The sequence below is a fragment of the Streptomyces sp. NPDC049970 genome (assembly GCF_040660235.1).
Lineage (GTDB): Bacteria > Actinomycetota > Actinomycetes > Streptomycetales > Streptomycetaceae > Streptomyces.
In genome coordinates this window covers 57,672-111,995 of the sequence record NZ_JBFALP010000022.1, presented here as the reverse complement: position 1 = coordinate 111,995, position 54,324 = coordinate 57,672, and the positions used below count along the sequence as shown (strand labels likewise).

The 54,324-nt window shown below is 69.9% G+C and carries 52 protein-coding genes and 2 pseudogenes (1 of these 54 cut by a window edge); 32 read left to right on the top strand and 22 right to left on the bottom strand.

The genetic code is table 11. The features are described 5' to 3' along the window. From AB0I83_RS28225 to AB0I83_RS28215, 3 genes are all read left to right on the top strand, one after another. Positions 1-525 (top strand): P1 family peptidase (locus tag AB0I83_RS28225; RefSeq protein ID WP_363306627.1); only part of this gene is annotated, 525 nt, incomplete at its 5' end. A gap of 338 nt (positions 526-863) precedes the next feature. Beyond that, positions 864-2,072, top strand: coding sequence for an Ig-like domain-containing protein (locus AB0I83_RS28220; protein ID WP_125497879.1), 1,209 nt, complete (start codon positions 864-866; stop codon positions 2,070-2,072). Positions 2,073-2,282: 210 nt separating this feature from the next. Beyond that, positions 2,283-3,026, top strand: coding sequence for a DUF6227 family protein (locus AB0I83_RS28215; RefSeq protein ID WP_125497878.1), 744 nt, complete (start codon positions 2,283-2,285; stop codon positions 3,024-3,026). A 78-nt stretch (positions 3,027-3,104) separates the two neighbouring features. Here the strand turns inward: AB0I83_RS28215 and AB0I83_RS28210 are convergent, their stop codons facing one another. From AB0I83_RS28210 to AB0I83_RS28185, 6 genes are all read right to left on the bottom strand, one after another. After that, positions 3,105-3,362, bottom strand: coding sequence for a hypothetical protein (locus AB0I83_RS28210; protein ID WP_125497877.1), 258 nt, complete (start codon positions 3,360-3,362; stop codon positions 3,105-3,107). Between the two features lie 110 nt (positions 3,363-3,472). Continuing rightward, positions 3,473-3,607 carry a hypothetical protein gene (locus AB0I83_RS28205; protein ID WP_260604089.1) on the bottom strand — a complete coding sequence of 45 codons (135 nt, stop codon included), beginning with the start codon at positions 3,605-3,607 and terminating at the stop codon, positions 3,473-3,475. A gap of 97 nt (positions 3,608-3,704) precedes the next feature. Then, positions 3,705-5,735 (bottom strand): fructose-specific PTS transporter subunit EIIC, encoded by a 2,031-nt coding sequence (locus AB0I83_RS28200; protein ID WP_363306626.1) that lies wholly within the window; start codon positions 5,733-5,735, stop codon positions 3,705-3,707. Positions 5,736-5,865: 130 nt separating this feature from the next. Next, positions 5,866-6,813, bottom strand: a complete 948-nt coding sequence (gene pfkB, locus AB0I83_RS28195) for a 1-phosphofructokinase (RefSeq protein WP_363306625.1) — start codon at positions 6,811-6,813, stop codon at positions 5,866-5,868. Then, the gene (locus AB0I83_RS28190; RefSeq protein ID WP_363306634.1) at positions 6,810-7,571 is read right to left on the bottom strand and encodes a DeoR/GlpR family DNA-binding transcription regulator; all 762 of its coding nucleotides are present in this window, start codon (positions 7,569-7,571) and stop codon (positions 6,810-6,812) included. The genes pfkB and AB0I83_RS28190 overlap by 4 nt, the downstream gene beginning before the upstream one ends. Positions 7,572-7,710: 139 nt before the next feature. After that, positions 7,711-7,965, bottom strand: coding sequence for a DUF6296 family protein (locus AB0I83_RS28185; RefSeq protein WP_356532002.1), 255 nt, complete (start codon positions 7,963-7,965; stop codon positions 7,711-7,713). Between the two features lie 277 nt (positions 7,966-8,242). Between AB0I83_RS28185 and AB0I83_RS28180 the strand changes: the two genes are divergently transcribed. Both AB0I83_RS28180 and AB0I83_RS28175 read left to right on the top strand, forming a co-directional pair. Next, the gene (locus AB0I83_RS28180; protein ID WP_363306624.1) at positions 8,243-8,497 is read left to right on the top strand and encodes a DUF5133 domain-containing protein; all 255 of its coding nucleotides are present in this window, start codon (positions 8,243-8,245) and stop codon (positions 8,495-8,497) included. Between the two features lie 229 nt (positions 8,498-8,726). Then, complete coding sequence (locus AB0I83_RS28175; RefSeq protein ID WP_363306623.1) at positions 8,727-9,530, top strand: PepSY domain-containing protein; 804 nt, start codon at positions 8,727-8,729, stop codon at positions 9,528-9,530. A 64-nt stretch (positions 9,531-9,594) separates the two neighbouring features. Here AB0I83_RS28175 and AB0I83_RS28170 read toward each other — a convergent pair whose 3' ends face one another. Further along, a complete protein-coding gene (locus tag AB0I83_RS28170) occupies positions 9,595-10,104 on the bottom strand; it encodes a GNAT family N-acetyltransferase (protein WP_363306622.1) in 510 nt (169 codons plus the stop codon). Positions 10,105-10,124: 20 nt separating this feature from the next. Next, positions 10,125-11,525, bottom strand: a complete 1,401-nt coding sequence (locus AB0I83_RS28165) for a hypothetical protein (RefSeq protein WP_363306633.1) — start codon at positions 11,523-11,525, stop codon at positions 10,125-10,127. Positions 11,526-11,879: 354 nt separating this feature from the next. Between AB0I83_RS28165 and AB0I83_RS28160 the strand changes: the two genes are divergently transcribed. After that, the gene (locus AB0I83_RS28160; RefSeq protein WP_363306621.1) at positions 11,880-12,911 is read left to right on the top strand and encodes a hypothetical protein; all 1,032 of its coding nucleotides are present in this window, start codon (positions 11,880-11,882) and stop codon (positions 12,909-12,911) included. A gap of 168 nt (positions 12,912-13,079) precedes the next feature. Beyond that, entirely contained in the window at positions 13,080-13,847 is a 768-nt protein-coding gene (locus AB0I83_RS28155) for an NPP1 family protein (RefSeq protein ID WP_363306620.1), read from the top strand. Between the two features lie 136 nt (positions 13,848-13,983). Here the strand turns inward: AB0I83_RS28155 and AB0I83_RS28150 are convergent, their stop codons facing one another. Then, complete coding sequence (locus tag AB0I83_RS28150) at positions 13,984-14,406, bottom strand: PPOX class F420-dependent oxidoreductase (RefSeq protein ID WP_356531992.1); 423 nt, start codon at positions 14,404-14,406, stop codon at positions 13,984-13,986. Between the two features lie 219 nt (positions 14,407-14,625). Here AB0I83_RS28150 and AB0I83_RS28145 point away from each other — a divergent pair, with 219 nt between their 5' ends. Then, complete coding sequence (locus AB0I83_RS28145; protein WP_356531991.1) at positions 14,626-14,892, top strand: hypothetical protein; 267 nt, start codon at positions 14,626-14,628, stop codon at positions 14,890-14,892. A 129-nt stretch (positions 14,893-15,021) separates the two neighbouring features. Here AB0I83_RS28145 and AB0I83_RS28140 read toward each other — a convergent pair whose 3' ends face one another. The 3 genes and pseudogenes from AB0I83_RS28140 to AB0I83_RS28130 form a co-directional block, all read right to left on the bottom strand. Then, entirely contained in the window at positions 15,022-15,225 is a 204-nt protein-coding gene (locus tag AB0I83_RS28140) for a cold-shock protein (protein WP_356531990.1), read from the bottom strand. 84 nt (positions 15,226-15,309) lie between these two features. Next, positions 15,310-15,531 (bottom strand): annotated as a pseudogene (locus AB0I83_RS28135) (2,3-diaminopropionate biosynthesis protein SbnA); the annotation flags it as partial. A 4-nt stretch (positions 15,532-15,535) separates the two neighbouring features. Continuing rightward, positions 15,536-16,456 (bottom strand): AEC family transporter, encoded by a 921-nt coding sequence (locus AB0I83_RS28130; RefSeq protein WP_363306619.1) that lies wholly within the window; start codon positions 16,454-16,456, stop codon positions 15,536-15,538. Positions 16,457-17,226: 770 nt separating this feature from the next. Between AB0I83_RS28130 and AB0I83_RS28125 the strand changes: the two genes are divergently transcribed. Continuing rightward, entirely contained in the window at positions 17,227-17,844 is a 618-nt protein-coding gene (locus tag AB0I83_RS28125) for a TOPRIM nucleotidyl transferase/hydrolase domain-containing protein (protein WP_363306618.1), read from the top strand. Positions 17,845-17,861: 17 nt separating this feature from the next. Here AB0I83_RS28125 and AB0I83_RS28120 read toward each other — a convergent pair whose 3' ends face one another. Beyond that, positions 17,862-18,221 carry a UBP-type zinc finger domain-containing protein gene (locus tag AB0I83_RS28120; RefSeq protein WP_363306617.1) on the bottom strand — a complete coding sequence of 120 codons (360 nt, stop codon included), beginning with the start codon at positions 18,219-18,221 and terminating at the stop codon, positions 17,862-17,864. Between the two features lie 200 nt (positions 18,222-18,421). Here AB0I83_RS28120 and AB0I83_RS28115 point away from each other — a divergent pair. After that, positions 18,422-18,573: pseudogene (locus tag AB0I83_RS28115) on the top strand (deaminase); the annotation flags it as partial. A gap of 86 nt (positions 18,574-18,659) precedes the next feature. Then, positions 18,660-19,748, top strand: coding sequence for a polyprenyl synthetase family protein (locus AB0I83_RS28110; RefSeq protein ID WP_363306616.1), 1,089 nt, complete (start codon positions 18,660-18,662; stop codon positions 19,746-19,748). A gap of 10 nt (positions 19,749-19,758) precedes the next feature. On the opposite strand, the gene AB0I83_RS28105 is transcribed toward AB0I83_RS28110, so the two are convergent. Further along, positions 19,759-21,993: an FUSC family protein gene (locus tag AB0I83_RS28105; RefSeq protein ID WP_356531981.1), complete on the bottom strand. Its 2,235-nt coding sequence runs from the start codon at positions 21,991-21,993 to the stop codon at positions 19,759-19,761. A 263-nt stretch (positions 21,994-22,256) separates the two neighbouring features. On the opposite strand from AB0I83_RS28105, the gene AB0I83_RS28100 reads away from it, so the two are divergent. The 5 genes from AB0I83_RS28100 (at position 22,257) to AB0I83_RS28080 (ending at position 27,502) form a co-directional block, all read left to right on the top strand. Next, the gene (locus tag AB0I83_RS28100) at positions 22,257-22,808 is read left to right on the top strand and encodes a DoxX family protein (protein ID WP_363306615.1); all 552 of its coding nucleotides are present in this window, start codon (positions 22,257-22,259) and stop codon (positions 22,806-22,808) included. A 334-nt stretch (positions 22,809-23,142) separates the two neighbouring features. After that, the gene (locus tag AB0I83_RS28095) at positions 23,143-24,606 is read left to right on the top strand and encodes an L-fucose/L-arabinose isomerase family protein (RefSeq protein WP_363306614.1); all 1,464 of its coding nucleotides are present in this window, start codon (positions 23,143-23,145) and stop codon (positions 24,604-24,606) included. A gap of 300 nt (positions 24,607-24,906) precedes the next feature. After that, positions 24,907-26,229 carry a geranylgeranyl reductase family protein gene (locus AB0I83_RS28090; RefSeq protein WP_356531976.1) on the top strand — a complete coding sequence of 441 codons (1,323 nt, stop codon included), beginning with the start codon at positions 24,907-24,909 and terminating at the stop codon, positions 26,227-26,229. A gap of 471 nt (positions 26,230-26,700) precedes the next feature. Then, entirely contained in the window at positions 26,701-26,862 is a 162-nt protein-coding gene (locus tag AB0I83_RS28085) for a hypothetical protein (protein ID WP_356531974.1), read from the top strand. A 214-nt stretch (positions 26,863-27,076) separates the two neighbouring features. After that, positions 27,077-27,502, top strand: a complete 426-nt coding sequence (locus AB0I83_RS28080) for a DUF6003 family protein (protein WP_356531972.1) — start codon at positions 27,077-27,079, stop codon at positions 27,500-27,502. Between the two features lie 629 nt (positions 27,503-28,131). On the opposite strand, the gene AB0I83_RS28075 is transcribed toward AB0I83_RS28080, so the two are convergent. The 3 genes from AB0I83_RS28075 to AB0I83_RS28065 form a co-directional block, all read right to left on the bottom strand. Beyond that, the gene (locus AB0I83_RS28075; RefSeq protein WP_356531970.1) at positions 28,132-28,554 is read right to left on the bottom strand and encodes an ATP-binding protein; all 423 of its coding nucleotides are present in this window, start codon (positions 28,552-28,554) and stop codon (positions 28,132-28,134) included. 431 nt (positions 28,555-28,985) lie between these two features. Beyond that, positions 28,986-29,390: an ATP-binding protein gene (locus AB0I83_RS28070; RefSeq protein ID WP_363306631.1), complete on the bottom strand. Its 405-nt coding sequence runs from the start codon at positions 29,388-29,390 to the stop codon at positions 28,986-28,988. Positions 29,391-29,726: 336 nt separating this feature from the next. Then, positions 29,727-30,656 carry a universal stress protein gene (locus tag AB0I83_RS28065; RefSeq protein ID WP_363306613.1) on the bottom strand — a complete coding sequence of 310 codons (930 nt, stop codon included), beginning with the start codon at positions 30,654-30,656 and terminating at the stop codon, positions 29,727-29,729. A 497-nt stretch (positions 30,657-31,153) separates the two neighbouring features. Here AB0I83_RS28065 and AB0I83_RS28060 point away from each other — a divergent pair, with 497 nt between their 5' ends. Beyond that, positions 31,154-31,357, top strand: coding sequence for a cold-shock protein (locus tag AB0I83_RS28060; protein WP_327111533.1), 204 nt, complete (start codon positions 31,154-31,156; stop codon positions 31,355-31,357). 134 nt (positions 31,358-31,491) lie between these two features. On the opposite strand, the gene AB0I83_RS28055 is transcribed toward AB0I83_RS28060, so the two are convergent. Continuing rightward, the gene (locus AB0I83_RS28055; RefSeq protein WP_363306612.1) at positions 31,492-32,295 is read right to left on the bottom strand and encodes a hypothetical protein; all 804 of its coding nucleotides are present in this window, start codon (positions 32,293-32,295) and stop codon (positions 31,492-31,494) included. A gap of 399 nt (positions 32,296-32,694) precedes the next feature. On the opposite strand from AB0I83_RS28055, the gene AB0I83_RS28050 reads away from it, so the two are divergent. From AB0I83_RS28050 to AB0I83_RS28005, 10 genes are all read left to right on the top strand, one after another. Next, positions 32,695-32,865: a hydrophobic protein gene (locus AB0I83_RS28050; RefSeq protein ID WP_356531966.1), complete on the top strand. Its 171-nt coding sequence runs from the start codon at positions 32,695-32,697 to the stop codon at positions 32,863-32,865. Between the two features lie 367 nt (positions 32,866-33,232). Then, on the top strand, positions 33,233-33,586 hold the full coding sequence (locus tag AB0I83_RS28045; protein ID WP_356537445.1) for a PRC-barrel domain-containing protein: 354 nt from the start codon (positions 33,233-33,235) through the stop codon (positions 33,584-33,586). 334 nt (positions 33,587-33,920) lie between these two features. Further along, entirely contained in the window at positions 33,921-34,295 is a 375-nt protein-coding gene (locus AB0I83_RS28040; protein WP_363306611.1) for a hypothetical protein, read from the top strand. A gap of 488 nt (positions 34,296-34,783) precedes the next feature. Continuing rightward, positions 34,784-34,960, top strand: coding sequence for a CsbD family protein (locus tag AB0I83_RS28035; RefSeq protein WP_356537442.1), 177 nt, complete (start codon positions 34,784-34,786; stop codon positions 34,958-34,960). 1,993 nt (positions 34,961-36,953) lie between these two features. Further along, the gene (locus AB0I83_RS28030) at positions 36,954-37,604 is read left to right on the top strand and encodes a hypothetical protein (protein ID WP_363306610.1); all 651 of its coding nucleotides are present in this window, start codon (positions 36,954-36,956) and stop codon (positions 37,602-37,604) included. Further along, positions 37,597-38,643, top strand: coding sequence for an SRPBCC family protein (locus tag AB0I83_RS28025; protein WP_363306609.1), 1,047 nt, complete (start codon positions 37,597-37,599; stop codon positions 38,641-38,643). The genes AB0I83_RS28030 and AB0I83_RS28025 overlap by 8 nt, the downstream gene beginning before the upstream one ends. A 289-nt stretch (positions 38,644-38,932) precedes the next feature. Further along, entirely contained in the window at positions 38,933-39,088 is a 156-nt protein-coding gene (locus AB0I83_RS28020; protein WP_356537437.1) for a hypothetical protein, read from the top strand. Positions 39,089-39,794: 706 nt separating this feature from the next. Continuing rightward, the gene (locus tag AB0I83_RS28015) at positions 39,795-40,973 is read left to right on the top strand and encodes a globin domain-containing protein (protein WP_363306608.1); all 1,179 of its coding nucleotides are present in this window, start codon (positions 39,795-39,797) and stop codon (positions 40,971-40,973) included. Further along, complete coding sequence (locus tag AB0I83_RS28010; protein ID WP_356537433.1) at positions 40,970-41,686, top strand: pyridoxamine 5'-phosphate oxidase family protein; 717 nt, start codon at positions 40,970-40,972, stop codon at positions 41,684-41,686. Before AB0I83_RS28015 ends, AB0I83_RS28010 begins: the two co-directional genes overlap by 4 nt. Positions 41,687-42,091: 405 nt before the next feature. Next, the gene (locus AB0I83_RS28005; protein ID WP_363306607.1) at positions 42,092-43,582 is read left to right on the top strand and encodes a hypothetical protein; all 1,491 of its coding nucleotides are present in this window, start codon (positions 42,092-42,094) and stop codon (positions 43,580-43,582) included. 184 nt (positions 43,583-43,766) lie between these two features. On the opposite strand, the gene AB0I83_RS28000 is transcribed toward AB0I83_RS28005, so the two are convergent. Beyond that, positions 43,767-44,636 (bottom strand): alpha/beta hydrolase, encoded by an 870-nt coding sequence (locus tag AB0I83_RS28000; protein WP_363306606.1) that lies wholly within the window; start codon positions 44,634-44,636, stop codon positions 43,767-43,769. 321 nt (positions 44,637-44,957) lie between these two features. On the opposite strand from AB0I83_RS28000, the gene AB0I83_RS27995 reads away from it, so the two are divergent. Beyond that, positions 44,958-45,266 (top strand): glycosyltransferase, encoded by a 309-nt coding sequence (locus AB0I83_RS27995; RefSeq protein WP_363306605.1) that lies wholly within the window; start codon positions 44,958-44,960, stop codon positions 45,264-45,266. 855 nt (positions 45,267-46,121) lie between these two features. On the opposite strand, the gene AB0I83_RS27990 is transcribed toward AB0I83_RS27995, so the two are convergent. After that, positions 46,122-46,622: a GNAT family N-acetyltransferase gene (locus tag AB0I83_RS27990; protein WP_363306604.1), complete on the bottom strand. Its 501-nt coding sequence runs from the start codon at positions 46,620-46,622 to the stop codon at positions 46,122-46,124. Positions 46,623-46,879: 257 nt separating this feature from the next. Between AB0I83_RS27990 and AB0I83_RS27985 the strand changes: the two genes are divergently transcribed. The 4 genes from AB0I83_RS27985 to AB0I83_RS27970 all read left to right on the top strand — a co-directional run bounded on the left by AB0I83_RS27985 (position 46,880) and on the right by AB0I83_RS27970 (position 51,564). Then, complete coding sequence (locus tag AB0I83_RS27985) at positions 46,880-47,443, top strand: dihydrofolate reductase family protein (RefSeq protein WP_363306603.1); 564 nt, start codon at positions 46,880-46,882, stop codon at positions 47,441-47,443. Positions 47,444-47,828: 385 nt separating this feature from the next. Further along, complete coding sequence (locus tag AB0I83_RS27980) at positions 47,829-49,241, top strand: family 2B encapsulin nanocompartment shell protein (protein WP_363306602.1); 1,413 nt, start codon at positions 47,829-47,831, stop codon at positions 49,239-49,241. A gap of 107 nt (positions 49,242-49,348) precedes the next feature. Next, on the top strand, positions 49,349-50,653 hold the full coding sequence (locus AB0I83_RS27975; protein ID WP_363306601.1) for a family 2 encapsulin nanocompartment cargo protein terpene cyclase: 1,305 nt from the start codon (positions 49,349-49,351) through the stop codon (positions 50,651-50,653). Between the two features lie 17 nt (positions 50,654-50,670). Continuing rightward, entirely contained in the window at positions 50,671-51,564 is an 894-nt protein-coding gene (locus AB0I83_RS27970) for a geranyl diphosphate 2-C-methyltransferase (RefSeq protein ID WP_356843051.1), read from the top strand. Positions 51,565-51,710: 146 nt separating this feature from the next. On the opposite strand, the gene AB0I83_RS27965 is transcribed toward AB0I83_RS27970, so the two are convergent. Both AB0I83_RS27965 and AB0I83_RS27960 read right to left on the bottom strand, forming a co-directional pair. Further along, positions 51,711-52,991 carry a hypothetical protein gene (locus AB0I83_RS27965; protein ID WP_363306600.1) on the bottom strand — a complete coding sequence of 427 codons (1,281 nt, stop codon included), beginning with the start codon at positions 52,989-52,991 and terminating at the stop codon, positions 51,711-51,713. A 35-nt stretch (positions 52,992-53,026) separates the two neighbouring features. Further along, positions 53,027-54,324 carry the 3' portion of a hypothetical protein gene (locus AB0I83_RS27960; RefSeq protein ID WP_363306599.1) on the bottom strand. 58 nt of this gene lie beyond the right edge of the window, so the window shows 1,298 of its 1,356 coding nt (coding positions 59-1,356); the start codon falls outside the window, past its right edge — the gene reads right to left on this strand; it ends in the stop codon at positions 53,027-53,029.

The following is a 54,324-nucleotide window of genomic DNA, read 5'->3' as shown; positions in this document are numbered from 1 at the left end:
GGCACCGCGAGCACCGTGCTCGACTCGGGCGTCACCGTGGCGGCGCTGGAGGTGGCCAACGCGGCCGGCTCGGCGCTGGACCCGGAGACGGGTGTGCTGTACGGGGAGTTGTTCCAGGGCCGGGTGGAGCGTCCCGCCCCGCGGGTGCACCAGGCCGCGCGCCGCCGTCTCGCCGAGGTGGCCGCACGGCAGACGACTCCGCCGCTGAACACCACGCTCGCCGTGGTCGCCACCGACGCGGCCCTGTCGAAGGCGCAGGCCCAGAAGCTGGCGGGCACCGCGCACGACGGCATCGCACGAGCCGTGCGTCCGGTGCATCTGCTCAACGACGGCGACACCGTCTTCGCCCTGGCCACCGGCGCACGCCCGCTGGACGGGGAGCAGCCCCTGGCGCTGAACGACGTCCTCGCGGCGGGCGCGGACACGGTCATCCGCGCGATCGTCAACGCGGTCCGTGCCGCCGAGTCGGTGGACGGGCCGGGCGGCGTCTGGCCGGCGTACGAGGAGCTGTACGGGCCCAGGTGACGGTACGGGCCCCCAGTGACGGTGGGATCCCGCTGACGGCGGGACCCCGCCGTCGGTACGGCGGTGAGTCCCGTGGACGCGGCCGGGCCGCTCCAGGCGGCGTCCGCCGCGCACCGCGGGTTTCCCGTCCGGGCGGCCGGCCGGAAGGCGGCTGCGCGGAGCATCCCCGTGGCGAGCCCTGCGGACCGGCGAACCGACGGGGCGTCACATCGGGATTGTCGCAGTTTCGTCACGCGTGCCCTTCGTGGCGGCTTCCGGCGGAACCGTGGGGGGACCGGCCGCCTCTTCACCTACGCAGTGCAGCCGATCATGACCTCACACCGAATCTGGAGCAGCCCGTGACACGGTCCGACATAACAGCGCGGCGCCTCCTGGGGGCCTGTGCCGCCCTGGTGGTCGGCACCCTCACCCTGACCGGTTGCGGCGGCGACGCCACGGCCGACGAAGGGGGCAAGGACACCGCCAAGACCTCCGAAGCCCGTATCACCATCTCGGCCGAGGACGGTTCGACCGGCGCGTCCATCAACACCACCGGCGTGAAGGTCAGCGGCGGCAAGCTGACCGAGGTGACGATGACCGAGGCGGACTCCGGCGAGACCGTGCCCGGCACCCTGTCGGCGGACGGCACGACGTGGAAGCCGAAGGAGCAGCTGGAGCGCGGCACCAAGTACCGGATCTCGGCGCAGGCGAAGGACGCCGAGGGCCGGCCCGCAGCCGCCAACTCCATCTTCACCACCGTCACCACGGACCACAGCTACATCGGCACCTACACGCCGGACAACGGCACGACGGTCGGCGTCGGCATGCCCGTGTCGTTCACGTTCGACAAGGCCATCACCGACAAGAAGGCCGTGCAGTCGCACATCTCGGTCACCTCCAGCAGCGGCCAGCAGGTGGTGGGGCACTGGTTCAACGCGCAGCGCCTCGACTTCCGCCCGCAGGAGTACTGGAAGGCCGGCTCCAAGGTCACGGTGAAGATCGACCTGGACGGCGTGGAGGGCGCCCCCGGCATCTTCGGCGTGCAGAAGAAGACGGTGACCTTCACCGTGGGCCGTTCGCAGGTCTCCACGGTCGACGCGAACACCCAGACCATGACGGTCGTGCGGGACGGGAAGACCGTCAGGACCATCCCGGTCTCCACGGGCAGCCCCCAGCACACCACCTACAACGGCCAGATGGTGATCTCGGAGAAGTTCGCGCAGACCCGCATGAACAGCCAGACGGTCGGTCTCGGCGGCGAGTACGACATCCCGGACGTGCCGCACGCGATGCGCCTGACCACCTCCGGCACCTTCATCCACGGCAACTACTGGTACAACAAGGGCAATCCGCCCTTCGGCCGCGAGGGCACCAGCCACGGCTGCGTCGGCATGCGCGACGTGCAGGGCGCCCAGGGCGACACCCCCGCCAAGTGGTTCTACGACCACTCCCTCATCGGCGACGTCGTGATCGTCAAGAACTCCCCCGACAAGACGGTCACCCCGGACAACGGGCTCAACGGCTGGAACATGCCGTGGAGCGAGTGGACCGCGGGCAGCGCCGTCTGAGGCGCGCACCACAGATCGCGCAAGTCCCCCTCGAAACACTGTGAACAAGCCGCTGAGCAGCGGATTTCAGCCGTTCCGGGCCGCGCGGGAATTCCTCGCGCGGCCCGTCCGTTTCTCCGCATCATGTTTCCCCGGTTCCCGGACATGAGGCGGGGCCGAGGACTACGGTATGCACCCATCAGGTGACATGCAGCAACGCCAGGAGATGCCTTGAGCGTTCCGTACGAGACGGCGCAGGAGCCGGAACGGTCGCCCGAGTCCCCCGAGGACCATCTCACGCGGCTTCTGGGCCGCGCGCTGAACTCCTTCGAGCTGCCCGACGAGACGATACGGCGTCTGGAGTGCGCCCTGGCCTACGACGGCTCGCTGCACTCCGCGCTGCACAGTGCGGGGCTGCGCCGCGAGACCTACCGCCACACCTGGTTGCTGGCCGACGGGTCCGCACTCACCCTCTGGGAACTCGTGCACACCACCGTGCCCGGCGCGGAGCCGCAGCACGAGGTGTACGTCGACGAGGAGGAACTGCGCACCGCCACCGAGCGGCTGCCGCTCCCGCCCGACACCCCTGCGCTGGACCTCGCGGCGCTGACACAGCTGTCCGTCGTGCCCAGGATGCGGCCCGCCTACATCAGGGAGAACTCCGCCGACCACGCGCGCCGGCTGCTGCGGCGGGCGGAGAACGCCGACCGGCCCGGCGCCGAGATTTCGGCCCTGCTGGCGGCGGCGGCCGGACACCGGATCACGCAGGCGTTCGGCCGCCCCTCCCGCACGTCCCGGCCCGGGCTGCGCTTCTCGCTGTACGCGCACGCGTTCCTGCTGGACGGCGGCAGGGAGCTGACCCTGTGGGAGGTGGAGCACACCGCGACCCCCGACGGCCGGCACATGTGCGAGGTCTACGAGACGGAGGACGCCGCCCGGAACGCCATGGAGCGCAGGGCGGCGCAGGTGCCGTGAGCGGTGCCGGGGCCGTGCGGGAGGACGGCCCCGGCCGACGGGACGGCGGGCCGGACCGGTGCCGCCGTCCCCGCGAGGTCAGTACCCCTCGCCGAGCTGCCGCGCCAGGCCCGCGAAGGCGGCCCGCTCGGCCGGGGTGAGGTCCACGTACTCGCGGTGCGGTCCGGCCCGGCGCTGGGCCGGCAGGACGGGTCGGACGATGCCTCCGGGATGCCTGTGGCGTATCTCGAGACGGAGACCGAACCGGTAACCGGCCAGTCCGACCGCACAGAAGAGGACCAGCGCGGCGGGCAGCACCACACCGAACAACAGCAGGAGCGAGACATGCGCAGGCATGTCTCCAGTGAACACCACGATTCGGGACGACAACCCAGGATCGTGACGTACATCGCAGGTGACGTGAACTACTCACAGCGCCGCAAAGGGACAGCCCGGCGTGCCGTCCGTCACACCGTCGCCGCGTCGCCGCCGGGCACCGTCACCGCGGCACCGCGGTGCGCCGCCATCGCGCCACCGCCGTACACCGTCACCACGTCCCCGCCGTGGGCCGCCTCCGCGCCACCGCCGTACACCGTCACCACGTCCCCGCCGTGTGCCGCCTCCGCAGCACCGCCGTGAGCGGTCCCCGCACCACCGCCGTGAGCGGTCTCCGCACCACCGCCGTGGGCCGCCTTCGCGTCACACCGTCACCGGCTGCGCGACGTCGGCGGAGTCCTCCTGACCGGTGGTCGCCCCGGAGGCGCCTGCCGTGGCGTCCGGTGCGGGCCTGCGCAGTGTCTTCAGCACGATCACCAGGGCCGTGGTCGTGACGACACCTGCGGCGATGGCGACCAGGTACAGCAGCGGGTTGCCGATCAGCGGGACCACGAAGATGCCGCCGTGCGGGGCGCGCAGCGTGGCGCCGAAGGCCATCGACAGAGCGCCGGTGACCGCTCCACCGGCCATCGCCGAGGGGATGACGCGCAACGGATCGGCCGCGGCGAACGGAATGGCGCCCTCGGTGATGAAGGACAGGCCCAGCACCCAGGCGGCCTTGCCGTTCTCGCGTTCGGTGCGGTTGAACAGCCGCCCGCGCACGGTCGTGGCCAGGGCCATCGCCAGCGGCGGCACCATGCCCGCCGCCATCACCGCGCCCATGATCTTCATCGCGCTTCCGGACGGGTCGGACACGGCGATGCCCGCGGTGGCGAAGGTGTAGGCGACCTTGTTGACCGGCCCGCCGAGGTCGAAGCACATCATCAGGCCGAGCAGGGCGCCCAGCAGGACGGCGTTGGTGCCGGTGAGGTCGCTCAGCCAGTCGGTCATCGCCCGCTGCGCGGTGGCGATGGGCTTGCCGATGACGACGAACATCAGGAAGCCGGTCACCGCGGAGGAGAGCAGCGGGATCACCACCACCGGCATGATGCCGCGCATCACCGCCGGTATGCGCACCCGCTGAACGGCCATCACCACGCCGCCGGAGATGAGGCCGGCCGCGAGGCCGCCGAGGAAACCGGCGTCGACGGTGAGCGCGACCGAGCCGCCGACGAACCCGGGCACGAGGCCGGGGCGGTCGGCCATGCCGTAGGCGATGTAACCGGCCAGGACGGGGACGAGGAAGGCGAAGGCGACCTGACCGATCTGGAACAGCAGCGCCGCCCAGCTGCCGGCCTGCGTCCACACGAAGTGGTCCACGACCGAGGGCGCCTTGTCGATCCGGTAGCCGCCGATCGCGAAACCGAGCGCGATCAGCAGGCCGCCCGCCGCGACGAAGGGAACCATGTAGCTGACGCCGGACATGAGCCAGGTGCGCAGCTTGGTGCCGTAGCCGTCGCCGCGTTCCCCGCTCCGCTCCACCGGAGTGCCGGCCCCAGCCCCGCCGGCTCCCGCAGCGTGTGCGGCGGCCGGAGTGGTCTCGCCGCGTGCCGCCTTGCGCCGTACCTCGTCGATGAGTTCGCCGGGCCGGTTGATGCCCGCGGCGACCCGGACGTCGACGGTGGGTTTCCCGGCGAAGCGGTCCTTGTCCCGCACGGGGACGTCGTGCGCGAAGATCACCCCGTCCGCGGCCGCGATCACGGCCGGGTCGAGCCGGGTGAAGCCGGCCGATCCCTGGGTCTCGACCACCACCTCGACGCCCGCCGCCCGTCCGGCGTTCTCCAGCGCCTCGGCCGCCATGTATGTGTGCGCGATGCCGGTGGGACAGGAGGTGACGGCGACGATCCGGAACGGCTCGTCGGCCTCCTCGGCCGTTTCCTCCTCCGGCCCCGGTCGGTCAGCCGCGGAGGGGATCCGCTCGCCGCGGATCAGGCCCGCGGCGGCCGCGGGGTCGCCCTCCGCCCGTAGCGCACCGGTGAACCCGGAGTCCGACAGCCGCCGCGCCAGGCTCGACAGGATGGCCAGGTGGTCGTCGTCCGCGCCCGCCGGCGCGGCTATCAGGAAGACGAGGTCCGCGGGCCCGTCGGCGGCGCCGAAGTCGATGCCCCGTGCGCTGCGGCCGAAGGCCAGTGTCGGTTCGGTGACGTGCAGGCTCCGGCAGTGCGGAATGCCTATGCCGCCGTCCAGACCGGTCGGCATCAGGGCCTCGCGTGCCGCCACGTCGGCGAGGAAGCCGTCGAGGTCGGTCACACGGCCGGCCGCGACCATCCGTTCGGCCAGTGAACGGGCGGCCAGGCTCTTCGTCTCGGCGGACAGGTCGAGATCGACCAGTTCCGCGGTGATCAGCTCACTCATCGCGGGGCTCCTTGCTCGGCTACCGCCCGGGGGGACGGTGCGGGGGACGGGTACGTCGTGCGGCTGGACGGGGGTACGGCGGTCAGGAGTTCGGCGGTCGTGGTCGGGAACAGGGCCGGTGTGACGCCGGTCAGGGCGCCCGCTCCGTAAGGGCAAGGTCCACGGGGATGTCGGCGCTGGTGAAGACGGCCGACGGATCGAGGTCCGCCGGTGCCGGCATCACACTTCCCGGCAGCCGCACGGCGGCGGCCCCGTGCGCCACCGCGGCGCCCAGCGCGTCCCGGCCCTCGCCGCCGGCGGACAGGAACCCCGCGAGCGAGGCGTCCCCCGCGCCGACGTCACTGCGCACCGCGTCGACCCGCGCTCGTGCGAAGAACGCCCCGGACGGTTCCACGAGCAGCTGCCCGACGGAGCCCAGGCTGGCCAGTACGGACCGTGCTCCGCGCTCGCAGAGCTCCCGCGCCGCTCCGAGCGCGTCACCGACCGTCGCGAGCGGACGGCCCACGGCCTCGGCGAGTTCGTCCCTGTTCGGCTTGACCACGTCGGGCCGTTCGCCCAGCGCCGCCGCCAGCGCCGCACCGGAGGTGTCGAGCGCGATCCGTACGCCGGCCCGGTGGCTGCGGGCGACCAGCTCGGCGTACCACCGCGGCGGCAGCCCGCGCGGCAGGCTTCCGCAGCAGGCGATCCAGTCCGCGCCGGCCGACCGGTCCCGGACGGTGTCGAGCAGCCGCTCGGCCTCGGCGGGGGTGATCTCGGGCCCCGTCGCGTTGACCTTGGTGAGCGTGCCGTCGGGTTCGACGAGGGTCACGTTGACCCGGGTGCTGCCGTTGATGGGTACCCCGGCCGCCTCGATACCGTGTTCACCGAGGAGCCGGGAGAGCAACGCGCCCTCGGGCCCGCCCAGCGGAGCGACAGCGACCGTGCGGTGTCCGGCGGCTGCGACGGCGCGGGAGACGTTGACTCCCTTGCCGCCCGGATCGACGCGGTCCGTGGTCGCCCGCAGGACGGTGCCGCGGATGAGCCCGGGCAGTTCGTACGTGCGGTCCAGGCTCGGATTGGGGGTGACGGTGAGGATCATGCGCGCACCACTTCCGTGCCCCGGCTCTCGATGGCGCGGGCGTCCTCGGGGCTCAGCCCCGTATCGGTGATCAGCAGGTCCACGTCCGAGAGATCGCCGAACCGTGCGAAGTGCTCCTGACCGTACTTGCCGGAGTCCGCGAGGAGGATCACTCTCCGGGCCGCCGCGATCACCGCTCGCTTCACCGCGGCCTCGGCAAGGTCCGGGGTCGTCAGGCCGTGCTCGGGTGAGAACCCGTTCGTGGCGAGGAGGACGACGTCGGCGTTGATCTCCGCGTACGCGCTGAGCGCCCAGGCGTCGACGGCGGCCCGGGTGCGGTGCCGGACCCGGCCGCCGACCAGGTGCAGTGCGATCCCCGGGTGGTCCGAGAGGCGTGCGGCCACCGGCAGGGCGTGCGTGACCACGGTGAGAGAGGAGTCGACCGGGACGGCGGCCGCCAGCCTGACGGTCGTCGTCCCGGCGTCGATGATGACGTTTCCCTCAGCGGGGAGCTCGCCCAGCGCGGCTGCGGCGATACGGTCCTTCTCGTCGGCGGCCACGGTGTCGCGTTCGGCCAGATCCGGCTCGAACCCCGGCCGCCCGGCCGGAATCGCACCGCCGTGGACCCGGCGCAGCAGCCCAGCCCTGTCGAGGACCTTGAGATCCCGCCGCACGGTCTCGGCGGTCACCTGGAACTGCGCGGCGAGGGAGAGCACATCGACGCGGCCGCTCTCGCCGGCGATACGGAGGATCTCTTGCTGCCGCTCCGGTGCGTACATGTGGTTACGTTTCCGTTTCATGCCCGAGTCTGTGGTTTCACCGGCAGACTACGGTCCCACCTCGGGAAAGTAAACACATTCGGGCGAGGTGTGGGCATGAGCGGACTTCAGGCGAACCGGCGGCGGGCCGGGAACGGCGTCACCCCTCGCGACGCCCGGCCGCCCCGGGGCTCAGCGGGCGGGCGAGCAGCGGCACCCCCAGAGCCTGGTGGCCGCCGCTGGCCTGCATGCGCACCTCGCCGCGCTCGCTGATCTCGGCGCGCACGATTCCTGTCTCGTCGGCGTAGACGGGGTAACCGCCCGCGCCGGAACGCGCCGTCAGGTGGACGACCACCACGTCGTCCGTGGCACCCGTCGCCTGGAAGATGAGTTCGTAACTCTCCGGATAATCCATGATCGACCTCCGACCGGGCGCGGCAGCATCCGCTCGCCCGTCACCTCCATTGTTTCCCACCCGCGCCCGCTGCGCCCGGGAGCGCGGACCGTGTGACCTTCGGTGACTGGGGATGCGGAATGCGTGAGGCGGAGCGACCATCATCTGCAAGGGATCGGACGCGTGCCGCCGGCTTCGCACGGCCACCCGGGGGACGCCAGGCGGAACCGCCGGCGCGATCGGACTTCGTCGGTGCGGGGCCCACGGGCTCCCGGCCGTCCTGTGGAGAGGAACTGCCGTGCTGATGGCCAATCCCGCAACGCTGCGGAGTCTCGTCAAGCGCTACGAGGCACTGCGTAGCGCCCACGCACGGCTTGGTACGTCCGAGAGCGTCCGCCGGCTCGAGGACGTCTCCTACACCCTGTGCGTCACCACCGGCACGCGGACCGTCCCCGACGCCCTCACGGTCGCTGCCGCACAGCTGCGGGGCGTGCCGTCCACGGGCTCACCGGGCCCGGCGCAGGCACCCGCCGAGGTCCAGCTGACCGCCTGAGGCCGCACCCCCGTCGCACCGGCCCCGCGCGCGGTCGTGACCTGGCGAAGGGACTTCGCCGTACCGACGTGGACGACGCCTGTTCCCCCGATCCGGCGTCATCCGTATGCCCGGACGTCCCCGGTCACGAGGTGCCGGCCATGGCGAACGGGCGGACGGCGACGTCGATCGGGTGATACCCGCAGGTCGGACAACATGACTGTTCGCCGAGGCGGCTAGGCATGCGGGTATGAGATTTGAGACCCGTCGAAACAAGACCGTTTCCCCGCGCACGCGCCGCCTCCGCGTCGTCGGCGTCCTGTGCGCCGCTCTTGCCGCCACCCTCGTGACCGGTTGCGGGCAGGAGGGCGGCGACAAGACCGCCGCCGCCACCTCCGAGGCCGCGAAGGTCCTTCCGAAGCAGACGACCTCCCCTTCCGGCAGCGCCAGCCCCTCGGGGACGGCGCAGCTGACCGAGGAGCAGACGAAGCGCAAGGACCTGCTGTCGACCGTCAAGGTCACGTTCGACAAGGCCGCCACGACAGCCGTCGGTGAGGTGTCCGGTGGCAAGCTGACCGATCTCGACCTCGAGGGCCTCGACGACGACAGCGACGACAGCGCCAGCCCGAGTCCCGAGGGCAGTTCCAGCCCCGGCGCCAGCCCGAGCGGGACCGGCAGCCCGAGCCCGAGCGGCAGTTCCACCGGTCCCAAGTGGGTCGCCGAGGTCGCCGAGGCGGACGGCACCGCGCACGAGGTCACCGTCGACGCGGTGACGGGGAAGGTCATCGACTCGGGGCCGGACGCCGAACAGAGCGATGCCGACAAGCAGAAGCTCGCGGACCAGCTCGCCCAGGTGAAGCAGACGCCCGAGCAGGCGGCCAAGGTCGCCACGGACAAGCAGGACGGCACCGTCACCTCCGTCGCGCTCGACGAGAACGACAGTCAGGTCCTCGTCTGGCAGGTGGAGGTGGTCACCGCGGACTGGAACAAGACCACCTTCGACGTGGACGCGGCCAAGGGCACGATCACGGACGAGCAGGTCGACGACGACTGATCACGGCACTCCAGGAGCCGCACCCCCGGCGGCGTACCGCATCGCGGTGCGCCGCCGGAGTGCGTCACGGGCGAGCCGGTCGGGGGCTCGGGTCCGCCAGGTCGCGGGTGAAGAGCAGCCCTGGCTTTCCCATCAGCGTGATCGCGCCCGCCTCCGCGAATCCCGTGCGGGCGAGCACCGCCCTCGAACCCGCGTTGTCCACCGTCGTCCGGGCCCGCAGCGCGGTCAGCCCGTACTCGGCGAAGGCCAGTGCACAGACCTCACGGACCGCCGACGTCGCCAGACCCCGTCCGGTGGCACGCTCGGCGACGCGGTATCCGAGCTCGGCCGAACCTCCGGCGACACCGACCAGGTTGACCCGTCCCAGCACGGTCCCGTCGTCCTCGGCCAGGACGTGGAAGTGGTCCGTCCCGGCGGCCTGTTCGGCCAGCAACCCGGCGTGACGCGCGTCGAATCCGGCGAAGAACTCGTCCCCCCTGTCGGGAACCGAGGCGGCGAAGAAGGCGCGGTTCTCACGCTCGAAGGCGAGCAGGGCCGGAGCGTGATCGGCACGCAGGCGTTCGACGGCGGTCATACGGCGACGATACACAGCCCTCAGGGAGCGATTCCGATGCCCTCGATCCCGCTCCACCCCCTCTCCTGGGCCCGTGTCATCGCGGGCCAGTGCGTCGCACCGGGCCGCGGGTCCACCCGAGAGGCATACGGGGCGGGGACGTGGTCCGGCCGGAAGAAGCAGCCGGTCCCGTAGACGGCGTCGAAGGCGGGGCATCGGGAGGCGACCGACTCCGGCGACGGCTTCCGGCCGGTCCGGACCCACGCCGACAGGGCGGAGACCGCACCGGCGTACTCCGACGTGCTCAGCCCGCTGTGCTCGCTCTCCTGGGTGAAGGTCTGAACGAGGTGGCGCTGTCGGTGAGTTCCGGTGAGGCTGTCCAGGTAGGCCGCCTCGTGCTCGACGAAGGCTGTGGGGTCGTCGATGGCGTGCAGGGTGAGTACCGGAATTCCGACCGCTCCGGTCAGATCGCTGTCGTACGAGAGATCACGCCGCGCGGAGGGGTCCGCGGCGAACCTCTCCACGCCGGCGTTGAGCGCCGCGTCGTCGTGGGAACCGCTGTAGCGCACGTGCTCGTTGCTGAAGGGACTGCGCAGGCCGACCCGCTTCACGATGTCGCGGAAGGTGAACGTCGCGAAGCCGAGGTGCGATTCGAGCGTGCGCTCGGGGATCTTCGTCACGGCCAGGATGTCGTCCAGGTTCCGCTGCTGGACGGGCGTCCGGTCCGCCGCCGGCGATGCGTAACCCGTGCACTCCTCAAGCCTCGCACGCAGGCCGGCGTGGGTCATGGCCGAGTCCTCGCGGAGCCCCTTCCACAGCGGGTACGACGGCTCCGACGGACGGGGATGGTTGCGGCAGTAGTACTGGTACACGACGCGGAGGTCCACCCGGTAGTCGTAGCCCCGGGAGCCGCCCGCGAGAACCCCGTTGGTGAGCAGGGCGCCGTCATAGGGGGAGTGGGCTCCGGTGCCGTACATCTCGATGGTCTTCGCGGCCACGTTGCCGCCCCAGGACTGCCCGTGGACCAGCGTGGTCGCAGGACGGCCGAACTCCTTCGTGAACAGCCGGCGCAGACTCTCCGTGTCCGAGGCGGCCATCCGCGTGCCGTATCCGCCTCGGCGATAGGCCGAACCCGCCCAGGCGTAGCCCTGGTCGACCATCACCGACCAGCGCGCGAGGTCGTCCGAGCTGCGCCGCGGGTCCGATTCCGCGCCCAGGTCGGGTCCCCCGTGGGCGTGGAGCACCAGTGTTCGGTTCCACTCGCGGGGGACGGCGACCGTGTAGTGGGCGCCGTGCGCGTCCTGTCCCGAGTAGCACCTCGCCCCAGCCGTGAGCTCCGCCGGGCAGGGGGTCGGCGCGGGTGCTCCGACCGCCGCCGCCGAGGGATGCGCCGGGCCGACGAGACACGCGGCGAGGATGCCCGCAACACAGCCGGCCGACATGGTGCGCGCCCGGCGGTGGGCGGTCCGTCCCCGCGAGAAACGGGAACCCTTCCTGAGGAGCAAGGTGGACACGCTGCTGCTTCCTGGCTTCTCTGTCCTGTGCATGGCCGCTGATGCTAGCCACGCGCGGTTCATCGGTCAGGGGTCTGGTCATTGCGTTCATATCGTTCACCCGGCGGGGCGTTCGCGCCCCGCCCCACTCGTCGGAACGGGTGGTGACCTCGCGCCCCCGCGCGCGTTGTACTCGATGTGCCTCCTTCCTCGCCCAGCTCGTCCCACGCTCCCGCGGCCCCGGCCCTGAGGAGCGCTCCGCCTTCCTTCCTGCTCACGCCCGGCCAAGGAGAGGCCGCGCGCGTGCTCCTGGCCTATGTGAGTTCGCTGTCCCTCGAGGACGCCGACGCGCAGCTGCTCGCTCTCGTCGTCGCGATCCGCGCGGCCCGTGGCGGCATCGGCAACATCACGGGTCAGGACCTTCGCTCCCTGCGCCTCGCAGATGCCGAGGCAGCGGTCACCGCCGTCGGCGCTCTGGGCTGGCAGGGGCAGGAACGGCTCCTCGGGGACGATCTCGTCACGCCCGTCGCGGTCAGGGTCCCGGACCTCGCGGACCGGCCCGAGCGCCGGCTCCCCTTCGGCAAGGTGATGCGCTCCCGCGTGTCGGGGTGGGCGAGCCGGACCGTGTCCGCCAAGCCCGTCAAGAAGACCTCCACCGCCGCCCGGCTCGCAGCCCTGTACCTGGCCGCCCACTGGCCGGTGGACGAGTACGCCACCCTGCCCCGGAACATGCCCGAAGGGTGCCGGGCCGCCGTTCCCGAACTGCTCGCCAAGGGCTTCGTGCTGGAACTCGAAGGCGACCGTTACCTGTTGGGGGAGTCGGTGCGGCATCTGTCGGGGATGCGGCCGCTGCCCGTCATCGCGCCACGCCCCCTCGAAGAGGTGCGACCGCAGAGCTGGGACGAGTGGAAGGCGGGGGTGAGCGTTGCCCTGCGGCGCCACGTGGCGGCGGTCGAGGGATGCCCCGAGTGCGCCCTGTCGACCGCCAGGGTGTCCGAGGCGTTCATGCGCAAGGCGGTTCCCGCCCAGTTCGATGAGAAGGTGCGTGCGGCCTGTGCGGCCTGGGAAGTCAGGTATCCCGAACAGGGCCCCGTCGCAGCCGATTTCGCCGCCGCGTTCCGCGTGGCACATGGCCACGGTCCTTCCGTCAAGCAGCTCTGCAAGGGGCTGGGCTGGGGGAAGATGTCCCGAGACCTGCGGATCTTCGTCGTCCGCCGTCTCATCGCCGACGGGTGGCTGACGAACACCGATCCGGTTCCGTGGACCCTGCGCCCCGGCCGTGCCGCTCAGGCCGCGTCGGCGGCTCCCGCTCCCGCTGCCGGACGGTCTCGCTGAGCGTGCGGGTCTGCCGACCCGTCAGGGTGTGCTGCCCGCGCGGCGGCTGACCACCCGTCGCCGCCGGTTCCCCCACCTCTCCGTCGCCCTGCGGGGTTCGATGCGAATGCGATGGGCATGCCAAGCGTAGTCGCGTGTCCCCCGCCACGCGCCGACCGGGAGGACGAAGTGAAAATCAGCGCACCGATCCGCAAGGCCTCGCTCGTGGTGAGCAGCGCCGTCGTGCTGGTCGTCGGAACCGCAGGCAGCGCGCTCGCCGCCCCACCGGGCGCGTTGCCCGCGAACGCGGACGCGATGGAGCAGACGTTCCAGCCCGCCTTCGACTACGACACGGACGGCTGCTATCCCACACCCGCCATCGGTACCGACGGAACGATAGCGCCCGGCCTTAAAACCACCGGTGCCGTCAACGGGAGTTGCCGTGACGCCGTGGATCTGGACAACACCAACGGCTACGCCCGATCGAAGTGCAACAACGGGTGGTGCGCGATCATGTACGGCCTCTACTTCGAGAAGGACCAGGCCGTGGCCGGCAGCGGACTCGGTGGGCACCGGCACGACTGGGAGCACGTCGTGGTGTGGGTGCAGAACAACGAGGCGCGCTACGTGTCCACCTCCGCCCACGGCGACTTCGACGTACACGGGCGTGAGGCGATCCGCTGGGACGGAACACACCCCAAGATCGTCTACCACAAGGACGGACTGGGCACCCACTGCTTCCGTGCCGCGAACGCCAACGACGAGCCCCCGGAGAACCACTACGGTACGTGGCGGTTCCCCGCGCTCGTGGGATGGAACGGCTACCCGGCCGGGCTCCGGGACCGGCTGAGCCAGGCGGACTTCGGCAGCGCGGTCTTCGGCCTCAAGGACGGCAACTTCAACAGCCACCTGGAGAAGGCCGAACCGGCGGGCATCCCCTTCGACTCCAACGCCTGACGCGGGCCGGACGAAGCCGACGGGGGCGGGGCCTGCACACGTGACCTGTGCACGCCCCGCCCCCACGGGTCATGCCCCGCACACCTGGCCGGACGGACGGTCCTGGCGAAGCCGGGGCACGGCCCCGTCCGACAGGTCAGGTCGCGGCCTGGGAGCTGTCCCGGAAACCACCCCAGCCGTGCCAGCGATCGATCTCGATCCATGCGCTGACCCGGCCGCGGTCACGCTCCGCGTACGGCTGACCGAGGTACTGCTGGGACAACCTGTCGATGTCGGCCAGGCCCTCGTCGTCGCGCATCTCGGTGACGCGCCCGATGAGGGTCACATGGGTGTACCAGTCGCCGTCGTCGATGACCGTCAGGGTGACCCGGGGATCCCGGCGTACATGGTCGAGCCGCTTGCGGCCCTCGTCCATGTTGACCAGCACCCGGCCGTCGTCCCAGAGATACCAGGTGGCCGTGGACACGGGCTGTCCGTCCGCACGCAGGGTGGCGATGACAGCCGGGTTGGGCTTGCGCAGCATGGCGATCGCGGCGTCGGGAAGCGGGGGCTTCGACATGTTCTCTCCTCGGTCTCGTGCTGCGCCCCCTGCGGGTGCGAACGAACCACGCCGGGTGGTTCCGAGGGCGCGCCTCCACGCTGCCACACCGCGTGCGCGGCATCCGTGACCGCCCCTCGGCGGCGGGTGCGCCGAACCGTTGCGCCGCCCCGCGGCCGAAGGCCCCCTCACACAACCTCGCGACGCACGATTGTCGGTGGTGGCTGTGATGCTGGAGTCATGGACGAACTGATGAGGCTGCGTGTCTACGGCGCAGACCACGACGACCCCGATCCGGGGCCCAGGCCCGGCCACGTCTACGCGCAGTTGGTGGGCGGCCCGCTGGACGGACTGCTCCTGGACGTGACCGGCTGGCCCGAGGACCGCCGCGCGGCGGGAGCCGTGCTCGGCACGGAGCTCGGGAGGTTCGGCCCGGGCGGACGCGCCGTCTACGGCCCGACAGCCGCCGACCCCGACCGGTGGGCGTGGGAAGCGGACAGCCCATGACGCCGGCCACGGCACTCAACCACACGGTCGGCTTGCCGCCGGACGGCCTGCTCACGATCCAGGTCCGGTGGACGGGTGTGGTGGACGCGCGTCCTGCGGCGGCCACCACACCCGTCGCGTGCCTTTCGGTCAGCCCCGCACGATGTTCTGTGCCTGAGGGCCCTTCTGCCCCTGGCCGATGTCGAAGGTGACGTGCTCACCCTCCGTCAACTCGCGGTAGCCGGTCCCGTTGATCTCCGAGTAGTGCGCGAAGACGTCGGGGCCCCCGCCCTCCTGGGAGATGAAACCGAAGCCCTTTTCGGAGTTGAACCACTTCACGGTGCCGCTCGCCATACCGTTCTTCCTTCGGTCCATGCCGGGAGCAGCCCCGCGTGGAGCCTGCTCCGGCTCCTGCGACGACAGGAGCCACCAGCCGTTCTACCCAGGCTCCGGTCCGCTTATCCGACGTACGGCTTCGGCGTCGAGAGGACCGTCGCCGTAGAGGTCCTGGGCCCATGTGCCCTGGTACACGGTGTCGAGGCAGCGCTCCCCGAGGTCCACCGCCACCGCGGTGAGGTCCCGTCCCCCGGCGGGACAGCCGGTCGACCGCCCGCTCACCACCGTGCCGGTCGAACAGCCGAACAGGGAGCCCCGCTTCGCCCGTTCATCCCAGGAGAGCGGCGATGGTGATCAGTGCAGGGACTGATACGGCGGTGGACAGCAGGATGGACTCCCGGGCGAGCTGTTCGGCCACCTTGTACTGCGAGGCATAGGTGTAGAGGTTCTGGGCGGCCGGAAGCGCGGAGGTGACGACGACGTCCAGCAGTGCCGCGCCGTGCAGATGGAAGACGCCTGCCCCCAGGCTCCAGGCCACCAGCGGCTGGGCCGTCGTCTTGAGGGCGGCCGACAGGGCGATGGCCGGCCGGTTGTCCCCTCGTGCGGGCAGGCCGCTGCCTCTCAGGGAGATGCCGAAGGCCAGCAGGACCGCCGGTACGGACATGTTGCCTATGAGGGTGAGGGGTTCGAGGGCCGGTTGCGGGACGGTCCACCCCGAAGCCGCGACTGCCGCGCCCGTCAGCGAGCCGACCGCCATCGGGTTCCGGAGCGGGGTCGTGAGGCGACGCCGGAGCGGGACCCGCTCACCGCTCCGGTTCAGGTCGAGGACGGTCAGCGCGAGCGGTGTGACGATGATCTGCTGGAAGAGGAGTATCGGGGCCACGAGGGAGGCGTCGCCCAGCACGTAGACGGCGATCGGGATGCCGAGGTTGCCGGCGTTGACGTAGCTGGAGCACAGGGCGCCGATGGTGATGTGACCCGTGCCCCAGCCCCGCAGGAGTCCGATGGTGATGAACACGGAGGCCGCGGCTGCCGTACTGGCAGCGGTGACGAGGAGCCGTTCGGAGAGGATGACCGACAGGTCCGCGCCCGCCAGAGTGGTGAAGAGCAGGGCGGGGGTGGCGACGTTGAACGCGAGACCGGTCAGAACCGGTCGTGCGTCGTCTCCCAGACTCCCGCGTCGCCCGAGAAGGTAGCCGACGGCTATGACGACCGCGATCACCGCGAAACCGGTGAGGACTCCCTGCATGACTTCCTTGCTGCTGGATCCGGCACCGTCGGCCGACGCGTGGAGCCCCGGTCGGTCCGGGCTCCGGACAGCCGCAGCCGCCCGCACCGCGGCCTGCCCCGGAGCCCCGAACAGCTGTGAGCGGGCTGGACGGCCGACCCTCCCGTCTCGTCGCCGACCCCTGTGCCCCGAGGAGAGCGCGACGGGATCAGTGGCTCCGCAGAGCGCCCCCGCGGCGTGAGCTGCGGCACCTCTTCCCCGGCCGCAGCCCTCAGAGCCCGACGGGCCTCGGCGCTCGCCGGCAACGCGCACACCGGAGTCACCGTGCGGTGGCTGTCGGGCCCGACAACGACGCCCCGGCAGTCGGCGTCGACCCCGGTGGGCTCGGTGAGCAGGACTCCCGGCGCTGGCGCAACTCCACCGCGGATACCTCGGAGACCGGGAGTCGCTCCCGCAGGGCGACCAATCGGTCCTCCCGGTCCTCGGGAGCGCTGAACCGCGACCGACGCACACGGACGGTGCGGGCGACGACGGTCGGCCGGGCGATTCCGGTGGAGCTCCCCTGTTCCTACACCCTGCTCGTACACCACCAAGGAATCGAGGGTCGATCCCCACCTCTGCGCCGCCTCGGCCGTCATCTGATCCGCCCCCGTCCGCATCGGTCGAAGCCTACGCCCGCACGGTCCGCGGATCCGCGTCGAGTCCCGAGCGGTCGGCCCGGTCGCTCACTGCCCGGCAGCCGCCGGAAATCGCCTGGCGTGGTGGCCCGGTAAGGCGGAGACTGTCGTCCCGTGACTGACATGGGGGAGTTCCGGGAAGCGGTCACCGCGTGGGCGGCCGGTGGCGACGGCGATCCCGCACGCGTCCTCGCGGACCGACTGTACGTCAGGTCGGCCGTCCTGCTCGAAGGACCGAGTGACGCCGCGGCGCTCAGCGCGTCGGCCGCGCGCCGCGGCAGGAACCTGGCCGCCGAAGGTGTCTGCGTCCTGCCGATGGGCGGTGCGATGAGTGTCGCGCGGTTCGCCCACATCCTGGGGCCACCCGGGCTGGGGCTCCGCCTCACGGGACTGTGCGACGAGGCGGAGCGCCGCTACTACGCCCGCGGTCTTGAGCGGGCCGGAGCGGGGGAGCAGGAGTTCTTCGTGTGCGCGGCGGATCTGGAGGACGAACTCATCCGGGCGCTGGGTGTGAGCCGGGTGGAGGAGCTGGTCCGGGCGGAGGGCGATGTTCGCGCCCTGCGGACCTTCGTGCGGCAGCCCGCCCAACAGGGCCGCGCCGCGCACCAGCAGTTGCGCCGCTTCCTGGGCACGAAGAAGGGACGCAAGATCCACTACGGCCGTGTGCTCGTCGAGGCCCTCGAACCCGACCGCCTCCCCGCTCCACTGGAAGACCTGCTCACCAGTCTCTGAGCGCTGCCGTCGCCCAATCAGTTCAGGTGCCGCTGCCAGTCCGCCGGAACGGCCCCTGCCGGTCCGGGAACCGGCTGCTCGGGAGGGTGCGAGGTGGGGGAGGCGAGCGGCGGCCCCTCGAAGACCTGCTGCGTCTCGAAGCTGTAGTACCAGTCCTCGCCCGGCTCGAAGCTGGCGATGAAGGGGTGCCCAGCCGTCCGGAAGTGCTTGGTCCCGTGCTGGGAGGGGGAGGAGTCGCAGCATCCGACATGCCCGCACTCGGTGCAGCGCCGCAGGTGGAACCACCACCCGGGTCCGTCCCCGGACACACAGTCGGCGCAGCCCTCGCCGCTCGGGGCCACCTGCGGGTTGATACCGGTTACGGGTTCGTCGGACACCGGTGCGCTCCTCTACACGGTCGGCGCCGGAACGACCCAGGTCGACCGACGCGGGACGGTACGCCCCCTCCAGGCTGCATCCGCACGCGGAGCACCGCCACCCGAGTGCGTCGGGCCTCCTGGAGAGACCCGGGAAGCGACCCCGGAAGCAACGCGGCGGTGGTACGTGAACCGTCCTCGCGGCGCCGAGCCGTCGACCGCAACAGTTCCTGGACACCGACCTCGTCGCCACCCTGTATGCGGCGGTCCCTCCGTGGAACCCGGATCCGGTTCACGCCTCCGGGAGTCACCCGGCGAGCCGCGTGACCGCTTCCACCTCGACGTCGTACCGAGCGCGAGCGGCGTGACGCACCCCCCTCTTCCGGCGGCGGTGATACGCGGACCATCGAAGGCCGCGTCTGGCAGCGTGGCACCTGCCTTCCGGAATTTGGAGACCCTGTGACCCGTAGCGCTGCCCCGACCGAGCAGATCCGTGCCCGACTCGCCGGATACCAAAGGCGGTTCCCCCTACTCTTCGAGGAGTACTTCCGGAACCTGAGCAGCACGCTCGACGCGCCGTCGTTCAGCCGCTTCACCCCCGAGTGCCTGGGACTGCTGAAGGATCTGTCGCTGCGCGGCGGCAAGCGGATGCGCGTCGCCCTGCTCTTCGAAGCCGCCGGCCTGGTGACCGACGAGCCTCTCGCCGCGCTGGACGCAGCGGCCCTGAGCATCGAACTCTTGCAGACGCACGCCCTGGTGCACGACGACATCATCGACAACAGCGCCGTACGCCGGGGCGGCCCCTCGACGTACTACGCCTACCGCGACAGGTTCCCCGACCACCCGCAAGCCGCCCTCGGGCTCGCCCTGCTCGCGGGTGACCTCGCACTGACGTCGGCCCTCCAGGTCCTGCTGGATTCCGAGGCGCCCCTCGCCGTACGCCAGGCGATGGTGGAGGTTCAGACGAGAGCGGCCTCGGCCACCTTCGTGGGCCAGATCATCGATATGGAGCGCGACTTCACGGCCGATCCCGGCGAAGAGATCCTGCACCAGGTCGCGGACTTCAAGACCGCCCGCTACTCGGTACTCGCCCCCATGCGGTTGGGGTTGCTCGCCGCAGGCGAGCAACCGGACACCTTCCAGGCCGAGTTCCGCCGCTACGCGCGGCTCGCGGGAATCTGCGGGCAGATGCGCGACGACTACCTCGACCTGTTCGGCGACGCGGAGACCATGGGAAAGCCGACGGGCACCGACATCCGCGACGGGCGACGCAACTACACCGTGCACGCCATCCTGAAGGCGGCCGACGAGACGGAGCGTGCGGTGCTGCGGTCGGGGCTCGGCGATCCCGCCTGCAGCGAGGAGACCATCGGCTCCATCCGCGACATCGCCCGGCACCACGGTGTCCACGAGACCATGCGGGCCGACATGCGCCGCTGCGCGGAGCTGGCCTCCGGCGAGGCGGCCGGCTGGCGCTCCCGATGGCGTGCGGAGGCGGTCGCGTTCTTCGAGTACCTGCCGATCTGGAGCGTCGAGCGAGCTCTGTGACGGCGATTCCTCATCCGAGCGCGGCCTTGGCCCCCGTCTGCTGGTCGGCGACCGGTACGTCGAGGGGCCGGGCGAGGCCGACCACACCCTCGTCCAGCCGCTGCAGGTGACGCAGGACGCGGGACGTCACCGTACCGGCCGGAAGAGTGCCCGACCCGTCGTCCCGGAGCGTCGACGCGATGCTCGCGCCGGACCTGACCTCACCCCCGGCCCCCTCGTCCGCGACATGCGCGGCCAGTACCTCGATGTTGTGCGCGATCCGCCGCCCGGCCCGATGGAGCCGGGGATCCGCCGCGATCGTCCTGCTGTGCGGCAGCAACTCCGCGGTCGCGGCGAGGGCGCGGGCCTGGTACGCACACGTCTCCAGCAGCGCCACGAGATAGCGCACGGTCTGCCGCCGACCGCGCAGGGGAGTGATCGGATACGTCAACGGCGTGGTGGATGACCTCAGTTCGTCCAGTGCCGTGTCCAGATCCCGGGCCTTGGTGAGGAGATCGGACTGAACCCCGCCGCTGAGCTGCTCCACCGAGGCGGAGGCCACGTCACCCAGCCGGTCCAGGACCGTGCCCAGCAACTCGTCGGTGCGGTGGTCGGTGTGCACCGGCAGCACCAGTACGGCGGCCACGACACCGCACGCCGCACCGATCGCCGTCTCCTCGATACGCAGGACCAGAACGTCGAAGCTGTAGGAGTTCAGCAAGGTGTAGAGCAGGCCCAGCATGGCCGTGACGAAGAACGACATCACGGCGTACGACAGCGGGGCGGTGAAGAACATCGCGAAGATGAAGACCAGGACCAGCGCGAACGCGAGCCAGGTGTGGCCCCCCACCACGCCCGCCAGCGCGACGCCCGCGACGGCACCCAGCAGCGTGCCCAGAAGCCTGCGGTAGCCCTTGACCAGGATCTCGCCGGTGGAAGCCGTGTTGAGGAAGACCACCCAGCACGTCAGAACGGCCCAGTACCAGCGCTCACTGGAGAGGAGCTCGCCGCCGATGATGGCAAGGACCGAACCCACCGACACCTGGAACGCCGCCCTCGTGGTGGGACGCCGCAACCCGGTGCGCTCCTCGTCCTTCGACTCCTCGGGGGCGGTGAGAGCGATGTCCTCCGCGTCGAACTCCTCGCGTGAGCGCGTCGTCGCCGGCGAGTCGTCGGACTCGTCCTGGGGCCCGTCCAGCGCCAGGCGCAGCCCCAGGACGGATCGGGCCGCCTCACCGATGCCACGGAAGGCGTCCTGGATGGCCGCCGACGCGGACGGGAGGCGTTCCTCCTCGCGGTAGCCGAGCAGCCGGTTGCGTATGTGGGCCACCGCCGTGCCCTCGTCGTTCGACGTGGGCCTCACCACCAGGAGACGCAGCGCCGCCAGATCCCTGCGCAGGGCTATGGTCGCGTCGTCCTCGGCCGGCCTCCAGTCCCCGGTGAGCGGTACGGGCGCGTGCGGCAGGTGAAGGGTGAGGGTGTCGGCCCGCTCGGCGCTGCGTGCGTTCAGCAGGAGCATGCCCAGTCGCTCCGTCGCGATCTCGGCCTCCGCCACGCGGCGTTGCAGCAGCGCCGCGTTGTCCGCGTCCCGGGTGCCTTCCTCCAGGCGGCTCTGAATCATCAGCGCCGCCTCGTGCAGCCGTGCGGTGCGCCGTCGCATGTCGTCGAGCACCTTCTCCAACTGCTCCGGGCCCGCGTCGAGGAGCTGGATCTGGTTCGCCACGAGCTGAGCCAGTCGCGTACGGAAGGCATCACGCAGTCGTGTCAGGACACGGCGGGGTGTCTCCGGGACGACGGCGAACCTCACCACCGCACTGCAGACGAAGCCGACGGCCAGTGCGGCGAAGAGACTCGGCAGGGCGTCTGTGGTCGCCCCGACGAACAGGGAGAGGAAGTAGATCTGGAAGCCCATGAGGCCGAGCGCCGTGCCACGATCGCCGAATCTCCGGCAGTAGACGGCGCCGAAGATGAGTGCGACGAAGAACAGGTCGCCCACGACGACCTGCGACGTCAGGAGGGCACCCAACGACGTCGCCGCGAGCCCCACCGGCATCCCCAGCGCGAGAGTGATCGCCTGGTCGCGGACGAGCGTGTCCTTGACGGCGAAGGTGGCGGTCATCGCCGTCATGGCACCGGCCACCAGATGCGTGACATCGGCGCCCAGCACGACAAGGACGATCAGGGTGAGCGCGATGGCCGAGACCGTCCGCAACCCGGCTGTCAGTCTCAGGAGTCCGGGATCGGACGCCGCGAACCGATCCCACATGATGGCCCCGCCCCGCCGCCGCACTGCCCTCACCCTGCCGTTTCGCCCGGTACCGTCCTGATCCACGTGCCCGGTCAGCATCGCACGGCGGGCAACTCCGCGGCCAAGGCAGGTCGGCGGCCGTGACGCTTCCGGTACGGGTGCTCCGCCCCGGCGGCCGCGTTCCCCGTGACCACCGGGGCCACTCGTGAGGGGGCGTCCGCTCCGACAGATCGTACGAAATCCGTGTGCGTGCCCCGCGGGAACCCGGGCATGCGCGGATCATGGCAATTCTCAGGACAGCCGCCCGACCCCTGCTCGCCTCCGTCTTCATCTCCGGCGGACTCCGCACGCTCCGCGATCCGCACTCCGTGACAGCGGCCGCCGATCCCGTGGCCCAGCTCGCTGCCGGGCGCGTACCGCAGCTGCCCAACGACACGGTGCGGCTCGTGCGGATCAACAGCGCCGTGCAGGTCGGCGCCGGGGTACTCCTGGCCACCGGCCACGCCCCGCGCGTGGCCGCCCTCGCACTGGCGGCCTCGCTCGTGCCCACCACCCTCGCGGGACACGCCTGGTGGAAGACCGAGGACCCGGAGGAGCGGGCCCGCCAGCGCGTCCAGTTCACCAAGAACCTCTCCCTGTTCGGCGGGCTCCTCATCGCGGCCGCGGACACCCACGGCAAGCCCTCGCTGGCCTACCGCTCCCGGGCCGCGGCCACCGCGGGCCGACGAAGCGCCAGGAAGGCCGGGCAGGCGGTGGGCACCGCCGTCGCCGACAGGGCGGAAGAGGTACGGTCGGCCGCCGACAGCGTGCGCGGGCACCTCCCGATCGGCTGACCGCCGCACGACCGGCCCGGGCGAGCACCTCCCGGCCACTGCCGAAGAGGGGGAGCCACTACCGTCAGCTCCCGCCGCCGTGCGGGCCGGCCGTCCGCAGCAGGCGCCCGACATGACCTGACGCACCGTAAGGGTGACGGGAGGCCGGCCGGGCCACCCTTGCGCGCGACGGCGACACCCATCCGTCGGCCCGCACGGGTTCCACGGGTCCGGTCGGCCGAGAACAGCTCGGCAGCCCCGTCCGCGTCGCGGATTGATTCGTTTCAAACCCTTGTTCGCGCGTCGCTTCCACGCTTAACGTCCCTCCGAGAGAACCCCTCGAAGGGAAGCCCGCATGATTGCCGCATCCGCCGTTCCGTCCAGCGCCGCACTGGAGCGCATCACCCGCCGTACGACCCGTGTGGGCCTGGTCTCCGGTGGCCTGGGGGCCTACTGGCCGCAGTTCCCCGGGCTGTTGCCGCAGCTCCAGGACTCCGCCGCATTCGTCACCCGCCGGCTGGAGTCGATGGGCTGCGAGGTCACCGACGCGGGCTTCGTCTCAGATCCGAAGGAGGCCGCGGTCGCCGCGGACGTACTCCGGCGCGCGGACTGCGACATCATCGTCACCTTCCTCACCACCTACCTCACCTCCTCGATGGTCCTGCCGATCGCCCAGCGCAGCGGGTCCCCCGTGCTGATCATCGATCTGCAACCGACCGAGGCGATGGACCACTCCACCTTCGACACCGGCAGATGGCTCGCCTACTGCGGCCAGTGCCCTCTGCCCGAGGTCGCCAACGTCCTGCGACGCAGCGGCATCCCCTTCCGCTCGGTCTCAGGCCACCTCCGCGACGAGAACGCCTGGAACCGGATCGGCCGCTGGATAGGCGCGGCAGGCGTACGGGCTGCGCTGCGCCACGGCCGCCACGGGCTGATGGGCCACCTCTACCCGGGGATGCTGGACGTGTCGACGGACATGACCCTCGTCTCGGCGCAGCTGGGCGGCCACGTCGAAGTACTCGAGTTCGACGACCTCCGGGTCCGCGTGGACGCGGTCACCGACCAGCAGGCCGCCGAACGCGTCGCTCTGGCCCGCGAGGTGTTCACCCTGGACGCCTCGGTCGACGGGAACGACTTCGACTGGGCGGCCCGGGTCTCCGTGGGGCTCGACCGGCTGGTCGAGGACTTCTCCCTGGACAGCCTCGCCTACTACCACCGGGGTCTGGACGGCGAACTGCACGAGCGGCTGGGCGCCGGCATGATCCTCGGTGCCTCGCTGCTGACCGCGCGCGGCCTGCCGGTGGCCGGCGAATACGAGCTGCGCACCAGTCTCGCGATGCTCGTCGCGGACACCCTCGGTGCCGGAGGATCCTTCACCGAACTCCAGGCGCTCAACTTCCGCGACGGCGTGGTCGAGATGGGGCACGACGGACCGGCGCACCTCGCCATCAGCTCCAAGGACCCGCTGTTGCGCGGGCTGGGCGTCTACCACGGCAAGCGCGGCTGGGGCGTCAGCGTGGAGTTCGACGTCACGCACGGCCCGGTCACGACGTTCGGCCTCGGACAGGAGGCGGACGGCAGTCTCGTCTTCATCGCCTCCGAGGGGGAGGTCGTGCCGGGGCCGCTGCTGGAGATCGGCAACACCACCTCCCGCGTCGACTTCGGCGTGGATCCCGGCGAGTGGACCGACGCCTGGTCGGCCTCCGGGATCGGGCACCACTGGACGCTGTGCACCGGCCACCGGGCCAAGGACCTGAAGGCCGCGGCCGACCTGCTCGGCCTGCCGTTCCGGCTCGTCGACGGCACCGGAGTCCTCTGAACTCCCGTCGCCGACCAGTCCACGCGTTCCTCCGCCCCCGGGGGCCCGCGCGGAGCCGTTCGGCAGTTCCCGCCGCCGGGCCGCACCCGGAGGCGTGCACGGGCAACGCACAAGCGGAGCATGTCGCTCGGAGCTGCTGTGCTGACGGCCGTTCCGGCCTTTCGACCCGCCCGAGCGGGTGTTTCGGCGCGGGTCGGGTATGTGATCGGTACGGATTCGGAGACAGGTCCGCCGAGCCGACAACAGTGCCGGCACGTCGGCGGAATTCCCGACGCGCCTCGCTCACCTAGGAGTCAGCAAGTGGAGTCAGGCGAGGATGTCGCTACCGGCGACCACCAGGCGCAGGTGATCGTGGTGGGTGCGGGGCCGGCCGGTTCGGCCGCGGCGCTGTACCTGGCCAGGGCGGGCGTGGACGTGGTGCTGCTGGAGAAGGGCACGTTTCCCCGGGACAAGGTGTGCGGCGACGGCCTCACCCCCCGAGGCGTGCAGCAGTTGGTGCGTATGGGGGTGGACATCGACGCCCCGGGCTGGGCCCGCACCAAGGGCATGCGGTGGGTGTGCGGCGGGCGTCAGGTCCACATCGAATGGCCCCGCACGGGCAGCCAACCCGATTTCGGTCTCACCCGCTCCAGGTACGACTTCGACGACATCCTCGCCCGACATGCCGTGGCCGCGGGAGCCCGTTTGTGCCTGGACACGAAGGCGACGGGCCCGTTGACCGACCGCGCGGGGCGGATCGTCGGCGTCAGCACGGTGAGGGGAGGCGACGGACAGCCGAGGAACTACCGTGCCCCCGTGGTCATAGCCGCCGACGGTGCTTCGGCCCGCACCGCTCTGGCCATGGGGCTGGAGCGGGACCCGGACAAGCCGATGGCCACCGCCGCCCGCCGCTACTACCGGAGCGAAGCCCGCACACACGACCCCTACCTCGAACTCTGGGCCGACCTGCTGTGCTCCCGCACCGGTCGCGACCTGCCGGGATACGGATGGATCTTCCCGCTCGGGGACGGCCGTGTGAACGTCGGCCTGGGCGCACTGCCGCACCGCAGCCACGGGGCGGTCGATCTGCGGGCCACCATGGACCAGTGGCTGGCCCGCCTGCCCGCCCACTGGGGGCTCCGCGAGGAGAACGCCGACTCGCCGTTGCGCAGCGCCGCGTTGCCCATGGGTTTCAACCGCAGACCGCAGTACGGCCGTGGCCTGCTCCTGGTCGGCGACAGCGGCGGCATGGTCAGTCCGTGGAGCGGCGAAGGAATCGTCCAGGCCATGGACGCGGGCGAAGTCGCCGCCGAGACGGTCGCCCTCGCCCTGCACCGCCCCGACGGCCCCCGACGCGAGCAGGTTCTCCACCGGTACGCCGGTGAAGTGGACCGCCGCTGGGGGCGCTACTACCGGCTCGGCAACACCGTCGCCGAACTGGTGCTCGCCCGCTACGGGTACCGGCCCCTCCTGAACCGGCGCGTCATGGACTCACCCGCGCTGGTGCGGACCCTCGCCCGTCTGCTGATCCAAGGAACCGACGCGCCGTCCGACGACCTGATCGACACCGTCGTCCACGGCCTCGTGCGGATGGTTCCCGGACCGAGCCGACGCGAACGAGGTCGGGTGGCCCGTCACCGGTAGACCCTTCACCGACGTCGGCTCGCACGGCGGCGCCCGTCCTCCCTGGCCAGGGCCGGCCGAAGCCGCGCCCTCCCGACGCGACACCGGCCGGCGTGCACGCCCTACGAGAACCTCTCCGTCCCGGCGACACGGCGAGACCCGGACCTGAGCCCGTTCGTTCATGAGGGGGTCGCGGTGTCACACCGGGTGATGAGGAGAACGCTCCGTGCGGCAGGCTGTCGGCGCCACCGTCGTGGTGCGCGATTCTGCTTGGCGGCGGGCCACGCCGTCGGAGACACTGGAAGCGGTGGCGCCGAATGCGGACGAACCGTAGGGACACGTGGCACGACGACTACCGCCGTGTAGCGCCGTCGTCCCGGGCCGTGGGTCCATGTCCGTCTCGGAGCCGGTGCGGCGGCTGTTTCCCGCAGCCCGGGCGATTCACGCGTACCTCATGGCGCGCCACCGCACCGACACGGCAAGGAGACGGCCATGGTGCATCACCACAAGTCCAACAAGGAAGTCGAAGGCGACCCGGACCACGGACACGGGCGCGGCCTGCCGAGGCGCCCGAACGATAAGGAACTCGCCGATCGAGTGGCGGAGGACCGCGAGGAGATGGGGCTGCCGCCGACCCGCGGTCCCGCGGACTGAAACGGACACCGGCTCATCACCGACCACCGAGATGGGCGTGGCACCGACCGAGGCTTGGTGGGCGTGGACGGGGCCTCGCTTCCGCTCGGCGTGGTGAGCGAGGCGAGGGGAGAGCACCCGCTCGCCGGAGTGGCGAGACGAATTCGATGGCGCATGCAAACGCTAATATCGGAGGCGTCGTTGACGCCCCCGATCGAGATGGTGCTTTTGCACGATGGACCATGACGCTCGCTTGTTTCTCCTGCCTGACAGCTACCCCCGAGTAGGGGCAGCCCTCGGTTCAGTCGGCCCCTTGGCATGCGCGGAGACACCAGCCGTCCACGGGTGGTTGCAGGCTCACGGGGTCTCCGCTTCGTCGGAACAGGTCAGAATCCTCCCGGCCGACGCGGAAGCGCTGCTTCCCGAGGACGCCGAGAGCCTCCCCGTTCCGTTGAGCGAGGAGGAGGCGCTGCTCGTACACCGGGAGTGTGCACCTCGCGCGGTGGCGGACCTGGAGGCGGAGCTGTCCGGCTTCCGGGAGATGACACAGGGCTGGGAGGCCCTCGTGCACCGTGCGTTGACGGCCGGTGTCCCGGCCCCGCGCATCGCCGAACTCACGGGCCTGTCCCCGCGGGAGATCAGCGGCCTGGTCCAGGCCTGAGGGCTGTCCCGTACTCCCTGGCGGGCGGACGACGACAGCGGCGGCGCCTCGCCGTGTCGTCGGAACACCCGAGTACATCCGGTTTGCGGGCGTGTCCGCGTTGCGAGGTGCCGCATCCGACGCCGCGCGCAGATCCACCAGGGATTACGGGACAGCCGTTCGCGGTCAGGGCCGGCAGATAGTGAGCGAGGCGGCCATCGCCCCAGCTCGACGGCTGCCCGCGGCACGCAGTCCGCTCAGGCCGGCCGCGAAACGGATGCCGCTGTCCGACACCCGCTCGGCACGGCCCTGCGACACGACCCGGCGAGCTGGCAGAGGAGTTCGCCGGGTCGTGATCCAGTCGACCGCCGGCCCTGATCCGGCGGAGGGGTCTCGGACGTCAGCGCGGTCCGCGTACGAGGCCCGCTCCCTCTGCGGGGCGGAGACCCGAGGGCCACAGGACGTTGCATGTGCTTACGTGCCCGCCAAGGTTCCGTCCAGCAATCCCCGCCGGGCTTTCGACGACAGCTACGGCGCCTCGCCGCGTTGCCGGAACGGCCGAACGCATTCAGTATGCGAGCGCTTCTCCGCCTTGCGATCCACCGCATCCGACGCCGCGCGCTGATCCATCACGGATCACGGGACAGGCCTCAGTACGCGAGCCGGGCGCGAATGGTCTTGCCCGTGCTGGGCCCGTACGTGACGGTCAGTTCGGTGGCGAGACGGCGGACCATGTGCCAGCCGAAGCCCCCACTGCCACCGTTCAGGTCCGGCGCCCGCTCACGCGGGGGCGTCGTGCTGGGGTCGCTGACCGCCGCCGTCACCGAGTCCGATGTCGCGGAGAGCTCGAGCGTGTACCGGCCGCCGCCGTGACGCACCGCGTTCGTGGTGAGCTCGGAAACCACGAGGACCAGGGAGTCGGCCGTGCCGGGATCCGGGCCCGGGGTGAGGTTGTCGGTGAAGGTGCGAGAGGCCTCGCGTGCCCGGTGAATGCTGTCGGAGCCATTGCCCCGCACCCTCGTCCTCGTCGGATCGGAGGGTGTCGATGCGTTGGTGATCTTCTGGCCGTTCATGCGAGTTCACCCACCTGTTGTCCGTTGTGCCGCTTTGCAGTGACAGAGAGTGTGCCCTCCCACTCCGCCTCCACACCTCCGCGTACCCTGGGCCCCTCCGCGGCGCGGCAACCGCGGCTCCGTCCGGTCCGGCTCAAGCGGTATCGGCTTCCCGTCTCGGAGCGCAACGCACTCGATCCGGACGCGAGGTTCGGATGCGCGCTGAGTAACGGCGTATCAGCCCGTCGACCCCGGCGGAGGCGAGTGCGCGCCGCTCCCCACGCGTCCACTGCAGGACAGCCGCAGTCATCCCTGACGGAAGCGCATGGCCCATACCCTGCGGAGCGGGCCCGGATCTCACCCGAGATCTATCGGCCGGACCGAGGCGGGCGGCGATTTGTCCTCACGCGCAGGCAGACGAACGGAGTTGGTGCCTCCGTCCGTTGCGCGTCCTACCAGGCTGCGTGGCCGGCTTGATCATCCTGGAGCCCGTCGAGCATCGAGATCTCCACGCGGATTCGCTTGCCGACCGGTTCCCGGCGGACCTCGAAGCTCTGGCAGACCGCCAGAACGATCTCCAGGCCATGCCGACCCGCGCGCGCGGGATCGGCCTGCTGGGCGATGGGGAGTACGTCCCCCGAATCCCACATGGTGATGCCCAGCATCCGCCCGTCCACCACGAGATCGAGCAGACACGGGCCAGGCGCGTACTTGCAGACATTCGTGGCCAACTCGCTGACCACCAGTTGCGCGACTTCCGACACGCGCGAGGGCACGGCCAGCTCGTGAAGGGAGTGCGCGTCAAGCAGAAAGTCACGTACGAAGCCGCGAGCACGGTAGATCTCACCCGAACTCATGTCGTAGGCGGAACCCCGCGACAGGACACCCGCGGACCTCTCCCGCCCGTCCAGTTCGACCGTGCTGATTGTCGCCTGCTGATCCATGCCACGTCCCCCGTCGGATCAGCTGCACCACGCAGCTGAGTCGCCACCCGCCTACCCGCCGTCACACAACTCACTCCCGGTGCGGACGACGGGACCGCGGACAGAGAAAGCCCGGGCCGGCTCTCCGACTTGCCGGCTCGCGGCGTGAGCCTCGCACGTGCCGCGCGCACTCCTACCGGCAGGGACTCTCGCACGCATGACCTGCATGCCCCCTGAGTCCTTCCGCGCCACCGCCCGCAGCGCGGAGGGTCAGTCCTCGTCCCCTCCGTAGTGTTCCTCTGCGACCCCTCTCTCGTCACGGCTGCAGGGCACGATCTCCACGGGGCACCGCGAGTGGTGCAACAGTGCGTGCACGACATGCCCCACCCCCAGGACGGGGCCACTGCGCCGCTCACGACTCCCCATGACCAGGAGACCCGCCTCCCGGCTGGTCTCGACCAGTGCGGACGCCGTGGACCTCGCTGTGACCACCTCGGTCTGCACGCTCAGACCGGGACTGTCGACGCGGAGTCGGGAGGCGAGGTCCTTGAGGAAGTACTCGCCCGGACCCGCAGGCTGTCCAGCGCCTTCGGGTGAGGCCGCACGGCTCCCCGAGGTGGCGAGCTTGTTCCGTACATGGAGCAGAAGCAAGGGGCGGTCACGTGCCTGTGCCTCGCGGACGGCCCGTACCAGCCAGACCACGTCGTGCTCGTCCTCCACAGCGGCCGTGACCGGTGCGCCGTCGTCCCTCTCCGGCTCACCGCGGACCACGACGACGGGTACGGGGCTGCCGATGACCGCCTCCAGCCCGACCGATCCGAGCAGCAACGGGCCGAATCCACCGCTGCCCCTGCTGCCGACCACGATCGTGTCGCCGGGGCGAGCGGCCGCGTGAAGCGCGGGAACGGGCCTCTTGCGGCTCAGCTTGACGGTCAGGTCGAGCTCGGGGAAGCGCTGCCGAATCTCCTGCGCCGCCTCCGCCAGGAGGGTCTCCGCCTTGTCCCGGACGTGCTCCGAGGTCTCGAACGAGGAGAACCGGTCGAGACGGTCGAGATCGGCGGCGTGCACGAGACGCAGGCCGTGTCGATGCCGGACGGCCGTCGCCGCACCCCAGAGCGAGGCTGCCCGTCCTTGCTCCGAGCCGTCCACCCCGACGACCGTTCTCGGCCCGTCCGTGCTGTCGGCCGAATGGATACGCATCGCTTCTCCTCCTGCCGCCCGAGTGTCCGCCCTTCCATGCTGTCACTTTCGGACGGATTGCGGCGATCGAAGGTGAGCGTGTTCGGCGAGGACCCCGAGGTGGATCAAGAGGATCTGCGTCCGCGCCGCTCCGCGTCCGCCCCCCAGTGCATCGACCACATTGCCGCACGGTGGCGCGACGCCCGTGGCTTCGGCGGGCCGCTCTGAGACGGTCTGTGCTGGTACGGCGACTGTTGTCTGGCCCTTGGGAACGGCCGTGCGCGTGGGCTCACCCGACTGGCGGCGCGAGTGGTGTTGTTGCTCTCTGGTGGGAGCCGGTTCCGGCATGTAGCGTTCTGCCAGATGTCGTGGTCCGCCTCATCCGCCCGCGCTTTGGTGCGGGCCTTTTGCTGTGTCGATGCGGACCAGGACATCAGTACCCCCGAGCCGCATGGTGTGGTCCGGGGCCCCCGTTCTCGCGTGGTGCGGGTTCGGGACATGAACAGGAAGGCACCAGCATGGCCAGCGGAACCGTGAAGTGGTTCAACGCCGAAAAGGGCTTCGGCTTCATCCAGCAGGACGGCGGTGGGCCGGACGTCTTCGCGCACTACTCCGCGATCAACGCGACCGGTTTCCGCGAGCTCCAGGAAGGCCAGGCCGTCACCTTCGACATCACCCAGGGCCAGAAGGGCCCGCAGGCGGAGAACATCACGTCCGCCTGACCCCGTGAGCCGGCTCGCCCCGGGACCCGGACCTTCCTTCCGGACGTCCCGGGGCGAATCCCTCTCGACACCGCTCGAACATGTTCGGCTGCGTCCATGATCCGAGCACGGGCACAGCGGAGTTCGGACGTACGTCAGTCCGATGTGTCCGGCGACGCGCCCCAGGTGCTCGCGAGCCCGTGCAGCCAGGCCGGAGGCAGCTCGGCGCGCTCCCACTCAGTGCGGAGCTGCGAAGGCGCGGCGGTCAGACGCTCGAGTACCGCGATGCTCGTGGGGGAGTGGAGCAGGGAGTAACGGCTGTGCACGGCGGTGCGGCTGCCCGGCCCGTACTGCGCGTACAGGTGGGCCAGTCGCTCACCGCAGGACTTGGTGAACTGCTCCAACTGACCGGCGTACCCGACCCGGCCCACGACGCTCATCGTGCCGAGCACCGCGGTCAGTACCTCGTCCGACACCTCGGGATCGAGATCCGACTTGTCGCTGAACTCGAGATAGAGCGGCGTCACGGCGACCTTGGCGCGTTCCACGTCCACCCTCCCGACGGGATGGCTGTCCTGCGCGGTGGACACTCCCACCGAATCGGACATGGCAGGGCCGATGGCACGTTCAAGGGCTCCCTCGGCCAGCTGGACGAGTTCGGCGCCGACTGCCTGGGCGCCGTCGCGCCAACCGTCCCGGTACGACTGTCCGCTCCCGGCCTGGGCTCCCTTTGCCTCACCGACCCCGCTGACCTCGCTGTGCGCGTCCGAGATCGCGCCCGCCTCTACCAGCGCGATCAGTTCCTGGGCCTCCCTCCGGCACACTCCCGCGCGACCCAGGAGCTCAAAGAGGGTCTCCTTCGCATTCATCACACTGGTGGATTCCAGCGCGTGCCGACCCATTTCGGCGGTGTCGATCGTGTCCTCCTCGTCGGCGTAGGGCCCGTGCTTCACAGGCACGCGGCGGCATGTCGCCATCCAGGTGCCTCGGCCGGGAGATGCCCACCTGCGGCGAAGGCCGCCCAGCTCCTCAAGTCTCCCCGACGCGGACGGTCTTTGCTGCACCCGGAACAGTTCGGTTCCTCCCGTGTCCGTACGCATGCGGATGCGCGGGGTCGTATCGGAAGCCGCTCCGGCCCGGTGTGCGGCGTCGCCGGGCTGTGACCACCGGCGGGTGTACCGCCCGGGGGTGTTCGATACCGATCCCGCGCTCGATCGACGGCCCGGCCTCGTCGAGCCGGGACCCAGACAGTTGTCTCAGGGAAATTATCGTCACTCCGGGTGCTGTAAAGAATACATAAGCTCTACGGGTGTGGAGTCCGGCCGGCCGGGCACGCGGGGCCTTGGAGGTTGATATTCATGGTTCCCATCGTTCTTGTTCTCCTGCTCGCCCTGATTCTCTTCGGTGCCGGTTTCGCGCTGAAAGCCTTGTGGTGGATCGCCGTCATAGTGCTGGTCGTCTGGCTGCTCGGCTTCGTGATCCGTCCCGCTGCCAAGGGCGGTAAGCGAGGACGCTGGTACCGCTGGTAGGGCGGATCCAACAGGATCACTGACATGCGGATGGGCCGCGACGAAATCTCGTCGCGGCCCATCCGCATGTCAGTGACCGATCGCGACGAAACTTCCGGGTGCGGTGCGGTGCGGTGCGCGGATCGGAAGCCGAAGGTAATGGTCCTCATGGTTCAGGGCACGCGGGGTAATGGGCGGATCCATGGCTCCGCGTCACAGATTTTCTAGGACGAACCGGTTGCCAATATTCGTGGGATGCGAAATGTGTGGCACCCGGAACGGGGGGCACGCGGTCCTCTGAGAGCGCGTCACCGAGTTCCTCCGGAGGCGCTGACTCGACTCCATCGGATCACCTGTGGAGCAAGAAGTTTTGATAGGGAGACGTCTTATGAGTGACAACATCTGGGGCTACCAGCCGACTGCCGGCCACACCGCTGGCACCGACCTGATCGGGTTCAAGGTCGAGGCGACCGACGGCAGCATCGGCAAGGTCGACAAGCACTCGGACGACGTCAACTCCGCCTACCTTGTAGTCGACACAGGAGTCTGGATCTTCGGGAAGCACGTCCTGCTGCCCGCCGGCACCGTGCGCACCGTTGATGAGGCCGAACGGAAGATCTTCGTCGACCTCACCAAGGAGCAGATCAAGGACTCTCCCGAGTTCGACAAGGACAAGCATGTCGGCGACGCCGGCTATCACGAGCAGGTCGGTGGCTACTACAACAGCCACCGCCGCGCCTGACCTCGACGCACCACCCCGAAAGTGGGGGCCGTCCGGAGACACTCCGGACGGCCCCCACTTTTCGTGCGGGGTCCGAACGCCGAAGGCCTGCCTCAACGCGTCGCGAGCCGATCGTCTCCGCAGGTACTCGGCAGGCTTGAGTCAAAGGCTGCGGAGTACAGGACCGCTGTCATCCGCAGGGCTCGGTTCCGGAACCCGACGCGACTGTTGTGGGCGTTTTATGATGTTCAAGGTGAGAATCTGGTTTCTGCTGTGGGATTGTGATCCGATAGAGGGAAGTCGGCGGTGACCAAGCGAACGGGGCGCCGCGCAAAGGGATTTACGGGGGAGTGACATGCGCAGATGGAGCAGGATGGGCGCGGTGGTGGCCTCAGCCATGATCGCGGTTGCCGTGGTGGGAACCACCGCACCGACCGCAAGCGCTGCCGGCGGGTGCTGGCAGGGCAGCGGCCACTGGTGGTGCAACAACGTGTCGGGTGCGCCCGTCTACGGGACCATGGGAGCGAGCACGCAGTACCCCGATCCGAGCAGGATCGTCGGATACATGAATTCCAACCCCAGCTGGTTCATCTGCAAGATGGACAATCAGAACTGGGTGGGAGGGCCGCACCCGACCCGCTGGGAGTTCACGGTCGCTGACAACGGGCAGTACGGCTGGATGAAGGACACCGCGATCTCCAGCGAAACGGACCCGCTGCCCAACTGCTGAATCCGTGCGCTCAGATCCGGCCGGGCTCGGCTCTACCAGGGTCCAGCCGAGCCGAGGCATGTCCTCGACGTCCCCCTCGACAGTGGCAAAGTCGACTGTGGAGTAGTGCCGGGGCCGGCTGCTGCCGAGGGTCGTCCGTCCGCCGTACGAACTTCTTCTGCTGCCCCGGCACTGCGGGCTCGGATTTCTCTGTCGCCATGCAGTGCTGGTCGGTCCTGAGGGCGGTCCCGTAATCCCTGGCGAGCGCACGACGGCAGCTGCGGCACCTCGCCGTGTTCTCGGGACACCCGAATACATCCAATCCAGTACGCGGACGCCCCTCCGGTGTGCCAGGCGCCGCATCCGACGCCGCGCGCTGATCCGCCAGGGAGTACGGGACAGTCCTTGGGTGCCTGTTTTTTCGCAGTTGCGAGAGCTGGTTTAGCTCGACTGACATAGGTCAGACGGAGGATGACACTGTTCCCCAGTACGGCAGGATGTGAGTGGTTATGACCGCGGACGAGAAGGCTCAGGCTAAGGGCGAGCAGGCCAAGGGCAAGGTCAAGAAGGTCGTCGGCGGAGCCGTTGGCAACGAGTCCCTGCAGGCCGAAGGCCGCGCTGAGGAGTCCAAGGGTGATCTGCGCGCGGCGAAGGAAAACGCCAAGGACGCGTTCAAGCCCAAGTGACTGTTCCTGACTGATCCCGGCGGCCGAGTTTTCTACGGTCGCCGGGATCATTTCTGTTCTGGCAGCGGCAGTGGTGTACGCGCCGGCCGCATTCGAACCTGTGGACACACAGTTCGTGGATAGCGGATCGTGCTCGTGAAGTCACTTCCGCCCGTTCCTCGCGCCTACCGTGCCGGCGTCCGGGTTCGGCCTGGCCCAGACAGCGGTGCGGCTGCTTCGCGGCTCGCTCACCGCACAGTTCCTGGCAGCGCCTCTTGCGGTCCACCTCAGCCACGCGTGGGACGAGCCTTTCCGCGCAGCGGTGTAAAGGAAGCGGACCAACAGCACTGTCTCCCCCGCGCTCACGGTTTCGACCGAGCCTTCTGTCTGGCGCGCTCCTCGGGCTCCTGCATCTACAGAATCCGGAAGACGTGGGCGCTCGCATGCTTCCGCGCGCTTCCACCGGTGAACAGCGCGGCACCCGCGACGGCGGGGGCGCAGCGAGGAAGCCGAGTGCCAGCAACTCCGGCCAGTCGTGCTCGGAGCTGTACAGACGTTGTGCGCCGTCGCTGTACGACGTGCTCTCGCCGGCGTAGAACACCGGTGCTTCGCATGCGATTTCGTCGTGGGAGTCGTACACGCTGAACGGCAGCAGAAGCAGGTATCCCAGCCGGAGGAACAGGGCTGCCGAGACCGCCATGAGGCAGGCACCCCAACTCTGCTGTCGTCCGGCCCAGCGGTCGATATCCTGGCGGGCGGCCCATTGCACAGAAGATCCCCGTTGGTTGTCCGGCTCGCTTGCTCCGGCGGAGATCGTACGTGCCTTGCACCACGCCGACGTCGTGCGCCTCCGCACGTCGCTGCACCGCGAGTTCTCCGCAGGCCTGTGCGTCCCGTCTTCACCTGGGGGACCACGCCGAAACCTGCCGGACTACGGCGCCCCCGGGAATGCCCGAATGCAGCACCTGGCCACTCTGGCCATGGCGGTAGAGGCCACCGTCGTCACCGGCTTCGGGACGCGCCGAGGTCTTCGGCCAGGCGCATGACTACTCGTCTGCCAGTAATTGACGTGTCATCAATTCACCCCAGTGAAAGTGGTACTCACCTGTCGTCAGGAAATTCATCGAGAGAGGTGCACTGTGTCCGACCGAAAGACGTGGCGGTCCGTCAGGCAGGTCGATGCGGGGACTCGCACCTGGCGTGAAGCCCTCATCGCCACGTGGTGTCAATTTGGAGCCGTCGGTAGTTCAGCGGGTTGCCCCAGGAAATAATCTTGGTAGGTCTCGATCGCAGGGTCGCACATAGCGGGGTGTCCGGTTCGGGCCGGCGCGCTTCGACGTTCTGACCACAGGTCTATCGCGGCTGTGACATGTCTCATGGGCTTGTTCGGGGATTTCCGGATCTATCGTCTGTCCGGCCCGGGGCCCTGGTGCCGCGATGATCCCTCGGTCGGTCGGGAAGCCTGAAGTCGTTTGTCGGTCAGCTTGTTTTCTCCTCCTTGGGTGTGCACCAATGGGCGGGACACATCCAAAGGCGAGACAGTGCAATCGATCCAGTAATCCATGGGTCGCTCCGGCGATACGCGGGAAGGGAGCCATGGCTACTGCTGAGAAGGTCGAAGGGCTCTGTAGGGAAATCCGAAAGACCCGCCGATGAGAGTTGACGGGCTCGGTGCCTCTCGTGAGCAGATTTGCTCCGGGCGGCGTGAATCGGAAAATGGGGGATGCGTATGCGGGCGCGAAAGTCCCCCCTCACACCCTGCCTTCCGCGTGACCGGTCGTACAGGTTGCGCACGAGGCCGCCGGGATCACCGAGGTCGGTTGCTGGCGCGCCGGCCTTGGACGGAAGCGCCCTTCGGCCATGGGCCGTGAGCTCCTCGTGGGGACGCGCGAGGAACCAGGAGATCGACCTTGTCCAATCGAACTTCATTACGTGCGTGAAGAGTTGATGAGTCGGCAGGTATCTGGGCGACTCGTGGAACACGTACAACGACCGACACCGAGGTGAACACGGCATGATGACCAACGGCAAGATAGCCACAGCGCTGGTAGGCGGGTATCTCCTCGGGCGTACGAAGAAGGCCAAGGTGGCCGTCGGCCTGGGGATGTTCCTGGCCGGTAGGAAGCTGAGCCTTGATCCCCGGCAACTCGGGCAGCTCGTTGCGGACAGCCCGCTCCTGGGCGGTGTCACCGATCAGCTCCGATCAGAGCTCATCGGGGCCACGAAGTCAGCAGCCGGTTCGGCCCTGACCCGGCGCATGAACCGGCTCTCCGACTCGCTGAGCGACAAGGCGCAGGGGCTGGACGCGCGGACGACGGGCGACGTCGACGAGAGCGCGTCGGAGTCGCACGACGATGCGGCCGACGAGGAAGCGCATTCCGGCGTGGGCGAGAGGTACGAGCGGGAAGAGGAGAAGCCGCGCACTCCCTCCCGGCCCACGGCGCCCAAGGCGGATGCCAAGGCGCCCTCTGTCGGCGGTACCGCCAAGAGGCGCGCCACGTCGGCCGCACGTAGCAGCGCCGAGGGCTCGCGCCCGAGCCGCCTTCAGAGCCGCGGTGCGGCGACGAAGGGGCAGCGCAGGACCGGATCGACCGGGAGCAACGACGGCGTGGCCAGGGCCTCGCGATCCGCGCGCACGAACCAGGAGGAGAAGGACCGTGGCTGAATCCACTTACGCCCAACTCAAGAACTCGATTGCCGACAGTCCCGCGACCGACCGCCTCAAGTACGAGCTGAAGAACTACCTCGCGGCCCGGGCCCAGCACACCGTCTCGCACCTCGGACACCGGCTCGGCGAGGGCGTGACCGCGCTGGGCGAAGGCGGCCAGGGTGCAGGCATGCTGAACAGCCTGGCCAAGGGCGGCCAAGCCCTTGCCGAAGGCAAGTCACCGGCACAGGCCGCGCTCTCCGCCGGTACAGAACATGTCAAGGGCATGGTCAAGGACAAGATCAAGGGCGTCTTCGGCGGCGGCAAGAGCGGCGGCGGCAAGTCCAAGTCGGTGCTCATCAGCGAGGACATCGACGTCGGAGTCCCGATCCGCGAGGCCTACAACCAATGGACGCAGTTCCAGGAGTTCAGCGCCTTCGCCAAGGGCGTTGTCAGCGTCGACAAGACCGACGACACCTCCAGCAACTGGACGTTGAAGGTCGCAAAGTCGACACGGAGCTGGAAGGCCGACGTCACCGAGCAGGTGGCCGACGAACGCATCTCCTGGACGACCGAGGGCGCGAAGGGGACGGTCAAGGGCCTCGTCACCTTCCACAGCCTCACTGAAGATCTGACGCGCGTGCTGCTGGTGATCGAGTACTTCCCCAAGGGCCTGTTCGAGAAGACCGGCAACATCTGGCGGGCCCAGGGGCGGCGTGCGCGGCTCGACCTGAAGCTGTACCGCAAGTTCATCATGATGCGGGGAGAGGCGAGCGATGGCTGGCGCGGTGAGATCCGCGACGGCCAGGTCGTCGTCGAGCACGACCAGGCGGTGGAGGAGGAGAACCGCGCGGAGGAGTCCTCTGCTGACGAGTCCCATGACGGAGAGGACTTCGAAGGCTCCGAGGGGGAGTACGAGGACGGAGACGATGAGGAAGAGGGCGAGGGCGAGGAGTACGACGCCGAAGAGGATCTTCTCCATGAGGACGAAGGCGAGGACGAGGACGAGGACGAAGAAGTGCCTCCGCGGCGCCGGCAGTTCTCGGCTCGACGCTGAAGAACACCACTACGGGCCGAGTGCACCTGCTCAGGCCGAGCGCTGTCGGCCAAGGCGGGGACGGCCCCGGAGGGCGCCGTCTCCGGGGCCGAGAAATACGCGTGCATGGGCGGCTTGGAGTGGGGCACACGCAGGATGCACGACAGAGACGGCGGCCCTGCAACGGTCGATCGCGCGACGGCCCGGTACCACCTGGCACGAGTCGCGCGGCTGACGGGAAGAGGGTGCTGCGTGTCTGTCGTACGAAGACCTGTTACACACCGAAGAGACTTTGAAGATCGGAACTGAAATGATTGTTCTTGGCGCGATACTGCTCATCATCGGCATGCTGGTCGGAATCTCGCTCCTGACCACGGTCGGCGGTGTCCTCGTCGTGGTCGGCGCGATCCTGTGGATCCTCGGTGCGAGCGGACGCAAGATCGGCGGGCGCAAGCACTACTTCTAGACATCGCCCTCGGCAAGGGCACTCGACGTGCGCATGCATAGCTGAGGAGCAGACCGGGCAGGGGCTCCACCGGAGCCGAACGCCTGCCATGGTTGTCGACGCCACTTCATGCACAGCCCCGGGCCCTGCGGAGAAGTCCTTCCGCCGGGCCCCGTCGGCGTGCCGTCTTCGGCACCTGCGTGTCCGAGGGCTGTCCGGTAATCCCTGGCGGGCGCACGACGACAGCTACGGCATCTCGCCGCGTCGTCGGGACGCTCGAATACATCCAGTATGCGGACGTCACCCCGCCTCGCGAGGTACCGCATCCGACGCCGCGCGCTGATCCACCAGGGATCACGGGACCGCCCTCAGGGCCAGCCGGGTAAGGAGCTCGAGGCCGCCTCCTGCCCGGTCCGGCCGGAGCCGGGTGCCGCCGACTCTCCGCTGACTCTAGAACCAGGCGTGGACACCCCTAGGTCCATCCGTCCCCCTTGTCCTCTGCGTGCACAGGCGTGCCCGCTCATCACATCTACGATGTCCTGAACCTGAGAACAGGACGTCCTGAACCTGAGAACAGACGTCCACCGACGATTGCGAAGTCCTTCTTGTCAGCACTTCCGGTATGCACGGTGATCCCCTCGCCCCGTGCGACACCTGCTACCCACCGCCCCACCCCCGCTCGCCGAACAAGGGCGCTCCTCCGCCCCGCGCCTCGCGAGGACAGATCGTGACGTCCGCCCCGCTGACGGACCGCGAGATCTCCCTGGTACGCACCAGCCTGGCGGTGGTCGCGCCGCAGGCCGGGGAGATGACCGTCTACTTCTATGCCATCCTCTTCGCCCGTTACCCAGAGGTGCGGGGGTTGTTCCCCGACAACATGGACGTACAGCGTGACCGGCTGCTGCGCGGGCTGTTGCGCATCATCGACCTCGTCGACGACGTCGACAACCTCGTGCGGTTCTGCTCCCGGCTGGGGCGGGACCACCGTAAGTTCGGCGCTCTGGAGGCCCACTATCCGGCGGTGGGCGAATGCCTGGTGTCCTCCCTCGCACGCTATGCGGGAACCGCCTGGAACGACGAGGTCGCCGCTGCCTGGACCCGCGCCTACACCGCTGCCGCCGGGGCGATGATCGCGGCCGCCGAAGACGACGCCCGCCTCCGCCCGGCCTCCTGGGACGCGCAGATCATCCGGCACGAACACCGCGGCCACGGCATCGCCGAGGTAACCGTGCGGACCGACCGGCCGTACCCGTACGTCGCGGGGCAGTACGTGAGCATGGAGACCCCCTGGTATCCCCGTACCTGGCGGTACTTCTCCCCTTCTCACCTGCCGCGCACGGACCACACGCTCACCTTTCACGTCCGGGCCGTACACCAGGGCCAGGTCAGCACCGCGCTGGTTCACCACGCTGCCCCGGGGCACAAGGTGCGACTGGGCCCGCCGCAGGGCGAGATGACCCTCGCCGCGGCGGGGGACCGCGACCTGCTGCTGGTGGCGGGCGGAACCGGCCTCGCACCGATCCGAGCCCTGATCGAGGACGCCGCCGCCTCGGGAATGCGCCGCTACGTGGACCTGTTCGTCGGAGCCCGCACTGCCGAGGAGCTGTACGGTCTCGACGACATGCTGCGCCTTGCCCAACGCCACCACTGGCTTTCCGTCCGGGCGGCTGTCTCCCACGAGAACATTCCCGGTCGGCAAGGCACACTCCCGCAGGTCCTGCGCGAGTTCGCTCCCTGGGACCGGCACGAAGCCTTCCTGTGCGGTCCGCCGGACATGGTCACCACTGCTGTGCGCACTCTCCTGCACCAGGGCACCCCCCGCGCGCACATCCACCACGACCCGCTGGACACCCCCGTCCTCACCGCCCCTCTCACACGACCCGGTCAGGAGATCGACCAGCTGTGACCCGCCACGACGCCACCCCCTCGCAGGGGGAGCGACTCCTGCAGACCCACCTGGGCACCAGCGAACGCGCCGACGCGTTCTACGGCCGGCAGGTCCACCCGTACCTCACCGCGGCCATGTGTGACTTCGTCCGACGGCAGTCGATGGTCTTCCTCTCCACCGCCGACGCCCGCGGCCACTGCGACGCCACCTTCCGGGCCGGACCTCCCGGATTCGTCACCGTGCTGGACGACCGGACCCTGGCCTACCCCGAATACCGCGGGAACGGGGTTCTGGCCAGCGCCGGGAACATCACCGAGAACCCGCACATCGGTCTGCTCTTCATGGACTTCACCCACGACCACGTCGGACTGCACGTCAACGGCTCCGCCCAACTCCTCAGCGACGAGCAACTACGAGCCGGGAGCCCCTGGCTACCCGCCGACACCGCCCCCGGACGGCACCCGGTGCTGTGGACGCTCATCACCGTGCACGAGGCCTACGTGCACTGCTCCAAACACATCCCGCACCTCGAACCCGCCCCCCGCCCCCTGGGCGCGCCGGGCACCCGACGCAGGGACGCCGACTACTTCACCGAGCCCGCTCCGGCGCCCGTGACATCCGGCCCCGGGCCGAACCTGGTCCCCACCGGCCGTGAAGCCTCCGACCACGCGTACGCAACTCCGTCCACGCATCACCTGACCGGCTCGGACGCGCCCATCGAACCGCGTTGACGATCCGGCCGGGCCGACTTCGCGACAGCATGGATCCAGCCTCGGGAGACATCGGAGAGACGGCACGGAGAGCGGCCCCCGGTTCCATCGGCCCCGGGCCGTGCGCCCGTCCTGACAGAGACACGATGCACTGGAGGTGCGATGGACAGCGGGGCAGTGTTCGGCACGGCGAGCGGCCGACGGCGCGGTAGCGGTGCGCGAAGACGGGAAGGCGCCGGAGCACGGCGGCGATGGTGGGCCCGCTGTGTATGGCCGGCAGCGGCCGCTGTCGTCGTCGCGATACTGTCGGCCCCCACGGCGACCGCAGCGCCGGCCGCCGTGCCGGCGCCCTGTCCGCAGCTCCCCTGCGAGGGCGCGGATCCGGGCGATGTCACGGGATGGCAGTCCGGCGGTGCGCCGAAGGTCATGAAGGAGGCGACGCTCGCCTCGGGTACCCGGATCACGCTGTACACCGGCAAACCGGCCTGGGACGCCAGCCGTACCTATGCCTGGGCGCAGGTACGGCTCGGGACCGGGGTGACGAAGGGGCGAGCGTGGCTGAGAGCCGAGGAGAACTGGGGCGACGGCATCAACACCACGAAGACGCTGGAGCACCCGCGTTCGTACCGTGATACCACCGGCACCACCGGCATGTTCCAGTACTCGACGACGGCCCCCCGCAGCGCGTACACCAACAGTGCCTGCGTGGCCGACGGCGCCGAGCGCGGATGCGTCAACTCGTACGGTGCCGAGGTGGTTCCGATCGGATCGTGCGAGGGCTGGTGTTCCGAAGCCGACCCGGACGCGATCCCCGCATCCGACTGGTCGTACGTCGAACGCTCCGAATACGACAGGGTCGAACTGCCGTCGGGTGCGTTCGTGCAGAAGGCCGACGGACGGCTGAAGCAGGGCACCTACCTGGGCTGGGCCGAGGGCGGACTTCCCGCCGGCGGCCGCATGTGGCTGGAAGCCTGGCAGGGGCAGGGCCGCTGGGGGCAGGTCTACACCGAGTTCACCCCCGAGGGCGCCTCCCGTACGACGACGGGCTCGACCCGCGCCTACTCCTGGCTCCCGGAACTGCGGGCCTGCGTCAGTGATTCGACAGGCACCAAGTGCACCAGGGACAACGACGCGACGACCACGGCCCCGACCCAGGCACCGTGCGCGAAGCTTCCGTGCACGGGCATCGACCCGGCGTCCGTCACCGAGTGGATGCCGAACTACGATCCGCGCGTGGTGGAGGACGCCAAAGTCTACCTGGGCGGCCGGTTCACGATCTACGAGGGACGACCCGCCTGGGACCCGCACCACCTGTACTACTGGGGCGAGGCCGAACTCCCGCCCGGCCGCGACGATGTCTCCGCAACTCTCATGCGGCATGCGTCCGGCGGCGCCGATTTCCGTACGTCCCGGCCCGAGCCACTCGCCGGCGCACGACTGACGGCATCGGGCAAGACGAAGATGGTGGCGCTCGACCCGCTCTCGGATGCCGAGATCGCCGGGCTGGTCGTGGACGGTAAGAAGTGGGCGTTCGCCACTCAACAGGGCAACAACATCTATCAGGAGTCCACCGAAGGCCCGATCGGCCCGTGCGCACCGGGTGAAGCGTGCGAAGGGGTCGCTTCCGGCAGCGTGACCGCGTGGGCCTCGGTGGCGACCGACTGGGCGACGGTGGCGCTGCCGAGCGGTGCCCGGGTCACCCTGGCCGGCTCCCGGCCCCAGTGGTCGGTCACCGACTACTACGCCTGGGCCCGCACCGACGCCCAGAACGTCACAGCGTGGCTGGAGGACAAGGCCCCGGGCGGTTCCTACGCGAAGGTCGCCGACGCCGGCACGATGAAGGCGACGGACGGCCGCTCGGTCCGGGCGTGCCTCAGCGACGGTACGACGACGAAGTGCACGACGCCCCTGGGGTGACACACCGGGTGGGCCGAGCTGCGAGCTCGGCCCACCCGGTTCCCGGCAGGGGAACCCGGCCGAGCCGGATCCGTGGTCCTCGCCCTGCTGTCACCTTCTGGACACTGTCGAGGGTCCGCGTCAGCGGCGGGGCTTCAGGAGGCAGCCGATACGGCGGACTTCGCAGCCACTCGCAGCGGTGGGCTCACGAGGCGCCGTCAAGGACCTCGCGCAGCCGATGCCCGAACTCGTCCGGCTTCCCCGGATAGCCGAACTCCCCGTCGAGGAAGCCGCCGTGGTGGCTCGGGAACGTGGTCACCGCCAGATCGAGCAGCCCGGCGGTCGCGACGGAGGTACGCCCGGTCTGCACGCCCTCGGATTCCTCGCCCACGGCGATCACCACGCGAGTCGCAGCCGCAGTGATCGCTTCCGCGTCCGGTCGGTAGCTGCTGATCGCCCATGACCGGTCGGAGAGCAGAGGATCCTCGCGCGAGCCGTCATCACCGGCGGGCATGCCGAACGTGGCGGGATCGGCATCGGGCTGTGCGAAGAACGCCTCGGTGAATTCGCCCTCCCACGAGGTCATCGCGACGAACGCGGCCATCCCGGCTCCCCACCCCCGCTTCCCGTACGCCTCCAGGACACGAGCCCGCGCCCGCACGGCCGCGGGGCCGTCCGGCGTCAGGGTGATGAGCGGCGGCTCGTGCGCGACCAGGGTGGTCACGTCATCGGGGTACCTCGCCACGACCGCGAGCGCGGTGACCGCGCCGCCACTGCTGGCGAACATCTCGACCGGCCCGCCCCCGAGCGCCTCGACGACGGCGTGTACGTCCTCGGCCTGGATCTCCGGCGTGTGGTCGACCCGCCCGTCCTTGCGGACGCTGCGACCGAGCCCGCGCGGGTCGTAGGTGACGACGGTCCGCTCGGGGAAGCGTGCCGCGAGCGCGGCGAAACCAGCAGCGTCCATGGGCTGCCCGATCATCAGCAAGGGCGGGCGTCCGTCATCGGTCGGCGACGGCCTGCGAACGTCGTAGACGAGATCCGCGCCGGCTGCCCTGAGTGTGTAGGTCTCCATACCAGTGCAGACCGGCCGTGCCCCGGAAACTCATCTGTACAGGAAACCTTTTCCGGCGATCACCTTCTCCGGCCTGCCGTCGTCCGTCGCGCCGGACCGACGCCGAGGCGGGCAGGTCGCAACGCCATGGCGGTCCGGCACATGCTCGGAGAGGTGCAGACGCGCGGGCGGGAGCGGCTGGACCTGGTGGCGCACCGTACGCGTAACGTTCGCGAACCGACTCTCTGCTCAGTGGCAATCATGAGGGTCGCGTTCCGGCACAGGCTGTCATCATGTGCCTGACATGTTGTCGACTTCGCGGGAGCGCCACCGATCATGCGTATGACCCATCTTGCCACCGCAGCCCTGGCCACCGCGCTCGGCTTCGCAGGTGCGCTCGTCACCGGCCCGACCGCCGGCGCCTCAGCCCTGGCCGGCTGCCAGTACAAGGTCGTGTGGCCGACCGCCGGGGTGTACGAGAATCCGAATCCGAACAGTGCCGTCGTCAAGACGAAGTACGCCGGTGACGTCGTGGGCGCGTCGACCTGCGAGGGTGCGTCCTACGACGAATACGGCTACGTGCTGGTCGCCAGCGACGCCGCAGCAGACGGACGGGGCTGGATGAGGGCCGAGGCGGTTGTCCCCGTCTGACAGATCCACGCGCACGCCGTAACCGGGCCCGCCGCCACCCGCGGGCCCACGCGTCGAGGCGTTGGAGCCTTGTCTCACCCGACGGGCGGGAGCGTCAGTTGCGTCGCGATCCGCGGCCCTGCGCGTCGACTGCCGGTGCGCCGGACAGCCGCCCGACGGCACAACTCCAGTGCACCTCAGTAGGAGTTGTCCTGTAATCGGTGGGACGAGGCCGATCCTGATGAAGTCTTCGGTGCGGCGACGACACCGAGGGCTCCGGCGGCGCGCAGCCGGAGCTGGAAGAACCGGCGGGTGCGAGCACACTCGGGCCTGGGCACGCGGGTTGGGTCTCAGCAGGGAAACCGGGGCGTTCCCCGATCGTCTGTAGTCGCATGTCGGAGCAGGTGATGCTGTCCTGCGCGGAGCGTCCGACATCCGGGCGGGGTTCGATGCCGAAGCGCTCCGGGGCGGCAGCCGCGCGGGGTCCACAAGGGCCGGCCGGCCAACGTACGCCTCTTCACGTCGGTGACACCGCCTGATGCGGCAACCCGGCAGACAGGCGGCGCGCACCATGGCTACCGCCCATCGACCAGTGCTCGAAACGGCGAAGGCTTCTCGGCAGTGCACCAGCAGCTCGCGCACAGAGGGGTTATGCGCTCCCTTCCAGATCAGATCGAGCAGTGCTGGTGTCTCGACATCGTCGACGGTTCGGACGGTGAGCCGATCACGGTAGCTCTAGGCCATCAAGGTGCTGAGGTTCGCCGAGCCCGGTGATCACGGCCGGCCAGCGCGGCGATCGCCACGCGATACGACAGGCTCGCGGTCCGCTTCGAGGCAACCCTTCTCATCGCGGCCATCAATGATTGGCTTAACCACTCAGGCAGCGCGTTGCATGCACACCAGCTGATCCCGCTCATCCCATGAGCCGGTGACAGTGAAGCCGAGTCGTTCGTACAGGGCAATGGCCCCGGTCCGCCATTCCCACACCGAGAGCCGGACGGTGTCCACGCCGTTCTCCGCGGCATGGGCGAGCGCAGCGCCGAGCAAGGCGGACGCAATGCCCCGGCCACGGAACTCGGGGTCGGTCCAGAGCCTCTTGATCTCCGACGACTCGTTGGCCGGGGAGGTCAGCACCAAGCAGCCCACAGCGGCATCCCCTAGGAGAGCCACCAGCACAACGTCACCGGCGAACGAGGTCCGAGGGTCGGTGATCTCTGCTCGGTAGCGATCCGGCAACCCGTCCACACGGGTAACCGATTCCCCCTTCTCGGCCTCAGTCCGCAGATGGTAGGCCGCCAGCAAGGCGGCCAGGCCGTCCTCGATCGGAGGGGCCTGGCCTGGCCAGCGGACGATGGCAACCTCGCGATGATCAGTCATGACACCAGGATCACATGACAGGAACCACGTTCCGCGGGAGCCCCGGAGGGGCATTCCGACACGCCCTGGCAGGTCCTTGCTCCCATGGGCGGACTCACCGGCCAGCGCTGTACGCCAGGTGGTTCCGAACGAAGCTTCCCACGTGAAGCATCCTGCGCTCGGCTGCGTCGTCATCGAGGTCGACGACGGACCGGGAGGATGGTCACTCCGGAGACAGACCGAGTGCCGGCGGGAACTTCGACCGGCGAGGAGGACACATGGGAAAGGTCGCCTGGGGATTCACGTGCTCGATCGACGGCTTCATTGCCGGGCCGGGGCATGACATGAGCTGGATGGCCGCGGGGGAGCCACTGGCCGAGGGCACCGTGGAGCGACTGGCGGGAGATGTCGCAGTGATCGTCTCCGGCCGTGCCGGCTACGACGCGGCGAAAGCGCAGCAGGGCCGGCGGGACGAGATGACGTCGGAGGCATACGGCGGCGCTTGGTCCGGGACCGAGATCATCCTTACCCACCGACCGGAGGAGATCGCTGACGACCCGACCGTCGTCGCGCTGAACTGCGACATCGAGGAGGCGATCCGTCGCGCGCAGGAAGTCGCAGGCGACAGAGACGTGCAGATCATCAGCGCCGACATCGCCAGGCAGGCGCTCGAGCACGATCTCATCGACGAACTGCAGGTCTTCGTCGCCCCGGTGTTCCTCGGCGACGGTGTCCGGATCTTCGACGTCCCGGGCGGGCGACGTATCGACTGGGAACTGGTCGAAATCTACGAGGACAGTCCGCGTAGCTTCGGGCGGACCTACCGCCCGAAGCAAGGCTGAAGGCTGTCCCGTCGCCCGACCACGTCCTCGAGACACCTGAGGAAGCCGACGGGCCCGCACATACGCCGATGACGCCGACGTGGTGCGCATCGTGGTGCGGATCAGCGCCGGTGCGCCCCGGGCGGCCGCTCGCGGCGGCTGTCGCGCCTGCGCGGACCGCGTCGCCAGGCACGGCTGAAACACGTCGGTACCCGGGCAAACATCGAACGGACGCGATCATCGCATCGAGTTAATGTCGGCAACTTCCCTTGGTTCAGGGGGCGGAGCGAGCCTTAGTGTTCCTAGGGATCTGGACGGGTTCCCGGTCACTTACACCGTTTCCCTCCTCATGCCCGGTGGCGTCCACATACGCGCTTCACCGCCCTGACCAAGGAGAGCGTGCCCGATGACTGTTGAATCGACCCCGGAAGCGGGACTGGAGCTGCCCCGGCAGTCCAGCCTGGGCACGGCCGCTGCCCGCAACCTCGCCACCACGACGAAGTCCGCTCCGCAGATGCAGGAGATCACCTCCCGCTGGCTGCTCAGGATGCTCCCCTGGGTGGAGACCCAGGGCGGGGCCTACCGGGTGAACCGCCGCCTGACCTACACCGTCGGGGACGGGAGCATCGACTTCGTCCAGGACGGTGCGGACGTCCGGGTCATCCCCCGCGAGCTCGGCGAACTGGCCCTGCTGCGCGGCTTCGACGACGAGGAGGTGCTGACCGCCGTCGCCGATCGGTGCGTTCAGCGTGACTTCCGCGCCGGCGAGACGCTGGTCGAGCGGGGCACGCCCGCGGACAAGCTCCATCTGATCGCCCACGGCCGGATCAACCGGACTTCCGTCGGCCAGTACGGCGACGAGGTCTCTCTGGACGTGCTCGCCGACGGCGACCGCTTCGGCGACCATGCCCTGTGCGACGAGGACGCCCGATGGGAGCACACCGCCACCGCCGAGACCTCGGGCACGCTGCTCACCCTGTCGCGTGCCGACTTCGCAGCCGTGCTGTCCTCGGCGCCGAGTCTGCGAACCCATCTCGAGGAGTTCTCGTCGCTCTCCAGCCGGCGGCAGAACCACCGCGGCGAGGCAGAGATCGCGATGTCGGCCGGCCACATGGGTGAGCACGAGTTGCCCGGAGCGTTCGTCGACTACGAGCTGAAACCGCGCGAGTACGAGCTCTCGGTCGCCCAGACCGTTCTGCGGATCCACACGAGGGTCTCCGACCTCTACAACGGGTCGATGGACCAGACCAAGGAGCAGCTCAGGCTCACCATCGAGGCGCTGCGCGAGCGCCAGGAGCACGAACTGATCAACAACCGGGAGTTCGGGCTGCTCCACAACGCCGACTTCAAGCAGCGCATCCAGACGCACTCCGGCCCGCCGACGCCGGACGACATGGACGAACTGCTCTGCCGGCGACGCGGCACCAAGTTCTTCCTCGCGCACCCACGGACGATCGCGGCCATCGGACGCGGGTTCAACGCGCACGGGCTCTACCCGGACCACGTCGACCTCGGGGGCCAGCGGGTGCCGGCCTGGCGCGGGGTCCCGATCCTCCCCTGCAACAAGATCCCCGTCACCCCGGAGAAGACCAGCTCGATCCTCGCCATGCGTACCGGCGAAGAGAGCCAAGGCGTCATCGGGCTGCACCGGACCGGTCTGCCGGACGAGTACGAACCGGGTCTGTCGGTCCGCTTCATGGGGCTCGACGAGAAGGCGATCACGTCCTACCTCGTCAGTACCTACTACTCCGCCGCGATCCTGGTGCCGGACGCCGTCGGCGTACTGGAGAACGTGCAGATCGCCCGCCGGCCCCGGTAGCCGGCCTCGCCCGAACGGCCTGGTGCGTGCCCCCGACGACCTCGGGGGCCGTCGCCCATGCCCCCGAGGGCTTCGGGACAGCCGCCCACCCCACCAAGGAGCCATGGATGCCAGCGCCTGAGCCGCCACCATCACAGTCGAGCTGCCTGCCCGAGGCCGTTTCCCACTTCAGGGCCGGCCCGCTCGCCTCCGCCGCGGCCCGCGCCTGCGATGTCAAGGCCCCCACGGGCGGCCCGCCCCGCAAGCCTTCCACGCCTGCGCCGCCCGCCCCCTCTCCGGCCACCCTCGCGCCCTCCGCGGCCGAGGCGCCGACAGCAGGCGCCGGTCTGGAACGGATCCTGCGCGGCCCCAGCGGTCTGGGCACCGCGAGCCTGCGCCTGATCCCGCGTGAGGAGCCGCCGACGCGTTCGGCCCCGTCGGCAGGTGCGGCGGCGGGCACACCTGTCCCGGGCCTGTACCACCACCCGGTGCCCGAGCCCGACCCGGTGCGGGTCGAGGAGGTCGGTCGAAGGATCAAGTCCTGGGCAGTGGACGAGGTCAACCTGTATCCCGAGGACTGGGAGGAGGAGTTCGACGGCTTCTCCGTGGGCCGCTACATGGTCGGCTGCCATCCGGACGCCCCCACCGTCGACCACCTGATGCTCGCCACACGCCTGATGGTGGCCGAGAACGCGGTGGACGACTGCTACTGCGAGGACCACGGAGGCTCTCCAGTCGGCCTCGGCGAGCGCCTTCTGCTGGCGCACACCGCCCTCGACCCCCTGTACACGACGCAGGAGTACCAACCGAAGTGGGCGAAGTCGCTCCACGCGGACGCGCCCCGCCGGGCCTACCGCTCCGCCATGGAGTACTTCGTCCGAGCGGCGAGCCCCTCCCAGGCGGACCGCCTCCGGCATGACATGGCGCGGTTGCACATGGGGTACCTCGCCGAAGCGGCCTGGGCCCAGCTGGACCATGTTCCGGAGGTGTGGGAGTACCTGGCGATGCGCCAGTTCAACAACTTCCGCCCCTGCCCGACCATCACCGACACCGTAGGAGGCTACGAACTGCCCGCGGACCTGCATGCCCGGAAGGAGATGCAGAAGGTCATCGCTCTCGCGGGAAACGCGACGACCATCGTGAACGACCTCTACTCGTACACCAAGGAGCTCGACGCTCCCGGTCAGCACCTGAACCTGCCCGTCGTGATCGCCGAGCGTGAGGGCCTCTCCGAACAGGACGCCTACCTCAAGTCGGTCGAGGTCCACAACGACCTCATGCACGACTTCGAGAACCACGCCGCCGCCCTGGCCGAGGCCTGCCCCGTCCCGGATGTGCAGCGCTTCCTGCGTGGCGTGGCCGCATGGGTCGACGGCAACCACCACTGGCACCGGTCCAACACCTATCGCTACAGCCTGCCCGACTTCTGGTAGGAGAAATGGACGCATCCGTGACCAGCACCGAACTCGGCACCCCAGCCACCCCTGCCTCCCGGGGCCCGCTCATTCCCCGCCCTGCGACGCCCTACCAGGGGGACATCGCCCGCTACTGGGACGGGGAGGCCAGGCCGGTGAACCTGCGTCTCGGCGATGTCGACGGCCTCTACCACCACCACTACGGCATCGGCGACGTCGACCAGGCGGCGCTCGGCGGCGCCGAGGACACGGCGCGTGAGAGGAAGCTGATCGCGGAGCTGCACCGACTGGAGTCCGCACAGGCCGAGTTCCTCCTCGGACAGCTCGGTGACATCGGCCGCGACGACACCTTGGTGGACGCCGGCTGCGGCCGTGGCGGCTCGATGGTGATGGCGCACCAGCGCTTCGGATGCAAGGTCGAAGGTGTCACCCTGTCGGCCAAGCAGGCCGACTTCGCCAACGGCCGCGCCCACGACCTCCGTATCCAGGACCATGTCCGCGCCCGTGTCTGCAACATGCTCGCGACGCCCTTCGACACCGGTTCTGTCGCGGCCTCCTGGAACAACGAGTCGAGCATGTACGTCGACCTGCACGACCTCTTCGCCGAACACTCCCGCATGCTCGAGGTCGGAGGTCGCTACGTGACCATCACCGGCTGCTGGAACCCGCGGTACGGCCAGCCCTCCAAGTGGGTCTCGCAGATCAACGCGCACTTCGAGTGCAACATCCACTCCCGCCGGGAATACCTGCGGGCCATGGCCGACAACCGCCTCGTACCGCAGGCGGTCATCGACCTCACCCCCGACACCCTGCCCTACTGGGAGCTGCGGGCCACGTCCTCGTTGGTCACGGGAATCGAGGAGGCGTTCATCAACTCCTACAGGGACGGGTCCTTCCAGTACCTGCTGATCGCCGCCGACCGGGTCTGACCCGTCACCGACCGGGGAGGACCCGACCGGCGGAACGGGTCCTCCCCGCCACCGTGGCCCGACTTCGCGGGCGGCGGTGGTGGGGCCGAACACGCGCCCCCGCGGGCCCGCTCAGGTTCGCGGGCCCCGGGATCCGGCCGGGTGTATCAGCAGTTCGGAACGCCGGGCAGCCAGCTGTCCGCCACGTCGATGAATATGTTGGAGATGTATCCGCCGTAGTCCGGCAGGTAGGACCACGCGTCATTGCTGTGCCCCTCGGCCTCGACGAGCTGGCCGTGTACCTGGCACTGCACGCGCACGGTCGTGGGGCCTGGCAGCTGGGCGACTCGGGTGGACGCGCCGGTGGGCTGCTGACGGATGTTGACGGCGGTCCCCCAGGTCGGGAACGACGTGGTCGGAGCACCGGTGCCGGTCCACAGGTACGTGACGGTGACCCAGCCGTTGTTGTTCAGGCCGACGTTGTAGAACGTTCCGTCGGCCAGGTCTATGCCGGCCGGGTTGAGCACCCGGCGACCCGACCCGTCCAACCCGCCGTTGTAGCCGTTCTGGTAGGCGGCCTGTGCCTCGGGCCTGCCCTGCGGCAGGTCCTTGAAGGTCTCGCGGACGGACGAGGGATTCCAGTAGTCGTCGCGGGTGTTCCACGGGCCGACGTCCCACACCGGCGCGGTCTCGCAGCGCACCGGTCCGCAGACGCGCACCGAGTACTGCCCGCTGTTCTGCGGGGAGAGGCCCCGCCGGGAGGGCAGCGCCACGAAGTGGTCGTTCGGGACGATCACGTGCCCGTTCGCCGTGGTACCGCCGACCAGGCCCTCCCGGGTTGCGTAGACGCTGGTCGTGAAGGCCTCCTCGGCCTCGGCCTGCTCGGGCGTTGCGTCGAGTTCGGCACTCAGGCGCAGTGCGTTGACGGTCGGTGCGGTGCCGTTCGGCGCGGAGGTCAGGGTGATCCGGGTCTGCACACGGGTGACGGCCCGGGGCAGCAGGGCCGGGGCGTCGTCGCGCGCCTCGCGCCACTCCGTCCACCGGCCCAGCCCGTCGCGCCCGCGCACGTCGACGGCGACCCGGGCTCCGGCAGGGACGGTGGCGTCGAGGTCAGCGGTGACGAGGTCGACGGCGCGGTCCAGTACACGTACGGGCAGCAGGACCGTCCCCTGGCCACGGGCGGAGCGCGAGGAAGCAGGGGAGAGACCGGGATCGCGCAGGCGCAGATCGCCGTCCGTGTGGCGGACGTTGCTCGCGTCCCTCGTCGGCGCGGACAGGTCCGCCCGCCAGCTGATGCCCCCGAGCGGGACTTCGCCGTCTCCGGCGCCGTGGGCGGCGGCCGGCCCGGCGGTGAGCGCCAGACCCACGACGGTCAGCAGGGAGACGGCCACAGCCGTCCCTCGGCGGAGGCGGACGGTGGGGACGTCGGGTCTCTGATCGTGGCGCACGGCGCGCCTCCTTCTGTGGGTGACGGGGAAGGCGATTACGGGCAACGAGGCACGCCTGGAAGCGTGTTGCCGGAAGAGGTGATGTAGATGTTGGTGATCCAGCCGCCGTACTGGGGCAGATACGCCCACCAGTCGTTGACGTAGGGCGGGACCGAGACCTGCCCGCCCTGGCGCTGGCACCCGACGAGGACGTCCACCCCGGCGGGCAGAGTCGTGAGGGCGTCGGAGGAGGTGGTGGCGGAGGCGCGGACACGGACGCCACTGCCCCAGGTGGTGAAGCGGGTGCCCGGCGGGCGCACGGCTCCGGGGACATCCAGGGAGCCGGTGAGAGCGGTGACCTTGCTGTACGCGGCGCCGTACGGAGTGCCGTCGGGGTGCAGAGTGAGGACGGCGACCACCGTCCGGTCGTCAGGGCCCACGGTGCCGGTGGTGTGCAGAGCGTCGGACGTCAGATCCACCACGGCGGCGGAGGCGCCTCCGGACGGAGACGTGTCACTGGTCGACCTCCATCGGGATCCGGGCCCCTCGACGCCGTCCACCGGCATGGGACGGCGGGGACCCGCGTCCGCGGCACGGCCGGGTGCGGCGGCCGCAGGCTCGGGGGAGACGCAGCCCCCGGAGGCGAAGCCGGACCACCCCTGCTTGACCGCCCCCGGCCCGTCGAACGCGGAGGGCAGCCCGAATCCCTGGCCGAAGCCGTCGGCGGCACACCTCTCGGACCGGTGCAGAGCTCCCATGACGAGGTCCCGGACCGGCGTCGGTGCCGTGTCGAGGAGGTACCGGTAGACGCGGACGGTGTCCGCGGCGGTCGTCGCCGTGTAACCCCAGTAGCCGGGGTAGCCGGTCGGTGGCGGGGCCGTGCCGGTGAGCCCCAGACGAGGCACCATGCGCGAGACCACGGCGCTGCCGCCACCCACGGACCAGTAGTGATTCGCGGCGGCGTCGTCACTTCTGCTCAGCATCGCCTCGATCCGCTCCCGGTCGGCCTGCGGCAGCTGGTAGTCGGGCCCCCGGTCCCACAGGAAGTCCAGTGCGAGCAGCAACTTGACCACGGACGCCGAACGGAAGGCGCGGTCCGCCTGGAGGGACTCGGTGAAGCGGCCGGTGCGCCGGTCGAACACCGCGACTCCGGCCGTGACGTTCTCGGGAATGTCCACGACAGTGCGGCCCTCCGTCTCCTGCGCCTCCCGCTCGGCCTCGGAACGCCCTACCGCGGGACCGCCGGGCGGGAGGGCGACGGACGCGGCGGGGGATGGGCCGTAGCGGGCGGCGGCATGGGCGGACCCGACCGGTAGGGCCAGGGCCGAACCGGTCAGCGCGAGCAGTAGCCCGA

What these genes read in the sequence shown, in the direction of transcription:
- AB0I83_RS28035 (WP_356537442.1), top strand. Translation starts at nt 34,784, where the DNA reads ATGACCGCGGACGAGAAGGCTCAGGCTAAGGGCGAGCAGGCCAAGGGC.
- AB0I83_RS28130 (WP_363306619.1), bottom strand. Translation starts at nt 16,456, where the DNA reads ATGCAGGGAGTCCTCACCGGTTTCGCGGTGATCGCGGTCGTCATAGCC.
- AB0I83_RS27975 (WP_363306601.1), top strand. Translation starts at nt 49,349, where the DNA reads ATGCCAGCGCCTGAGCCGCCACCATCACAGTCGAGCTGCCTGCCCGAG.
- AB0I83_RS28040 (WP_363306611.1), top strand. Translation starts at nt 33,921, where the DNA reads ATGCGCAGATGGAGCAGGATGGGCGCGGTGGTGGCCTCAGCCATGATC.
- AB0I83_RS28185 (WP_356532002.1), bottom strand. Translation starts at nt 7,965, where the DNA reads ATGGATTATCCGGAGAGTTACGAACTCATCTTCCAGGCGACGGGTGCC.
- AB0I83_RS28200 (WP_363306626.1), bottom strand. Translation starts at nt 5,735, where the DNA reads ATGAGTGAGCTGATCACCGCGGAACTGGTCGATCTCGACCTGTCCGCC.
- AB0I83_RS27985 (WP_363306603.1), top strand. Translation starts at nt 46,880, where the DNA reads ATGGGAAAGGTCGCCTGGGGATTCACGTGCTCGATCGACGGCTTCATT.
- AB0I83_RS27990 (WP_363306604.1), bottom strand. Translation starts at nt 46,622, where the DNA reads ATGACTGATCATCGCGAGGTTGCCATCGTCCGCTGGCCAGGCCAGGCC.
- AB0I83_RS28150 (WP_356531992.1), bottom strand. Translation starts at nt 14,406, where the DNA reads ATGTCGAAGCCCCCGCTTCCCGACGCCGCGATCGCCATGCTGCGCAAG.
- AB0I83_RS28030 (WP_363306610.1), top strand. Translation starts at nt 36,954, where the DNA reads ATGATGACCAACGGCAAGATAGCCACAGCGCTGGTAGGCGGGTATCTC.
- AB0I83_RS28070 (WP_363306631.1), bottom strand. Translation starts at nt 29,390, where the DNA reads ATGAGTTCGGGTGAGATCTACCGTGCTCGCGGCTTCGTACGTGACTTT.
- AB0I83_RS28140 (WP_356531990.1), bottom strand. Translation starts at nt 15,225, where the DNA reads ATGGCGAGCGGCACCGTGAAGTGGTTCAACTCCGAAAAGGGCTTCGGT.
- AB0I83_RS28190 (WP_363306634.1), bottom strand. Translation starts at nt 7,571, where the DNA reads ATGTACGCACCGGAGCGGCAGCAAGAGATCCTCCGTATCGCCGGCGAG.
- AB0I83_RS28095 (WP_363306614.1), top strand. Translation starts at nt 23,143, where the DNA reads ATGATTGCCGCATCCGCCGTTCCGTCCAGCGCCGCACTGGAGCGCATC.
- AB0I83_RS28020 (WP_356537437.1), top strand. Translation starts at nt 38,933, where the DNA reads ATGATTGTTCTTGGCGCGATACTGCTCATCATCGGCATGCTGGTCGGA.
- AB0I83_RS28050 (WP_356531966.1), top strand. Translation starts at nt 32,695, where the DNA reads ATGGTTCCCATCGTTCTTGTTCTCCTGCTCGCCCTGATTCTCTTCGGT.
- AB0I83_RS28060 (WP_327111533.1), top strand. Translation starts at nt 31,154, where the DNA reads ATGGCCAGCGGAACCGTGAAGTGGTTCAACGCCGAAAAGGGCTTCGGC.
- AB0I83_RS28065 (WP_363306613.1), bottom strand. Translation starts at nt 30,656, where the DNA reads ATGCGTATCCATTCGGCCGACAGCACGGACGGGCCGAGAACGGTCGTC.
- AB0I83_RS28170 (WP_363306622.1), bottom strand. Translation starts at nt 10,104, where the DNA reads ATGACCGCCGTCGAACGCCTGCGTGCCGATCACGCTCCGGCCCTGCTC.
- AB0I83_RS28100 (WP_363306615.1), top strand. Translation starts at nt 22,257, where the DNA reads ATGGCAATTCTCAGGACAGCCGCCCGACCCCTGCTCGCCTCCGTCTTC.
- AB0I83_RS28005 (WP_363306607.1), top strand. Translation starts at nt 42,092, where the DNA reads ATGAAGGAGGCGACGCTCGCCTCGGGTACCCGGATCACGCTGTACACC.
- AB0I83_RS28175 (WP_363306623.1), top strand. Translation starts at nt 8,727, where the DNA reads ATGAGATTTGAGACCCGTCGAAACAAGACCGTTTCCCCGCGCACGCGC.
- AB0I83_RS28105 (WP_356531981.1), bottom strand. Translation starts at nt 21,993, where the DNA reads ATGTGGGATCGGTTCGCGGCGTCCGATCCCGGACTCCTGAGACTGACA.
- AB0I83_RS28145 (WP_356531991.1), top strand. Translation starts at nt 14,626, where the DNA reads ATGGACGAACTGATGAGGCTGCGTGTCTACGGCGCAGACCACGACGAC.
- AB0I83_RS28045 (WP_356537445.1), top strand. Translation starts at nt 33,233, where the DNA reads ATGAGTGACAACATCTGGGGCTACCAGCCGACTGCCGGCCACACCGCT.
- AB0I83_RS27995 (WP_363306605.1), top strand. Translation starts at nt 44,958, where the DNA reads ATGACCCATCTTGCCACCGCAGCCCTGGCCACCGCGCTCGGCTTCGCA.
- pfkB (WP_363306625.1), bottom strand. Translation starts at nt 6,813, where the DNA reads ATGATCCTCACCGTCACCCCCAATCCGAGCCTGGACCGCACGTACGAA.
- AB0I83_RS28085 (WP_356531974.1), top strand. Translation starts at nt 26,701, where the DNA reads ATGGTGCATCACCACAAGTCCAACAAGGAAGTCGAAGGCGACCCGGAC.
- AB0I83_RS28165 (WP_363306633.1), bottom strand. Translation starts at nt 11,525, where the DNA reads ATGTCGGCCGGCTGTGTTGCGGGCATCCTCGCCGCGTGTCTCGTCGGC.
- AB0I83_RS28000 (WP_363306606.1), bottom strand. Translation starts at nt 44,636, where the DNA reads ATGGAGACCTACACACTCAGGGCAGCCGGCGCGGATCTCGTCTACGAC.
- AB0I83_RS27980 (WP_363306602.1), top strand. Translation starts at nt 47,829, where the DNA reads ATGACTGTTGAATCGACCCCGGAAGCGGGACTGGAGCTGCCCCGGCAG.
- AB0I83_RS28210 (WP_125497877.1), bottom strand. Translation starts at nt 3,362, where the DNA reads ATGCCTGCGCATGTCTCGCTCCTGCTGTTGTTCGGTGTGGTGCTGCCC.
- AB0I83_RS28080 (WP_356531972.1), top strand. Translation starts at nt 27,077, where the DNA reads ATGGACCATGACGCTCGCTTGTTTCTCCTGCCTGACAGCTACCCCCGA.
- AB0I83_RS28075 (WP_356531970.1), bottom strand. Translation starts at nt 28,554, where the DNA reads ATGAACGGCCAGAAGATCACCAACGCATCGACACCCTCCGATCCGACG.